Consider the following 57,671-nt stretch of genomic DNA (forward strand, 5'->3'; position numbering starts at 1 on the left):
ATTATGCTCGAGAGGTCAGCGGATTTGCTGGTGGCGATCCTTGCAACGTTGAAAGCCGGAGCCGCTTATGTGCCGTTAGATCCCACTTACCCATCCGAGAGGCTGAATTATATGCTTGAGGACAGCAACAGCCGGCTGTTGCTGACACAGGAGGAACTCGCAGGCAGAGTAAGATTCGAAGGAGAGATGATTATTCTTGGGCGAGATGCAGGGATGGTACCTGTGGAGAATGACCTATCGGCTCCTAGAACGGCAAGCGAAGGCAACGATTTAATGTATGTGATTTACACATCTGGTTCTACGGGCAATCCGAAAGGGGTAATGATTGAGCATCGTAACGTCGTTAATTTCATAGTTGGAATAACGGATACCATTCCGTTCGTTCCTGACTCCTCGGTGCTTTCTCTAACAACCCTATCATTCGATATTTTCGTGTTGGAAACGTTGTTGCCGCTCACGATGGGCATGCAAGTCGTTCTCGCAAGCGATCAGCAGAGTAAAGATCCGGACAGCTTGGCCAAGCTGCTTGATGAGGTGCCGATTGAAACTATCCAACTGACGCCATCCCGCTTGCAGTATTTCCTTGGAAGCGTCAAAGTCAGCAGTCATCTAAAGACCGTGAAGAATATCCTCATCGGAGGAGAGATGCTTCCGCATTCCTTGTTGCACCGGCTCCGTGAAACGACACAAGCACGGATCTACAACATGTACGGGCCGACCGAAACGACTGTATGGTCATTACTCGATCGGCTGGATACGAGTAGCGAAATTACAATAGGCAAGCCCATTGCCAATACGAGAGTTTATGTTGTGGACGCGGAATGCCGATTGCTCGGCATTGGAATCCCGGGCGAGCTGTGTATTGCTGGTGATGGGGTCTCAAGGGGGTATTGGAACAATGCTGAACTGACCCGCACGAAGTTTATTCGTTCGCCGTTTGCAGATAATGAGCTCCTGTACAGGACAGGCGACTCCGTCAAATGGTTGCCGGATGGCAGGCTTCAATTCTTGGGAAGATTGGATAGCCAGGTCAAGATCAGAGGATACCGGATTGAAGTAGGTGAAATTGAAAGTATTCTCAATCAGTTTGAGGATGTGCGTGAAGCCGTTGTAGTCCCATGCCAGTCCAATGCGGGATTGCAATACCTGGCGGCGTATTACACCGCTAATCAATCGATTGATACAGCTCATATTAGAAGGCATGCAGCAAACAAACTTCCAGACTATATGATTCCTGCTGTATTTGTAGAACTGGATACCCTGCCGCATACGCCAAACGGAAAAATAGATCGGAAGGCGCTTCAGGCCAAGCAACCTCAGCTTGAACAAGAGAAGCAATCGGTATCGCCTGCGACAGAGGTCGAGAAAGCATTGATAGAGATATGGAATGCTCTAGTCGGTATAGGATCAATCGGGTTGCATGATAGCTTCTTAGAATCCGGTGGGAATTCGCTCATACTCGTCCTGTTGGCTGAACAGATCGAACAGCTGTATCCGGGCGTTATCACTGTGGCAGACTTGTTTGGTTTTCCGACGATCGGACAGCTGGCCGGACAGATCGAGTCAACACTGAAGGCAAATTCCGTATCCGGGAAAGAAGTGCAAGGCGTGAAACTTCCGGAGCTTTATTTCCTTGCCGAAGCCGGTACAGTTAGGCAGGAAATCATGCAATTCGTGCTCACCGCGGATGAAACTTCGGCGATCACGCGCATTTCGAATCGGTACGGCGTACAGCACTTCGATGTCATTGCTGCCATCTATGCGTACCTGCTGGCAGATGTGATAAATCAGGACGAGGTTTCAATCAACATACAGACAGGAGTTTCGGTTAACTCCTTTGTGGTTCAGTTATTGGATGCGGAACACTTCTCCGATGTCATAGCCTCTGCCGCAAAAGGGCGTCTTCACTCAGAGAAGGTTGCCGATCCGCCAATCATCAAGCCGGATGGGTACGCTTACTTTGTATTAGTTCAACATGCTACCAGAGCCGTACCCGGCCGCTATGATATAGCGTTTAGAACTTGGCTTGCTGGCGGAGTCATTCAAGTATCTTGCGAGAACATGACCTCGCGTGTGAGCATGCAAGCTGTCAACAGATTATTTCAAGCTTTCCGACAGCTTCTTTCGAACATAGAGGAAATGATTAAATCATAAAGACAAGGACTGATATAGTTGATAAAAATTGCATTGTTATTCCCCGGTCAAGGTTCGCAGTATGTAGGTATGTGTAAATCGCTCATTGCCGATCATGCCATCGTGAAGTCGACATTTGATGAGGCCAGCGAGGCGTTAGGCATCAATTTGACCCAAATCTGCTTAGAAGATCCCCACTCCGAATTGTCAAGGACGGAGATCACGCAACCAGCGTTGCTTACTGCCGGTGTAGCGATGTTTCGACAGTATATGCAGGAGATCGGCATACTGCCTGCATATTTCGCAGGCCATAGCTTAGGAGAAATTACCGCATTGACCTGTACGGGAGCCATCGCCTTCGAGGATGCAGTGCGAATCGTACGAGCAAGAGGCAGATTCATGCAAGAGGCGGTCGGTATCGGTCAAGGCGCGATGGCTGCCGTAAGCGAAGTCGATGTTCATGACGTGGAGGCGGCTTGTTCAAATGCGGGGAATGTCGCGGTTTCTAACTATAACTCGCCTCGGCAGGTTGTCATTTCCGGACTGGCCGAGGACGTTGAACGTGTATCAGAGCAATTAGCTACGAAAGGTGCAGTGGTTAGGGCACTAAATGTAAGCGCACCGTTCCATAGTCCATTAATGGCGCCTGCTGCCGCCCAATTCAGAGAAGAACTTCAACAATATAAGTTCAGAAATCCGATATGGGCAATGGTATCGAACGTCGATGCGAACGTATACAGAGATTCCACGAAAATCATAACGAATCTGACAAATCAAATGACCATGCCGGTTCGCTGGTACGAAACGGTCAGCTATCTAAGTGAAGTTGGGGTTACTCACGCATTGGAGCTTGGACCGAAATCCGTGCTGAAAAATCTCATGCGGGATTGCGATACGTCGATAAAAACCTATTCGTATGACCACGAGAATGACCGTAAGGAGTTTGCGGTTCAGGTTGCCTCAGAGCTGAAGCGGGTACCGACCGTCGTGACCCGCTGTTTGGGTATCGCGGTGGCGACTCGCAACCAAAATTGGGATAACGAAGAGTATAAGCAGGGGGTAGTTATTCCGTATCGTCGTATCCAGGAAATGCAAGACGAATTGGACAAGTCGAATTCGAAACCAAGCTTGGAACAGATGAAAGAAGCGATTCTTATGTTAAAGAGTGTGTTTGCTACAAAGAGGGTACCTCAAGAAGAGCAGGAAGAGCGTTTTCACCAGCTACTTACCGAGACAGGCACCGGGCATTTGTTAGCGGAATTCATATCGATGCAAGGTGTACATTCTTGAACCGAGTAGAGGGTGGTGAAGCTGTTAATGCGTAAGAGATTGCTTGATTGGAGCATGGAACAAAACGAGGATGGGCTCCCATCGCCTTCACCTTCTACGGTATCCAAGCATGATATCGCGATAATTGGCATGGACGGGCGAGTGGCAGGAGCCAACAACCTGGAGAATTATTGGAAAATGGTCGTAGATGGCGAGTGGTGCATTCGAGAATTGCCGGAACAACGTAAGCCTGACCCGGAGGCTTTTATGTCCAGAATGAAACATTTGGGTCTGGCGGAGAACGAATGGGAGTATTCCTTTGAAGGATTCCTAGACAATATCAGCGGTTTTGACGCTGAATTTTTCCACTTGTCTCCCAAAGAAGCGGAGTTGATGGATCCTAACCAACGGTTGTTTCTTCAGGCAGCGTGGGGGGCTCTCGAAGACGCAGGTTACGGCGGCAAGCGAATCATTGGCACCAAAACAGGATTATTCGTCGGCTTCAGCTCCGACTTTGGGGAGTCCTACAAGGACTATATTCGGCTCCTTGCACCTGATCAGGAGGGGCTATCAATTCCGGGCAATATCAAGTCCGTCATTGCAAGCAGGCTATCTTACTTATTGGATTTGAAAGGCCCGAGCATGCTGGTAGATACGGCATGCTCTTCCTCTTTGGTTGCCGTCCATATGGCCTGTCAATCCATTCGTAACGGGGAGTGCGATATGGCGCTTGCCGGCGGAGTCAAGATTAATTTGCTGCCGCTAGTTGCAAGCATGGAAACCGATATTGGAATTAGATCTTCCGACAGCTTAACAAGGACCTTCGATGACCAAGCTGACGGAACGGGATTTGGCGAGGGTGTCGCTTGTTTATTGCTTAAGCCGCTTTGGAAAGCCATGAATGACGGAGATCATATCGAAGCAATTATCAAAGGCAGTGCGGTTAATCAAGATGGGCGGTCATCCAGCCTCAGCGCCCCCAACCCTTCAGCGCAGGAAGAACTGCTGATTGCCGCTTGGGAAGACGCGAACATCCAGCCGGAATCCATCTCTTATCTAGAGGCGCATGGAACAGGAACAAGGCTGGGAGATCCTGTCGAAATCAACGGGATTCAAAGAGCTTTTTCAAAATATACCGATAAGCGGCAGTTCTGTGCGATCGGATCTGTAAAATCGAACATCGGTCATCTCGACCATGCTGCTGGAGTGGCCGGACTTGTGAAGGCGATTATGGCCCTTAAACACCAAGTGCTGCCGCCAACCTTACACTTTAATCGTCCAAACCGCAGTATCCGACTCGAAGAGACCGCCGTATATGTCAATGATCGAATGCAACTGTGGCCGCGAGGGAACACTCCAAGACATTGCGGCGTCAGTTCTTTCGGTCTTAGCGGAACGAACTGTCATATCGTATTGGAAGAGGCGCCGAGCCTTGTTCTGTCTAGGGTTGACCATACGGAGTCAAACCATTTGTTTACGCTTTCCACTCGGGATGAAGACACCATGCATAGGCTTATACGCGAATATGCAGATTTCCTTGAGAACAAGGCAGAATTAAGTCGCTTGGCCGATATCTGCTATACCGTGAATACGGGAAGAGGCCGATATGCATGTCGTTTGGCTGTCGTGGCGAGCAGTAAGGAAGACTTGCTTGCCAAATTGAAAGGCATTGCGACTGATCCGAAACAGAGTTCGCATTCCATGCAAGGAGTACATTACAATTGCGCAGTTCAAGGGGAAGAATTTCGTATCGTCGAGATTCAGGATCGCAGGATAAAATGTGCAGTTGAGAGCTATATGTCGGAACATGAGGTCGATTGGGAACAGCTTTATGAGGGGATCGATGTCAAGAAGGTGAGTCTGCCGACCTATCCCTTCTCGGCGGAACGCCGTTGGGTTGTGGCGAAGGGAGAGACGAGCCAGCCTGAGGTCGATATCGGACCATCTGACGAGCGGCTTTCAATTCACAAAAGGAATCTATCCGATTGGTTCTACACGGCGACTTGGAAATATTTGAAGCTTGTTACTCAACCAATCCCGACCAGTCAACAGAAGCCTTGGGTTGTATTTATGGATTCCCATGGTATAGGCACAAGTATAATCGATCAATTGCGAGCGGAGGGCAACACGGTTATTGCGGTTTCTGCCTCGCTTCGTTATGAAGTGACTAATCCGCATGATGTGTCCATGCGAGTGGGTGATCAAAACGATTATGTGACTTTGTTCGAAACCCCGATTCTCAAACAAGCGGTCTCTGTGAATATTGTCCACTTATGGGGACTTAATAACTCAAGTAGCTTTGAGACGGCGCAGGTCAATGGATTATACAGCTTGATTCTCTTATCGAAAACAATCGGCAGGCTTGGGATGAAGGATGAGACGAAAATTCAAGCTGTAACAGATCAGTTATTTGACATTACGGGCAATGAATCACTTAACCCTGATAAGGCGACTGTGCTTGCTGGCTGCAAAGTAATTCCCCAGGAGTATATGAATATCAGCAGCCAGTGCGTGGATTTGGATATGGCTGACCTCCCGGCAGGTAACACATTAGCAGCTAGACTGCTGGAGGAATTCAATGCTGACCGTTTGGAGCCCGTTGTAGCGATGAGACACGGTAAGCGACTCGTTCAACAAATTGAAGAATCAAGATCGTTCGCAGGAAGAGCGGATGCCTCTGCGATCGTTCAGGAGGCCGGGAATTATCTCATTGTCGGCGGGCTGGGAAATATCGGGTTTGTCGTTGCAGAATACTTTGCGAATATCGCTCATGTTCATTTGATTCTTGCAGGACGGACTGTTCTTCCAGAGAGAAAGGATTGGGACCGTATGCTGGTCTCCGGCGAAGTGGAGGTTTCGGTCCGCGCTAAAATGGAGAAAATCTTGCGTTTGGAAGCGCTTGGAGCCAGGGTTACGCTCATTCAATCGGACATTGCGGATGAGCAGGCCATGTCGGAGAAGGTTAAGAATGTTGAGGCCGTATCCGGTCCTATCAAAGGTATTATTTACGCTGCGGGTATTTTGGAAGGGGAATCGATCGAACTCATTGATCGTATTCAGATCCCTCACTTCGAAGGGCAGTTTCAAGCAAAGGTCAAAGGACTTCAAGTACTGGACCGAATTTTCGAGGGACACAACCTGGATTTTTGCGTTGTTTTCTCTTCATTATCTTCAGTGCTTGGCGGTCTCGGCTTCTCGGCTTATTCGGCTGCGAACATCTTTGCTGACCATTTCGTCGTCAAGCATAATCAGACATCGGCCAATCGTTGGATCAGTATAGGATGGGATGCATGGCAGTCGGAGAGGCGTGATGGATCGCTTAGGTCGACATTAGATCATTATACAATGGCGTACGATGAAGGACTTGAGGCCCTCAGCCGCATCATTGTCATGGGCAATCGTGAGTATGATCATGTCGTTGTATCGAGCGGATCTTTGGCCGAGCGGATGAATCAATGGATTCGAATGGGTACTGTTCAGCCTCAGTCTCCGCCCGTTCGTAACGCCGAGGGTTCACCAGGCACCGGTATGAGGTCCGTAGCGAGACTTGACTCCTTGCCTGCCGCCATAAGCATCGAGGGAAAAGATAACGGCAGTTACACGGCGACGGAAGTGAAGGTCGCAGATATATGGTCGAGAATGTTGGGGTTGACCAAGATAAACATTCACGACGATTTGTTCTCTCTCGGCGGCGATTCGATTATTGCTTTGAGGATAGCAAATCAAATAGGCAAAGAATTAAACATAAGTCTTCAGATCAGCGACCTGTTCGCGAATATGACGGTATCGGGATTGTCCGAACTCATTGACACGAGAAGCACGAACGAAACGACTATAGGTCTTAGCTATATGAATCAAGCAATGATAGGCTCGGCGTTTGAATTGTCGCATGCACAAAAAAGAATTTGGGCTATACAAAAAATGAATCCCGAAATGACAGCGTATAACCTCATCTCAACGTTGTCGATTGAAACTGAAGTATCGCTAGACCTCTTCTATAAGGCACTTAATCGGGTTGTAATGCGGCATACGTCTTTAAGGACTTATTTCGTTGAGGACAACGGAGCGCCAAGGCAAATCATTAAACCGAGCGCAGACATTGTATCGGAAATGATAGATCTTTCGACGGAGGACTCGCCGCATATTAAGCTAGCAAGCCAAATCAGGTATCAGAATAGTTTGCCGATGGAGTTAGGCGAGGTCCCGTTGCGAATTAAATTGTACAAGCTTCATGAGCGAAGGTATGAACTCTACGTCAACATCCATCACATCATAACAGACGGTTGGAGTATGGATATATTCAGTAACGAGCTGTTTGAAATCTATAACGGGCTGATAACCGGCCATGAAATCGAATTAGAGCCAGTTCCTCTGCAATACGTAGATTGGGTTGCGGAACAGGAGCAATTGGCATCCAGCAGCCGATATTTGGAAATGGAAGGCTACTGGATGAATGAGCTTTCCAAGCCATTGCCACTCCTAAACTTCATCACGGATTATAAGCGGCCGGAATTTCTGACTTATAAGGGCGGATCGGTTCACTTTACGCTCTCGGACGCTCTGACTCAAGAAGTGAAAGCCATGTCGCATCGCGAACGCATAACCATACAAGCTTTGTTGCTGGCAACCTATTTCGTTTTGTTGCAAGCATCGACCAGAGATGAAGATATTATCGTCGGCGTGCCGACTACCAATCGGAGCCGTGCTGACTTAGAACGAGTAATTGGACTGTTTACGAATACCGTATGTATAAGAGCCCGATTGCAGCCCTATGATAGCTTCAGAGATTTCGCCAAGTATGTGAGCCAAAAGAGCTTAAAAGCTTTTTCGAACAGCCAGTATCCTTTTGATACGCTGGTTTCTAAGATTAATCCTGAACGTGATCCGAGCAGAACGCCGATATTCTCAGCCATGTTCCATTTCTCGAATCAAATTCCTCAAGAAGTCGAAGGGGTAAGCTTATTCGATCTTAATTTATTATCCAAAGAGGAAAGCGGGCAGTTCACTTTCAGATTGGAATACAACCGCGATTTATTCCATGAAATGACGGCTTTGATGCTAGGTAATTATTTTCAATCCTTAATCACTCATATTACGGATAGGCCGGAGATCACGATTAACGAACTGGTCCGTCTCGTCAAGGCTCAACGGACACAGGTGTCACCAGAAATTCAATCTATTGATTTTAACTTTTAGTTTAATAGGCTGTTATTCTGAATATACAAGGAAGGTGAATGAATGAATACGAGAGAAATGCAAATTGCAGAAAACATAAGCAAGGGGAAATTTCTCAAGTTAAAGGATCAAATCCATAAATTTGCGGGGATGGCCGACGCCTTGAGAACGCTTATTCGTAACGATATCGCAAGTATTGAAATTACCGAGCACATAACGCTAATACATCTCAAAGATGGCAGAAAGTATAAATGGAACCCTGAAATTCTGGATATGGCAGTTTGGTTATTAGAGAAAGGGACCGTAGAACCGGAAGAAACAGCGATGGTTCAACGTTTGGTCGGAGAAGGGAATATCGCATTGGATATCGGGGCAAATGCGGGATGGTACTCAATTTTATTGGCCAATTTAGTAGGCGAGAACGGAGAAGTCCATGCTTTCGAACCGTTGGATGACGCGAATCAGGCCCTGATTGAGAATGCGGAACTGAACGGTTGCACGAACTTGCATGTTCATCCGCATGCCGTTAGCAATAAAGAGGGGGAGTCAGAATTATTTGTACCTAGTTATCATCTGAATACACTGGCCTCCTTAACGCCCAATCCATATGTGAGCGAAAGCAGACTGAAGTGCCAATTGATTTCTTTGGATAGATTTGTTCAGGACAACAGCTTATCCAATGTACATTTTATTAAAATTGACGCTGAAGGCCATGAACTAGCTATACTGCAAGGTGCAAAGCAGATGATATGCGCATGTCATCCTATTCTCATGCTCGAATGTTTGGATCAAGAGGCATTCGAGGAAATACGACAATTCCTTGAGCCGATAGGTTACTCTTTCTATATGGCGAAACAAGGCGTTCTGGTACAAAAAGTAATTCTGGGGCAACTGGGTCAGGAGAGTAATATATTCTGCATGCGGCCTGAGCAAGCGGCACCCTATCTGCACGAATGTTAGGGCAACAGCCATTCACTTGTCACCATTAATACATGGGGGTATTGTTTGTGATCGATGCGAGGAACGGGTTCACGACAAACGAAAGTATGGATGGAGCAAACAATCCATTCATACAGTTTGAATTGCCTGAAGATCTATCGAGAAGTCTTCTGTCTATGGGTGGGAGCTCCGATTATGCGCTTTACGTCTTGTTAACTTCCGGTGTCTGGTATTTGATGGAATTGTATACGAACCAAAATCGGGTCGTGGTGGGGATGCCAGCAGTCGGTGAAGACGAGAGTCCGGAATTTCTTAGTCCGCTAATGTTTCTTGAAGTTCAAACTACTGATCTACATTCCTATAAAGAGTTTCTCTTTCATTTAAAGGGAGCATTGTCGGAAGCTTTGAAAAACCGAAATGTGCCCGCATATCATCTGTATGACCGATTGGCATTAGAGACGAGCCCGGACGGCAAATTGTTGCTACCAACGATCGTATCCTTAGATACGTTGCATCATAAAAACATGGAGATCCGGAAGAGCGTCGAAAGCGATATATGGTTTCATTTTGAAAAAAGAGAAGAATGCATTTCCGTTCGTATTGACTATACGGTAGCCTACCAGACTAACCAAGTCGAGCGCATCCAACATCATTTAATTCATTTTTTTCGAACGGTTACGGCTAATCCAGACGTCTTGCTGGATGAGATTACTGTGCTTACCGAAAATGAAATACAAATGTTGAACACTATTAACGATACCCGAATCGACTATGATTCCGAACAAACTATCCACGGTAGCATCGAGGCTCAAGCAGCAGATTATCCGGACAGAGTGGCGTTATGCTATAAAGGCAAGGAAATGCGCTTTGAAGAGTTAAATGGCCGAGCCAATCAACTTGCGAGATTCTTAAGGGAAGTCCACCACGTTCAGCCGAACGATCGCGTAGCCCTTATGATGGATCGCTCCTTAGAGATGGTAATTGTCATATTAGCCATCCTCAAATCAGGTGCAGCGTATTTGCCGATCGATCCCACGATGCCTCCCGAACGTGTTCGGTTAGTTCTGGAAGATAGCGAGTCCAAGCTCATCCTTACGCAAAGCCAGCATGCTTTTATTGCGGGAGATGCATCCATTGTTCTTATAGCAAATAACGAACAGGAGCGGATTAATCAGCAGCCTTCGCATAATTTGCCATCCATAGCTGCCGCTGAGGATTTAGCTTATATCATCTATACATCGGGTTCTACCGGAAAGCCTAAGGGAGTAATGGTCGAGCATCGAAACGTAATTAATTTCTTTGCTGCGATGGACGAACAATTAAAGCCGGATGCGAACAATGCGATGTTGGCTTTAACGACCGTTTCATTTGACATATCGGTCTTGGAGTTGCTATGGACATTAAGCCGCGGCGTTCAAGTGACCATTCATCCTAATGACGGGACGCAGTGGGAGGATTTTGACGCATACCTGCAACCAAGCCGCGTTGCTTCAATGGAATTTAGCCTGTTTTTCTTCTCTAGCTATGATCACGCTCAGGAAACCGATAAATATCGGCTTCTGCTGGAAACTGCAACGTATGCGGACCAACATGGATTTCGTGGTGTATGGACGCCAGAGCGGCACTTCCATGAATTCGGGGGGCTATATCCTAATCCATCGGTAGTATCCGCGGCGTTGGCGATGGTTACGAACCGACTGCAAATTCGTTCGGGAAGCGTGGTGTCACCGTTGCATGACACAATACGAATCGCCGAAGAATGGGCTGTTGTCGATAACTTATCGAAGGGAAGAGTCGAATTGTCGTTCGCTTCCGGCTGGCATGCGGACGATTTTGTGTTTTCACCAGATAAGTACCAGGGGCGCAAGGAAGAGATGGTCCGGCAAATTGAACAGGTGCGGTCGTTATGGAGAGGGGAATCGGTGACCCGCCAGAACGGTTTCGATAAATCGATTGAGGTTAAAACGTATCCCAGGCCGATTCAGAAGGAATTGCCGATATGGGTTACGACTGGGGGCAACAGCGATTCTTTCATTGAAGCGGGAAAAATGGGCGCGAACGTATTAACGCATCTGCTTGGACAAGATCTTGATCAGTTGAAAGATAACATAATTCTTTATCGCCGTGCGTTGAAGGAAAACGGGTTTGAGCCACGCAGCGGCAAAGTGGCGCTAATGCTTCATACGTTTATCGGCGAAGACATGGAATCCGTCAAAGAAATCGTTCGCAAGCCATTTATCGATTACCTGCGCTCCAGCCTAAGCCTTATCAAAAATTTGGCCGAGGATTTTGCCATTGACCCTGTTGCGCTTGAAGACCCCGAGGTTATCGAGAAAGTGCTGGAAATGGCTTTCGAAAAGTATTGGGATACGGCCGCTTTGCTTGGCACTCCCGATAGTTGCTCGGAATTAATTGAACAGCTTTCGATGATCGGCGTGGATGAGGCTGCCTGTCTCATCGATTTTGGCGTTGAGAAACAAGCCGTTATGGACAGCTTACACCGGTTGGCTTCGTTGAAAGAACGTTTTCGTCCAGATAACGAGCAACTTCAGGAGGAGGCCGCCAGTCGAAAGATTACAATGTTGCAATGTACTCCTTCCCGATTAGGCATGTTGCTGACGGATGAACGTTCCCAAGCATTTTTGGGTTCTTTGAAGAAAATCATCATTGGCGGCGAGGCGCTTCCGACCCAGCTTGTGGAGTCGTTGCGGAAGCGGACAAGCGGAGAAATCTATAATATGTATGGCCCCACGGAGACAACTGTATGGTCAACGTGCTACAAGCTTATGAATATCGAAGGAACGATCCCGATCGGTCGACCGATTGGAAACACGCAGGTCTATGTACTGGATAAGCGTAGACGTATGACACCAATCGGAGGTTACGGGGAGCTATATATCGGAGGAGACGGGGTTACGCGAGGGTATTGGGCTCGGGAAAACTTGACGGCGGAACGATACGTTCAAGACCCGTTCTCAGACAAGCCTAATGCCCGCTTATACCGAACGGGGGATATCGGAAAATTCCGGGATGACGGCACGATTGAATTCCTGGGTAGGGAGGATCATCAAGTCAAAATTCGCGGGCACCGCATCGAGCTTGACGAAATCGAGTACTGGATCAGAGAATATGAGCCCATTCGGGATTGCGTCGTGACTGCACGTAAAGACGATGGGGAAGAAACGTATTTATGCGCTTACGTCGTGTCCAACAAACAGCTGAGCACATCTGAGATTAGAGGATATTTGTTGCAACAGATTCCGAACTATATGGTGCCTGCACGGTTTGTCGTGTTGGATCAATTACCGCTCACATTCAATGGCAAGATTGACCGCAAGTCATTGCCTGATCCATCGAGCCTTGCATCTGTTAGGGAAGGGGACGACATGCCTTCGAGCGAAACGGAGAGGGAGCTTCAACATATCTGGGCGCAGGTGTTGAGGGTGGATGCGAATGCAGTCGGGATGTATGATAACTTCTTTGATCTAGGTGGAAATTCCATTTTGCTGATTCAGTTGAATTCCCAAATTAACAAACGTTTCCCGGATACGGTATCAATGACGACCCAGTTCTCCTTGCCCAACATCAAAGCTTTGGCGGGCTATATCGATAAGAAAGGGGCAGCTGCAATTGCCAGGGTAGCATTCCCGGTTTCATATTTTGAAAGTAGCGGCGAGGAAACGTCATTATACAAGAAATATCAGTATCGTCTGGAAGGAGAGGCACTGACCGCGCTTCTTGATAAGTCAGTCTACCATCACACTTCCATCGAAACAATCGTACTGGCCGTTTATATTTACCTATTAAGCGAATTGTCGGATTCTAGCATGGCTGAGGTAGAGTACATCTCCGAAGCCGAACATTGTCGTCTAAAGGTGGATGTTAGCCAAATCGAGGATCTCCCCGCCTTATTTGCTGCGGTTGAACGTTCCGAAAGGGTAAAGCGGGAGTGGAATCAGAACTCCCTGTTAGAGGCGGTATCTGGTGAGAACGGGAACTCCAACTCCGTTATAATTCTGTTCGGCGAGTTCCCGGAACAGGGCATAGTTGAAGCATCGATAGGTGCCAACCTGATCCGGCTGCAGGCAGAGGAGAATGAGCAAGGCATTGAATTATCGCTTGTCGCATGCGGCCATTTACTTAATAAAGAAGCTTGTAAAGGTCTATTTAATCGGATCATTCGATCATTATTGGGGTTTGCAAGCAGAAGGCAGGAGAGTTGAGGGATAAGTGTGAAGAAATTGTTTCAAGAAGACAATCAGGCTAGCTTTGAAGTATATGAGTCCGAATCTTCTCTTCAACAAGAACCAATAGCTGTTATCGGAATGGCGGGCAGGTTTCCGCTCGCTAATGATTTGGAGCAATTTTGGTCTAATTTGACTGTAGGCATGGACTGTATTACATCCATCCCAGACAGCCGGAAGGAGACGATCGAACGGTATTTTCAATTAAAGAATATGCCTCTCGATGACGCATCCTATGCAAGAATGGCATACCTGAACCAGATCGACCTGTTCGATTCGGAATTTTTCAACATTTCTCCTCAGGAAGCTAATCTTATGGACCCGAACCAGAGAATTTTTCTGGAAACCGCTTGGACTGCATTTGAAGATGCGGGATATGGGATAGAGAGGCTTAGGGGAAGCAAGACCGGGATATATGTCGGATATTCTAACGAAGGCACGAAGTATAAGGAGCTCATTGAAGATTTCGAGCCTGAATCGTTGCCTGTCGCAACGCCTGGGAATTTACAGGCAATCATTGCAAGCCGAATCTCTTATTTGATGGATTTAAGAGGCCCAAGCATGCTCATCGATACAACGTGCTCTTCTTCCTTGGTTGCAATCCATACCGCCTGTCAAGAGATTCGGAATGCCGAATGTGATATGGCGATAGCGGGAAGCGTGAAGATTCATCTTACGCCAATAGAGAGCGATGCCAAGATTGGGATTGAATCCTCGGACAGCAGAACCAGAACATTTGACAATTTATCGGACGGTATCGGACTTGGGGAAGGAGTCGCTGCCGTTGTTCTGAAACCATTGCGGAGAGCTATTCAAGACGGTGATCGCATATATGCCGTAGTAAAAGGGAGTGCCAAAAATCAAGATGGAGCTTCAATGGGTATTACAGCTCCTAATTTGGAGGCGCAAGCGGATGTTATTACGAGTGCTTGGGCTTTTTCGGGCGTGGTGCCAGAAACGATCAGCTATATAGAAGCACATGGGACCGGGACGAAATTAGGAGATCCCATTGAGATTGCAGCGATTGAACAAGCTTTTCGGCGTTACACTTCACGCAAGCAATTTTGTGCAATCGGTTCGATTAAGTCGAATATGGGGCATCTGGATACGGCTGCTGGGATAGCGGGGTTTGTCAAAGCCGTTCTTATGCTTCAGAACAAAGTTCTTATTCCTACGTGCCATTTCCAAAGGCCTAATCGAAAGGTAGAATTCGAGGGCTCCCCTGTCTATGTTAACGACCGTTTCATGCCGTGGGAGCCGATCGGTACGCTACGCAGATGCGGAATCAGTTCATTCGGGTTAAGTGGCACAAACTGCCATATGGTTCTCGAAGAATACGTTTCAGATGCCGCACAGACAGAAAAAGACAACCAGATGCATCTCATTGCTTTATCAGCCAAAAGCAAGAAAGCGCTGATGGAATTGATGGCTCTCTATATCGATATGTTGCAAGAGGATAATAATATCTCGATCAACAATCTTTGCTATACGGCTAACGCGACAAGAGAACATTATTCGCACCGATATTTCGTGATATTTCGAAGTCAGACGGAACTGGAGTCATGTTTACGGAGTGCCCTTGCCCATGATCTGCAACTAACTGCCGGGGAATTGAGCCGTTATTCCGAACATAAACTGGGCAGTGTTCGGGGTACAGCCGATTCAACGCATATCAGCGAGGAGGAGTTGCAACGGATATCGAAGGAGACAGACCAACTCATTGCGCAACTGGTGAAGGGGGGGAAGTCTGACCCTTCGAAGCTATTCGATCTAGGACTGTTATATGTTGGTGGAGCGAAAGTGAAATGGAGAGAGCTGCATAAAGGGAAGGGTACACGCACAATCAATGCTCCAACGTACCCATTCCAAAGAAAGCGGCATTGGCTTAGAAGCATGGATGCCGTGGAGCCGAATTGGGCAGCACAAACTGACTATTACCAAGTGAAATGGATCAAAGAGCACCGGCTTGGCAGAAATGCGGTCCATCGCGGAGGGGGCATATTGATACTTGGGCAGCCCGAAATGATGCGCGATAAACTTGCTGGCGAGGTCGCAAAGCTGCTAAGGCAGGCAGGGCTGGATGTGGTCGAAGGAGTCGTAGCAGAACGGAACGAAAGTTACGGCAACGGATCATATGGCTTCATGGACACAGATGCAGGATATCTATACTTACTACAGCAAATTGGAGAAAAATCGATTGATCAAATCATACATTTGGGAGGCTGGTATGAGCGCAATTCTTCAACACAATTGCTATCGGAGCCCGACCTGTCGGGTTTAAACAGCCTTTTCCGCTTGGTACAGGCACTCGTCGTAGCAGAGAGAAAGCAGTTGATGGATGTCGTGCTCATCACTAAACAGGCTAATAGGGTTACCGGAACGGAGAACGTAACGCTGGAACACTCCTCTTATATTGGTTTTGGGAAAACCGTTGGCCAGGAACATTTGAATATTAGATGCCGAAGCCTGGATATCGATGATCTTTATAATATTACAGATATAATTAGCGAACTTTCTTATAAAGGAAGCACATATTCGGTCGCTTATCGCAACGGTGATCGTTTTATTCAAAGAATCGAAGCAGCGGCATTCGTGCCTGCTCAGAAGCCAGTTCTTAAGGACGGAGGCGTGTATCTCATCACGGGCGGTTTGGGGGATATCGCTCTAGAGGTGGCAGCATGGGCTGCCAAACAAAAGAAAGTTCGACTATTGCTTGTCAACCGCTCCTCGCTACAAGAAGCTGGTATGGATTCGGGCACGCGACTCGAGCGAATCAAATCCAAACGATCCAAGATCCAAGAAATCGAGGGACTTGGTAGCCAAGTACACCTATTTCAATTCGATATTGCTGATTCGCAAGCGTTATCGGAGAATTACTCCCAATGGCGGGAGCAATTCGGCAAGGTAGATGGGGTATTTCATTGTGCAGGGGTAGCGGATCCTTCGTTGATTCAAGACAGGCAACTATTGGAGGCGGAGGAGGTACTGCGTCCCAAGGTGCAAGGGACTTGGGCATTGCAGCATGTGTTGTCACAAGAATCACTCGATTTCATGGTACTGTTTTCTTCAGTGGCTTCACTCATGGGCTTATACGGGAATAGCGATTATGCGGCGGCAAATGCCTACCTGGACGCGGTTGCGTCACAAGAAGGCGATGCTTCTGGTAAAGTCATATCAATCAGTTGGCCTGCGTGGAAGGATATGGGGATGGGGAGAGCACTGGACAATGAAGGGGAGCATCTATTCAGCCCTATTCTGCCTGTGCAAGCGATCGCGGCAATGGAACATGCGTTGTCCAGTTATCGTGGTCATGTCATCATTGGGAGTATGAATATGAGCCACCCATTGCTCACGCATCATGATCTTGCGCCTATTCAAGTTTCGGTGGATGTTCAGGGTACCGGCAAGAGAAAGCCAGACGCAAGCGTTGCGCCTGCTAGGCAAACGGTGTTGTCAGGCAGCGCACAAGGGTATTCGGATACGGAAAAGCAAATTGCGAAGATTTTTACGGATGTTTTGGGAATCGAGGAGATAAGCATTCATGATCACTTCTATGAAATTGGTGGTAACTCACTGCTAGCAGTGGAGTTTATTAACCAGATGGAAAGAAGTTATCCAGGAATGATGGACATTGCCGACCTGTATTCCTACCCCAGCATCGCTCGAATCGCTGAGCATATCGACGGCAAAAGCAACAAGCAGCAGGAAGGAAAAGACGACCCGCTGGACTTACTGCTGGACGGCCTTGAGGACGGGAGTTTAACATTCGACGAAGCACTGGATCTGTTTTCCAAGGGGGATTGACTGATGAAACAAATAGAGAAGTACATCTTATCTCAGGTCTCAGAGAAGCAATTGTCCAAACAGCAAGCCAAAGCGATGCTTCAAGAACTGAAGACAAAAAGGCCGAACGAAGAGTCAGCAGGGAAACCGCTTGCGATTGTCGGGATTTCCTGCAAACTTCCGGGTATCAAAAATCCTGATCAGTTCTGGGAGCGGTTGTGTCATGAGGAGAACATGGTAGGAATGTTCCCTAAATCCAGAATTCAAGACATCGCTGTCTTGAATCAAGCGGATCCATTCCGGGTCGGCGGTTATGTGGACGATATTGCGGGGTTCGACCCGGCATTCTTCAGGATTTCTGCCAAAGAAGCAGAGTTAATGGACCCGAGCCAACGGTTATTTTTACAATCCGCTTGGGAGGCATTGGAAGATGCAGGGATAAATCCTAGGAATCAGTCGATGGGCGTATTCGTCGGCATGGAAAGTACGGATTATCCCGAATATTCGCGTTTAATTACGGAGGACAACCCACTCGTGCAGACTGGGGCAAGCACGGGGATTTTGGCAAGCCGAATTTCTTATATTCTCGATCTGCATGGACCGAGCATGGTCATTGACTGCGCCTGTTCTTCCAGTCTGGTAGCCTTGCATACAGCATGCCAATATATTCGTAGCGGGGAGTGCGATTCAGCATTGGTTGGCGGAGTCAGTTTATTCCTTAACCCTGCAGGTGAAGGCGTAGTGGACTCCGCCGGCGGCCAGATCAGAACCTTTGACAAAGACGCTGACGGAACTGTCTGGAGCGAAGGAATCGCTTCCGTATGTGTTATGACGCTGGAAGAGGCGCTGAAGAAGAATCATTTTATCTATTCGGTGATAAAGGGAAGCGCGGTGAATAATGACGGCGCATCCAATGGAATTACCGCACCGAGCGCCGAAGCTCAGGCTCAATTGTTGTTGCGTGCATGGGAAGTCGCTGGCGTGTCACCAGAATCGATCAGTTACCTGGAAGCCCATGGTACGGGAACTAAGCTTGGTGACCCGATTGAAATTAAAGGAATCACTCAAGCGATGCGGAAGCATACGGATAAACAGCAATTCTGTGCAATAGGCTCCGCTAAGACCAATATCGGTCATTCCAACGGCGCTTCGGGAATCGTTTCCGTCATCAAGATGGCATTATGCCTCATCAATAAGAAACTGCCACCTTCGCTGTTTTTCGGAAGCCCTAATCCTTATATCAACTTCGTGAGTTCTCCGGTTTTCGTAAACGACCAATTGAGAGACTGGCGGACCGGGGAGAATCCTCGCATATGCGGGGTAAGTTCTTTCGGATTCAGCGGGACGAATTGCCATGTCGTACTGGAAGAGGCGCCGATTCGTGAAGAAGAGGGCGAATCCCACCATCAAATGCATGTGTTCCCGCTGTCTGCAAAATCGCTGAATTCCTTGCGAGGTACTGTCGAAAAGTATATCGCGCATTTAACGAATAATCCGACATTGCGAATTTCTGATATTTGCTATACGGCAAGCAGAGGGCGCGGCCACTTCAACTACCGTTTAGCATTAGTCGTGGAGAGTGTCGAGGATCTGCTTTACTCATTGCGAGAATTTATGCAACGTGCCGATTGGGGGAACCGGGAAGGACGATTTTACGGTTCATTCAAACTCGTGTTCAATAAAGAAATCAAGTCGGTAGGGGAAGTTACGGAGGATGAGCAGCGCATTCTGAGCGCGGAAGCAACTGCACTTCTGTCTGGTAGGGGTGGAAATAATCGAGAACCGACAGTCATGTATGCCCTTTGCAATAAATATTGCCTTGGTGCGGATGTCGATTGGTCGTTGCTGTATCATGCAGACGAGGCAAAGATTGTGCGGTTGCCGACCTATGCATTTGATTCTATGAAGTTTTGGGTACCGATCGAATCTCAAGTTTATCCATTCGGCAGGGGATCGAAACTTGCAATAGGCTCTTCTTTAATCGGTGAATTATTGGCTGAAACGGAAGATCAATGGATTTATGAGACATCGATGTCGGTTGATTCTCACTGGATACTGAGCGAACACCGCGTGGCTGGCATGTGCATAATACCTGGTACGGCTTATCTGGAAATGGCACTACAAGCTGGAAAGCGAAGCTTGCGATATCCTGTAACAAGGATGGAAAATGTACAAATCCTCATCCCGTTATCGGTAGAGGCTGATGAAAATAAATGTGTCCACACGTTGGTGCGAAGAGAAGGTAGTAACTATACCTTCAGGATCGCCAGCAAGCTTAACGATAGCCTTACAGTCGAGTCGCCATGGAGTGTACATGCGGTTGGCGAACTGTTCTTTGACCATCCCAATGAGGCGATATCGGGCAAACATACAAGTACTCTGCAGACAATGGTACAAACGATTCGCGAAAGTGAACCGAAACCTATCGTTCCGGAGAATGGTCTGATTCAATTTGGGCCCCGGTGGAATAACATTCAGCATGTCCATCGGATGGAGAAGGAAGCTGTCGTCTCGCTTCAATTACCAGAGGAGTATTGGGATGATATAGAGGCATTTGCGTTACATCCAGCGCTGCTAGATATGGCGGCATCGGATTTCAATAGACAGGATGGGAATTTTATTCCCCTGTTCTATAAGAAAGTCTCCATTATCGGTTCACTGCCAGAGCGTTGCATAAGCAGAATCGTGCAGGCCAATCCAGACAACCAGGATGTCCGCAAATACGATGTAACGATTTGCAATCCTGAAGGGCAGCTCTTGGTTGCAATTGAGGGCTTCACGACGAAACGCGTCCAGGATCAAGACCGCAAGCAGATGGGCATGAATCGCTCGACGCCATCCTTCTATCGCATGGAATGGAGGGAGGAGCACACTCTTCACTCCCCGATTGTAATGCAGCCCGATGATACAACGCTTATTCTAAAGGGCGAAGGTGTGGTATCGGATGAGGCGGCTGAAGCCATTCAAAAGCTGGGGGGATGCGTCATTACTGCCGTTCTCGGCGACCGCTACGAAGAGAACGATGCGTGCAACTATATACTGCCTGCAGATTACGAAGGATTCGATCACGTCGTTCGATTGGTCAAAGAATGCAAAGTCCGCCGAATTATTTATATGGCAACAATCGGCAACGCAGAAGAAATTGACTCGCTGGCTAGCCTTCGCCACAAGCAAGAAATAGGGTTCACGGGCTTGTACCGCTTGACCAAAGCTCTGGTTAACGGAGGAATCCGAGAGGAAATTGACCTTGTGCTCATATCCGACTATGTTCATGAAGTGACGGGCACAGAATCCGTACTAATGCCTGGTGGCGCTACGATGTTAGGATTGGGCAGGGTGATCTGCGAAGAGCATCCCAACATTCACTGCAGAGGAATTGATATTGATCATTATACGGATGTCGAACAAATCGCGAGGGAAGCGTTAAGCGGGATCGAAACGCCTTACCTCGTTGCTTTCCGCGAAGGAAAAAAATATACGGAGTATTTCGATACAATCGAACAATCTGCAAGCATTACCGACGAAGTAGTGATCCGGGATGAAGGATATTACCTCATAACGGGTGGGTTTGGAAGTATCGGACTGGAGATTGCTCAATATTTGTCTGAGCGAAGCCAAGCTGCAATTGTGCTTCTAAGCCGGACGATCCCGTCGAGGGAAACAAACGAAGCCCATACAGCAGATGAGGTTGAGCGGGCAAGAAAAATGGAGATTCTTGATCAATTCGACCGTCTGGGCAAGACAATCGTCTATTGCGCGGCAGATGTTGCGGACGAGAAGCAAATGAGAGCGGTCTTGCGAAATTTGCGGTCAGAACACGGCCCCCTTCGAGGAATCGTGCATACCGCCGGCGTCGCAGGAAATGGTTTTGCAGTCATACGGGACGAAGAGGAATACCACGAAGCGTTAAATGCTAAAGTTTACGGTACATGGATTCTTCATGAACTCACCCGGCAAGAAGAACTTGATTTCTTCGTCATGTTTTCGTCTGTAACATCGATTATTGGTGCGGCAGGACAAGGGGATTATACCGCGGCTAATGGGTTTCTTGATGCTTTTGAGGCGTATCGAAACCGTATATGCGGTAACACCTACGCCATCAACTGGGCGGCGTGGTCCGAAGTGGGAATGGCTAAACGGTTTGGTGGAAGTCAGGACGGTATATTCCGTACATTGACGACCCAAGAAGGACTTGCATATTTTGCGAAATCTCTTAGCTTGAAAGCAGGAAAGGTCATTGCAGGGACATTGCGGCCCGAGAGCTTGTCGATCCTTCAATCCTCCAATTCGATTCGAGTAACGAACGAGGTCATCGCATCTCTAACGCACAAGGAATCGGTAAGCGTAGCCGTGAAGAGCAACAATTTGTTAGGTTGGAAGCAAACGGAGCTTGAAGGGAAGCCGGATGGGCATTACACCGATACGGAAAGAATCGTAGCGGATGTGTGGGGTCAAGCATTGGGCACGTCCAGCATTAATGTGCACGACAACTTTTACGCGCTTGGTGGGGATTCTATTTTAGCGCTCCGGATTGTTAACGATATTACAAAGAATTGTCTGATCAAAGTGGATATCGTTGATTTGTTCGAATATCCTTCCGTCCATGAATTAGCAAAATATCTCGACCATAAACAATCGAGCGAACACCAACATCTTGTTGCGGGTGACAACACGAATGAGGTGTTTTTTGAGCTGTCATTAGCACAACAACGCATTTGGTTTTTACAAAAGTTTGATCCAGAAATGACCGCATACCAATTGTTCACCAATATTCCGATTCAGAACGAGATGGACGTTGAGCGGTTTAAAGAAGCTTTGAACATATGTGTGAAACGGCATGATGCCTTGCGTACGCGATTTGTAGAGAAGGATGGAGAGCCATGGCAATATTTCGCGTTGGATGTCGGCGAAATATTCGAATTTATTGATTTGTCCGACCGATCGAACCCTAAGGAATCTGAATTGGAGATGGTGGAACAGCAATGCTCCAAGCCTATGGATCTGTTCGGTACCCTATTCCAGGTAACTTTATTTAAGCTTGAAGACACCAGCTATCATTTATTTTTTAACGTGCATCATTTAATTACGGACGGCTGGAGCAGCAACCTGCTATTTAACGAATTGCTAAACGTTTATGACTCGCTAAGGGAATCGAAACCGCTTCGCTTGCAGGACCCGGCTTATCAATATGCCGATTGGATTCGTGTCCAGAACCAGTGGCTGAATAGTTCGGAATTCCAAGAGTCAGAAGTCTACTGGCAACAGCAGATAGCCAAGCCGTTGCCTATGCTAAACCTGCCGATAGATTACTCGAGGCCGCCTGTAAAGACTTATAATGGTGGATATTTGCTTCATACGTTCGACCAAGAACAAACGGAATCCTTGAAGCAACTTGCCGCATCATGCAATGTAACCCCATATATGCTGATGTTGTCTTTGTACGGCATATTCCTTAACAAGATTAGCGGGGATTCAGATATCATCATAGGATGTCCCTCAGCCGGAAGAACAGGAAGCGATTTTGAAAATGTCATTGGGTTGTTTATGAACGTCCTGTGCATCAGAATCAAATTTAGCGATAACCAACCCTTCAAATCGTTGGTCGAACACGTAAAGCAACAAAGCTTACAGGCTTACAAGCATGGCAGATATCCATTTGAACGATTGGTTACCAAAGTCAATCCGGATCGCGATGTCAGTCGAAGTCCAATCTTTACAACCATGTTTCAATATTACGATCACATTCCGCAACCGAATGAAAGGTATAGTCAGTATGACTTGAGCTTGTTATGCAAAGACTCGAACGGACAGATCGAAGCGAGATTAGAATATAATTCCGATTTATTCCATCGGGGGAGCGTTATTCAACTGGTAGGTATGTTCGCACACCTCATTGAAGAGATTTTGCGTGACCCGGACGTTAGCATGAGGGACATCCGATATGTTCCCGCCACCCTTATGAAAAAGTTGAGAGAGGATTTTAACGATACGAAGGTAGCATTTCCTAACGGGAAAACCGTGCATCAGCTTGTACATGAACAAGCGCTTCGTGAACCAGACCTTGTAGCGGTCGTTAACGGAGAACAATCCCTTACTTACGGGGAGCTTGAGGAGCGATCCGACCAATTGGCGCTCTGGTTAAAGCGGAACGGAGCAGGTCGGGGGGATGTGGTTGCATTGGCTATGGGTAGAACCACAGAAGCGGTGGTTGCTATTCTGGGCATTCTTAAATCGGGAGCAGCATACTTGCCTATCGACGTGAATTATCCTAGAGACCGGGTCGAGTATATTCTGGAAGACAGTGGCGCTAGGTTCATCGTGACGCAGTCTTCATTGGATGTAAGTTTACCGGAGGGGTGCATCGTTTGCAATATCGATACATGGCATGGAGAGGATGCCGACCGGAATGGGGTTTTGGCATATTCCTCCATGCCTAATGATCTTGCATATATCATCTACACTTCGGGCTCCACGGGCAAACCGAAGGGCGTAATGATTGAGCATCTGTCCGCGGTCAATTTTATTTACGGCATGATTGACCAGATAGACTTTTTGACAGGTAAGTCAATTTTGGCTCTCACTACAGTGTCATTCGACATCAGTTTCCTAGAGTTGGTGTTGCCTTTGACACGCGGCATGAAGGTCGTAATGGCGAACGAGGAAGTGCAACTGGATCCCAAACTGCTTGCCGACGAGATAGGAAAGCACGGTGTGGATATGCTTCAAATGACTCCCTCCCGCATGACCTTGCTTCTGCGTTCGGGGCATACCGCTTGTCTGAAGCAGATATCTGAAATCTTGATCGGCGGAGAGCCCTTCCCGGAGATCGTATTGAAGCAGTTGAAAACGCTGACCGCAGCAAAAATTTATAACATGTACGGACCGACGGAAACGACAATATGGTCCACCATGAAGGAACTAACCGAAAGTTCAGCTATATCAATCGGAAAACCGATCTCCAATACATCGATCTATATTCTGAGTGAAGACGGTCAGTTGCTGCCTCCAGGGTTTGTCGGAGAGTTATGTATCGGAGGAACTGGCGTCGCGAGGGGATACCGGAACAAGCCGGAGCTGACGGAGATGAAATTTGTTAATAACCCATTTGAGCCGGGAACGAAACTGTACAAAACCGGAGATCTAGCTAAATGGTCGATTAACGGTGAACTTCAGCATTTGGGACGAAATGACAACCAAGTAAAGATAAGAGGATATCGCATCGAAATCGGAGAAATCGAGTCAGCGCTCTTAGAGGTAACTTCGATAAGAGAAGCGGCCGTCGTTACGAGGCGAGACCGATCCGGCCATACGTTCCTTTGCGCTTATATCGTATCGGATGAGAATTTAGGCGCACCACAAGTTCGCCAAGAGCTGGCGAAGGGATTGCCGGAGTATATGATCCCCTCCAAGTTTGTGTCTTTGGATTGTCTTCCAATGACGCCGAATGGAAAGATTGACCGCAAGGCCTTACTGTCGGAAGTATTGAAGCACGACGAACCGACGCCGTCCGCTCTCAGTGAAACGGAAAGAAAGTTGATGAGCATATGGCGTAGCGTACTGGACCTGGATGCCGTCGCTCCGGATGCAAATTTCTTCGAACACGGCGGACACTCCCTGAACGCAGGGATGATGATTGCGAGAGTCAATAAGGAATTTCATGTGGATATGAGGCTCAGCGAATTGTTTCAGAATCCGACAGTCCAGAGGCTGGCCAAAGTCATAGAGAATGAGCATCAGGTTGCTTCGCGATCCATCGAGCGATCTGGGGATATGCCTTATTATCCGCTTACTTCAGGACAAAAAAGGCTGTATGTGCTACATCATTTGGAACCTAATTCGGTCTCTTACAACATTCCCGCAGTCTTCTCCATCCGCGGACCGTTGGAACCGGGTCGCATCGTATCCGCTTTTGGAAAGCTGATGGAGAGGCATTCGGTCCTTCGCACATCGTTCGGCATCCGCAACGGGACAGTGGTGCAACTCATCGGGTCTGATGTTCTTCCTGATGTAGAAGTATCCATGATGGAGAAGGATGAAATCTCGCGGGCTATTTCCGAGTTTATCCAACCGTTCGATATTGGGAATGCGCCCTTGTTCCGTATGAAGGTCGGAATCATTGATGATCGTAACGCATTCGTACTCTTCGATATGCATCACTTGATCGCCGATGGCTTGTCCGTAGCCATTATGATGAAAGAACTCTTTAGGCTGTACCACCAGCAAGAGGTCACGAATTCGGTGATCCAATACAGTGATTATTCCGTTTGGCAGGCAAATTGGATGAAATCTGAAGCATTTCGTAAGCAGGAGCGCTATTGGTTAAGCCGATTCGAACGGCCTGTGCCGATGATGAATTTGCCTGCGGATTATCCGCGACCGTCTGTCCAAAGCTTTGAAGGGAATACCATTAATTTTCACGTGGATGCTCGTTCTACAGAGCGGTTGAAACGATTGGCGGAGGAGCAGGGGGCAACGTTATTTATGACACTCCTTGCGCTCTATTATGTTCTCTTGCATAACCATTCGAGTGAAGAGGATATCATCATCGGTACGCCAGTCTCAGGAAGAACGCTCTCGGAAATCGAGAGCACCGTCGGGGTCTTTATCAATATGCTTCCTTTGCGCCATACGGTTCGAAAAGAAATGCTATTCATAGATTTTCTAAATGAAATCAGGCTGAACACCGTGGAAGCGCTCGAGAACCAAAGTTATCCGTTCGAGATGCTTATCGAGAGACTGCATCTTGAGCGAGATTTAAGCCGGAACCCTATATTCGACACTGTCTTCGCTATGCAACAGAAATCGCAATCCGAATATCAGATTGGAAATTTGCAGATTTCACCAGTCGAACCGAAGGTAAACGTTTCTAAGTTTGATCTTACATTGCAAGTGACGGAAATCGATTCGGAACTAAGTGTTGAGTTGCAGTACTGTACGAGACTGTTCTCCGAAGATACGATTCGCAACATAGGTGAGGATTACATCAGAATGATTAAACGACTCCTGGATCATCCGAACGCAACTTTATCTGAAATTGGAGGACCAAGTCGCGTAGAAACCAGTCGTCCACACCCGAAGTTACCTGTCATAAGGCACAGAGAACAAGCGACGGAGAATCTAATGGCATCCGGGTTATCCCATGTTCCGCCGATTACAGCAATTCAAGAGGATGTTACTGCGGTATGCAAAGAAGTGTTGGGGTTACAGAAACTAGGTGTGAGCGAAAATTTGTTCCACATCGGAGGTGATTCCTTTCTAGTTGTCCAAATCCAGCTCCAATTGGATGGAAAGTACCCTGACCTGATTCGAGTGGCCGATCTGTTCGCTCATCCAACCGTCGCTGAAATATCGCGATTTATCCAACAGGGACTTGCACAAGCTAATGCGGAGTTAGACAGTCAAGAGGAAGAGCCAATGGTGTCAGATATCACGCTTTCAGAGGTGAATTGGGATCGGCTAGTTCAACCGGCGGCAAGGAATGGACTTTCCGTACAAGAGCTGCTGCTGTCGATCTTTATCTACTCGTATGCGGAGTTCGCAACAGAGGATAAAGTCATCGTCCTTGCAGGCTTGCATCCGAATCAGAGGCCTATACCCATAGAGCTTGACCTCAGCGATATGACTAGTCAGGAAGAATTGTTCGTACGCGTTCGAAACAGTTGCATGAATCCGGTTCAGATGGCAGCCTTCGCGCATGAATCCAATAATCGCATTCCCTATTTCTCTACGGCAAGCCATTGGGGAGATGCGGGTGTGAACAAGTTTATACATTTCCATGTCGATGTGGATGGAGAGTCAGCAAGAATTAAATATAGGTACAGGGATTCATCCCCAATGACGGAAAACCCGGAAGGTCTGTTGTATGCTTTTATTAATATCTTAAACTTTATGTTACAACATGATGCTAATGGTATGCATAAGGAGTGAAGAGCTTGAGAAACGATTTATTTCGCATGGGTGATAAGAATCTATTGGAGAAGCCTGAAAATCTTCGTGTTGAGGAGACGGCTATTGAGACGAAGGATATAGCGGTAATCGGGATTGCGGGAAGGTTCCCGGATGCCCGGGACGTTCATGCATTTTGGAATAATTTACAGGCTGGTGTAGATTGCACTAGACCTTTTTTACAGACTAGAAGGAACGATACTGACCCGCTATTATCGCGCTTAGGCATGATGGAGGATGGAAATGACTATGCGAACGGTTCCTTTTTGGACAGAGTGGACACATTCGATTGCGAGTTTTTCTCCTTATCGCCTAAGGAAAGCAGTGTCATGGATCCGAATCAAAGGATCTTTCTAGAAACTGCTTACGAAGCCTTCGAAGATGCGGGATATGGAGGGAATAAACTATCAGGTAGCAATGCAGGGGTTTATGTCGGGTACAGCAGCGACTTCGTGCAAGAGTATAAACAATATGTGAAGGAAGTAGCACCTTCTCTTGCCGGGTTGTCGACACCTGGTAACATTAAATCGATTATTGCCAGCCGGATTTCTTATTTTCTTAATTTGCGGGGGGCGAGCATGGTCGTAGACACGGCCTGCTCGTCTTCGCTTGTCGCAATTCATTTGGCATGTCAAGCGCTTAGGGCAGGCGATTGCGAAATTGCACTGGCTGGAGGCATCAAGCTTAACCTTCTTCCGTTGAGTAACGAGAAGGATGAGGACCAGATTGGGATTGCGTCTTCCGACGGCATCGCCCGAACATTCGACGATTCATCGGACGGAACGGGCTTCGGGGAAGGCGCCGCGGCTGTGATTCTGAAGCCTCTCCAACAAGCGGTGCATGACGGAGACCACATCTATGCTGTCATTAAAGGCAGTGCGGTTAATCAGGACGGGAGTTCCGTCGGCATCACAGCGCCTAATCCTAACGCTCAACAGGAGGTAATTACTAGTGCGTGGAGAGATGCAGGCGTTACTCCGGAAACGATAACGTACATCGAAGCACACGGGACAGGTACGAGATTGGGCGATCCGATCGAGATTCGTGCAATTACGCAGGCCTTTCAAGCGTTCACCAAGTCCAAGCAATTCTGCGCTATCGGTTCGCTTAAGAGCAATATTGGGCATTTAGACAATGCAGCGGGCATCGCGGGGTTCATGAAATGCGTATTGAGTCTGAAACATAGGAAAATCGTCCCCACATTGCATTTTCAGAAGCCGAATCGGGGCATCGCTTTTGAAGATTCCCCTGTATACGTCAACGATCAGCTTCGGGATTGGAAGTCGGATGGACCGCTTCGATGTGGCGTAAGCGCTTTCGGATTAAGCGGAACCAATTGCCACATCGTTCTGGAAGAGGCACCCGTGAGGACAGATGACAGGCAAGAGGTGGTAATGCCCCAAATATTTACATTATCCGCCCTTAATCGCAGTAGTATCATTCAATTGGCGGAGCGATACAAGGCATGGATTGAACGAAACTCGGATGTTTCGCTCTCCGACATGTGTTACACGCTTAATACGGGAAGAGGGCATCATACGAACCGCGTTGCGATTCCTTTCGAAGCCAAATCGGAACTTCTTCAACAGTTAGAGCTTCTTTCGGGGGATGCTGAATCAGCCTCTTCCCGAAAATTGTATTTTGAGGGCGAGCATAAAGTTATACCAGACAGTTTAGGTAATCGCGTGATCAAACCCTCTGAGATTACGCAATCACAAGCTGATGAATTGACACGCCAAGCCGACGAATTGTTGGATGATCTATCGAATAACGGATTGACCAAGAGTAAGAATGCCTTGAACCAGTTGTGCAGTTTGTATGTGGAGGGGGCAACCGTTAACTGGGAAAAGCTCTACCGCGGTGTCAAGACACGTAAAGTGAGTTTGCCTTATTATCCTTTTAGGAATCGAAGATGCTGGCTCAGCGATCATGAAGACGCATCGACTTACAGAACTCATCCAATCATCAGCCGCTCGGAAGCGAGAGAAGACGGAGGGGTTGTATGCTTCGCGGAACTGGTCCCAGAGAAAGAGTGGGTATTGAACGAGCACAAAATCAATGGGAAGTTCGTGCTCCCGGGCACAGCATATCTCGAAATCGTCACCGAGGCGTCGCGAAAGTGCGGTTTAGAAGGCGCAATTGATTTCAGAGATGTTATCTTCATGCAGCCCGTCGCTTTGGAGCCTGGAGAATCAGCTACTGTCAAAATAACGATGAACAAGAATAAAAACGGGTTTGAGTTTGTAGTTTCCGATCCCGGTGACCACCCTAGCATCCTCTATGCGCAAGGTAAAGTGAGTGCTTCCATTCATAAACCTGAGCGACGGGACATCTTCACAATGATTGAGAAATTCGGGGTACCGATGGAATTCGTTGGCGATGATCAAGGACAAGGGCAGATTGAGCGCGGTCCAAGATGGTTCTGTTTGCGTGAAATTGCGCTCACGGAGCAGGAAGTGATAGCAAAACTCGAGTTGCCTGCCCATTTCAAAGAGGATCTGGCATTATATCATATGCACCCCTCTCTGCTTGATTGCGCAGTAAATGCAGTTATCGATCATTTCGACGGTCTTCATCTCCCCTTCTCATACAAACGGATGACCTTTATGGGGCCGAGTCTGCCGGGAGTGGTCTATAGCCATATTCGAATCATAGACGGTAAATCCGTACAAGACACGATTTCTTTCGATATCACGCTGATGGATGAATATGGTCAAGTGATCTTTGAGATTGAACAATATTCGATCCGCAAAGTCCATTTGGCAGAAGGCCGTGCCGACAGGAAAAATACGAAGATGCTCACCGTTCTCGGATGGCAACCAGCGCTTTTGCAAGATACGCCTACTGGATCGAGTACGGGATTATCTGTCATCATTCGCGGGGAGGGAGCACGTGAACGCGAACTGGCAGATCGATTAATTGCATCTGGCGGTGTGTTTAGAGAGATCATCGGCGATTGCGACTGTAGCGTTGTCTTCGAGCAACTGCAAGGTCAGCGGGTTAACCGGATTATTCATTTAGCTTCCTTAGGGTTAACGAATGACGCGGCCGATCTCGGGCAATTCGAGAAACAATTAGATTCCGGGGTTTACCATTTATTCCATATTACAAAAGGAATATTGGAAAACAGACTTAAAGGGCCAACGGAGCTATTCGTAGTAACGCAGTATGCCAACGAGGTCACCGGGGAAGAGCCATGCATCCATCCTAACCATGCATCCCTATTGGCCATGGGAAAGGTCATCGCACAGGAATATCCCAACTTGACCTTCCGGGGCGTCGACATGGATGAGGAAACTGCGTTCGAGTTTGTTCTAGCCGAAATGATGAGCGCCGAAACGGAATATCGAATTGCCTATCGACAAGGACGCAGATATAAAGTTACGGCAACGCAGGTTCCGGTAAACGGGATAGTAAGCCAGCCTTATGAGTTACAGCAAGACGGCGCCTATCTTATCACGGGCGGGCTTGGATCGTTGGGATTGAAGCTTGCGGAACATTTCGTGCGTCGTAAACCCGACATCGCGATTGCACTGATTGCTAGGTCAGGCTTGCCGCAACGATCTGAGTGGGAGCATATTCTGCGTGATAAAGGTCTCGGCAATAAGACTCGAGATCGTATTGAGCAAGTGCTGAAATTGGAACGCATGGGCGCAAAAGTCGAGGTGCTTGAGGCGGATGTGGCCGATCTGGTTAGTATGGAACGTACGATGATTCGTCTAAGGGAAAAATACGGTAGCATTCGTGGCGTAGTCCATAGTGCTGGCGTGGCCGGAGATGGATTACTTCTTACGAAGGACTTCGGCCAGTTTAAGGAAGTCATTCGAGCGAAGGTGCACGGAACATGGGTACTGGAACAATTAATAGATCCAAGCGAAACGGAATTTGTGATTGGGTATTCTTCCATTAATGCATTAATCGGCGGGTTTGGTCAAAGCGATTATGCAGCTGCTAACGCTTACATGGATGCGGCAGCATACCGATTTGCTCGAAAAGGCATGAAAGCAGTGGCCATCCAATGGCCTGCGTGGAAAGAAATTGGCATGGCGGTTGATAAAGGAGCTGTGTCCAATATAGACGGAATCATGGATGCGCTGACGACAGAGGAAGCTTTGGAATATCTGGACGTGATTATTGGAACCGATTATACGAACGTTATGCCAGGTAGGATCAATCAGGAAGCATTCCAGATGATGGCCATAAATACGATGGCCGCTGGGCAAACGGCTGGTCAGCCAGCAGCCAAGGAAGCGGATCGCGTTAATCATCCGCAAGACGATATTGAACGAATCGAACAAACCATTGTGGAGACGTTTGCAGAAGTATTAGGTCTGGAGTCGGTGGATGTTTACGATAGTTTCTTTGCTCTTGGAGGAGATTCTATTGTAGCAACCCATCTCTATAGGGCTTTGGACGAAAAGTACGAGGGCAAGATCGATATCGCTGACATATTTACGTATACGACACCAGCCGAGCTTGGTGCATGTATTCGAGCAAATATGGAAGGCTCGAAGCCGGTAGAAGCGCCCGTCCGCGAAGATCTGCTGGAATGGGCATTGCAGCGGCTAGCGTCTGGAGAGATCAGCATCGATGAGATGGAAGCCATCGTTGGAGACAAGAAGTAGAGACTCACTGAGAGGAGCAGCCAGATGCGAAATACGCAGAGGTATATTTATGAACAAGTTGCAAACCGAAATCTATCCCCCGACCTTGCAAAGCAGATGTTGGAGGAGTTGCAGGTACTGTCTGATGCAGGGGAGGAACACATCGCGATTATTGGTATGTCAGGCAGATATCCGAGGAGCGAAAATATCGAAAAATTTTGGGAGAAGTTGACAAATGGGGAGGACTGCGTGTCCTCCTTTCCTGCCCATAGACGGGAGGATATCAACAATGTACTCCAAAACAATGTATTGAGCTTAGCCCTGTATAAAGCGGTTCTTACTGAAGGAATGAATGTAAACGATGCATATGGGCCTGGAGGATTTTTGGACAGAATCGACCTGTTCGATGCAGAGTTTTTCTCTATTTCAGCCAAGGAAGCACGATGTATGGAGCCTCACCAACGACTATTGCTGGAATCCACATATGAAGCGCTTGAGGATGCGGGTTATGGGGGAGAGAGCCTACATGGATCCAATACGGGAGTATTTATCGGGCGTGACCACACAGATATCCCTTTCTATAAGTTAATGGCTGAACCGGATTTGTTGCACCTTACGGGGTCCTATACCGGCATTTTATCCAGTAGGATCTCTTACGTTTTTAACTTGAAAGGCCCTTCAGTTGTCGTCGATACCGCTTGTTCGTCTGGTTTGGTGGCCATTCATGAAGCTTGCAGCGCCTTAAGGGACAGAAGATGCGACACCGCTATCGCAGGTGGCGTCAATCTCATCTATTTTCCGGTAAAGGGCGATGGTATGTTCAGCATGATTACGTCACAAGACAGCATCGTCAGGACCTTTGATAAAAAAGCCACAGGCACCGTACTCAGCGAAGGGGTAGGTGCTGTGGTGTTGAAGCCGTTACGAAAGGCATTGGCTGACAGGGATAATATCCAAGCCGTCATTCTCACTAGCGTGTCTAACAATGATGGAGCATCGAATGGAATAACTGCACCGAGCCCGGAAGCACAGGAAGAACTGCTGATGTCTGCTTGGAAAAATGCAAAGATCAACCCGGAAACGATCTCCTATATTGAAGCCCATGGCACGGGAACATTGATAGGAGATCCTATCGAGACTAAAGCGATCTTCAACGCCATGAAGAGATTTACAGATAAGAAACAATTTTGTGCGATCGGTTCAGTAAAGTCTAATATCGGACACACAGTTGCAGCTTCAGGTCTAGCTGGGGTCACAAAGGTCGTGCAAGCACTGCGTCATAAGAACATTCCTGCATCCATCAATTTCGATCAGCCCAATCCATACATCCATTTTACGGACTCTCCGCTATATGTGAATGACAAGCTCATGCCATGGGAGAGTGACGGTAAGCCTAGAAGGGGAGGAATCAGTTCATTTGGATTCAGCGGTACCAACTGTCATATCGTTCTAGAGGAGGCTCCTGAACTGCAGCAAACCGTTGTCGAGCAATGGCAGCCGGAGATATTCACATTGTCCTCCCAGAACGAGTCTTCTTTAAGGGAGTTAGTAGATAGATACGTCGAAATGGTTCAACGGGGAATCGCTTGTTCAATTCAAGATTTGTGCTATACAGCGAATGTGGGAAGAGGGCATTATTCGTATAGATTAGCATTCAGTGTTGAAAGTGAAGAAGATTTCGCGAAGAAAATATTGGAAATCGGACAATTTGGTTTGAAGGGGGATGCTGAGCGGGGGATCTATTATGGAGTGACCGAACCGAGTGAAGGAATGAATCTTAAACAAGAGGCTGATCAGAGAATAGCTTTGCTCAGACAGTCAGGGCAGCGGAGCGAACCGTTAAAGGATTTAAGCGAATTATGCCAATTATACGTGAGGGGCGCGCAAGTAGATTGGACTTCTTTATATTCTGATAAGCAACGAAGACGGGTAAGTATTCCTGTGTACGCTTTTAACCGGAAACGGTATTGGGCTGAGGTATTTACGACAAATCATCGCCCCCAAATAGTGACGGCTGACCCGACCGTCCCTAACGAGTGTGCATTTGAAATGAAGTGGATTCCATCAGTAGCAAGCAAAGGCACGAACAGGATCGAGGCAGATAAAGTAACGTTGGTCATTCAAGGCGAAACAGATCTCTCGAAACAAATCGTGGAGCAACTCAGAAAAGAGGGTAAACAAACAGTTGCGGTCAGATTGGGATCGGCTTACCGACGTATGGAAGAAGACCAGTATGCGATCTCGGGTTCCCAAGAGGACTATGAACGGTTATTCGCCGAACTGCCGGTTGTAAATCGGATTATTCACCTTTGCAGTATGGACGGTGCGGGTAATCCATCGGACGTAGGGCAATTAAACGCGAAGCTTGCGAGGGGGGTAAACAGCTTATTTCATATTGTAAGAGCGATGAAAGCGATCCGGGGTCGCCTCCCGATTGATCTCATGCTTGTGACAGACCATGTGAATCAAGTGACAGGCCGGGAGACCCTGCTAAAACCTACTCATGCTGCACTAATCGGTTTAGGTAAAGTCGTTGTTAAAGAATATCCGGAAGTAACGTGCCGTACGCTCGATATCGATGACACATTCACTGTGGAACAACTCCATGACGAAATTCTGATTCAGGAGTCTGAAATTATTGCATATCGCGATGGCGTGCGATATAAGGGTACTTACGACCAAGTGCCGCTTCCTGCACCGAAAGAAATATCGATTAGTCTCAAAGAAGAAGGCGTTTATGTAATAACCGGTGGAACAGGCGGATTGGGATTGGAGTTTGCCAAATACTTCGCCTCGAAAGCCAAGGTCAATATCGCCCTGTTGAGCAGGAAACCTTTCCCCGAGAAAAATTTGTGGAGAGATATCATTGAACAAAATGAAGAAGATACTATCATTTCAAAATTAATCATGTTGCAGGAAATTGAAAAAATAGGTGGACATGTGCATATTCTTCAAGCGGACATCTCCGATGCGGATGGTCTAAGTGCAGCCTTGGCGGAATTAAGGAGCACGTATGGCAGAATAAACGGGATTATCCATGCAGCAGGTGTAGCGAGCCAGGGCCTGATCATTCGCAAAAGCGAGGATGCTTTCAATGAAGTGTTACTTCCCAAAATTCAAGGGACATGGCTGCTTGACCAATTGACAGCGAAAGACCCGCTTGAGTTCTTCATTATGTTTTCTTCGGCAATGACTTACCACGGTCATGGGGGTCAGGGTGATTACACTGCAGCCAACAGTTATATGGATGCGTATGCCTATTATCGCAAGAGGCTAGAGAAGAGTACGTTAACGCTGAATTGGCCGGCATGGAAGGAAACAGGCATGGCCGTTAAGTACGGGTTTAGTGAAAGCAATATTTTCAATGATATCAATACGAAGACTGCGATTAGCCTTTTCGAGAGCGTGCTGGGGGCCGATTTTACAACAGTGGGCATCGGAAGTCTAAATCCTCGTTTTATAGATGAGATGAAGCCTCAGACCCAGAACAATGCCGTTGAGGTAAGGTTAGAAGGCCGAATGGACGGAACCTACTCTGATCTAGAATGGAAGGTCGCACAGGTTTGGGGGCTCCTTTTTGAGACAAATTGCATTAAACTTACGGATGACTTTTTTGAATTAGGTGGTCATTCTCTATTGGCAATAAAGCTGGAAGCCGAATTAGAGGAACTGGGGTATATGTTGGATGGATTGAACATTGAAGAGCACAGTACGTTCGAGAAGTTTGTTGCTATTTTAAGTAGTAAAAATAGTGGGTTGCTGGCGAGATGAGGAATACTCAAGGAATCCAGAGTTAACAACAGCCAGTGTACAAGAGCGGAAATTTACTCAAAAATATAGACGGTGACCCTATCGACTCTGAACGAATTATCAAGGTGAAATTGAAATCTGAATACAGAAACCACTAAAAAATAGCGGCTTAGGGACTTAACTCCCTTAAGCCGCTATTTTTTTATTTTCATAAACTTCCCCTTTTAACTAGGACTTGGAGGTCGCTTTTTTGTTTGTTCCCTTGTCAGTTTTAATAGTAAAATTATGTTATATGGGTACCAAGTGTTTATGTTGATCTTATTGACGAACCTCGCCAATTCAAACAAAACAACTCCCACTTGTTCCTGCATACGGTGCATGTTGAGTGTTTTGCTTTGCTAAAATGGAAGGGGCAGGATTAATTTCTACGCCTCTTGTTGCTCCATCTTCCTTATGAATCGAGGACGGCAAATATGTAATGTATGGATTTGATTAAACCATTTTTAATAACTTCAATTATTGGAATAAGTCTTTGAAGTGCCTGCTTAAAGAATTGTTGACCTTCAATTTGCAGTCCGGTGAAGCGGAATAATTGTTTGATACAGGCACGGAGTTGTTTTTCCGTGTCTTTTTTTGTGCCTGTAATAATGAAGTAATTACTGATTTTGTATACACTGTGTGTTCGTGAGCAATTTCAGTTAGAAGTAAAGCCGTTCTCTTTAAATGATTGACGTTCGTTCTTGACAGCTCCGCAGACTACTTTGAAGATCTTCCTTGGCATCAACGGGTTTTTTCAAAACTGTTGACAATTGGCATATATGTAATTATATTTAATATATCAATCGCTTAGTGCTGTAAATCACTAGTGTAAACGCTCCCCAAGCAAAATTTTACGCAATATAATTCGATCACGTCGAGGAAGAAAATGGAGAGGTGATGGGGGACTTCGTCCCGGTTTTGTACACGCCCTGACCATTTACAAGCGACATTTATCGTAGTTTTGTAGAGCATTTTCAGCAACGCTTCATTGCTTGGGAAAATGCTTTTTTCTTTAGGTTTTGCGATGTTGACGATGGTAACCCTCAATTATTTCCGTCGTTGTACTCTTCGCGTCAAGCTTTTTATGTCCTGCATCGTGTCATACTCCGCCTCCAACATGAATTGCAGCATCTCTGCATACAACTCTGTAAACAACTCTTTCAGTACAAATTCACCTTGTATATCGTTATGAACTTATTCTTCTTCACAATCACTCTCACTTGCTTATCACGTATACGATCCTCTTTAATCAGCCTTTTTCTAAAGATTATCTAACGGAGGAAACATGATGTCTAAAACAATAGAATTGATCTTGAGAGATGAAATTTTTGCTGAGCTGGACATCGATTATCCGGAAGATCATGATACCCGTTTGTTGGACCAAGGGATCGATTCAGTAGGCTTCGTCAAGCTTATTGTTTTAGTGGAATCGAAGTTTAACATCTCGATCCCTGATGAAGATCTGTTATTTGAGAAGTTCTCCACGGCTGGATTAATCCTTAATTATTTGACTGAGAAAACGCTATGATGACGATCATTCAGCGTTTATTTCTGGAGGCCTCTGATCGCCAAGATCATATTATCCTTGAAGATCTGAAGCAGCAATGGACTTACGCAGATGTGATGACAGAAGCTTATTTGATTGCTCTATATATCCGCAAAAATTTTGAGCTTGAGTCCGGAAGTCATCTTGCATTATACACAAATAATGAGCCCTTGTTCATTTTTGCGGCGCTTGGTATTCAATTCTGCGGTTATGTGTTCGTACCGGTTCCTTATTCGGCATCCAATACTGAAATCGAAAATATTTTAAATGCCAGTGACGCCAAACTGGTTATCAGCAAATATGCACAGCCTGCGCATTTAAATTGCGACATTCCCTGGGTGACCGCCCAGGATTTATCGCAAGAACCAATGCCTTCGTTTGAATCGATCTCGTTAACCAATCAGTCCGATCCCAATCAATGTGCGATTCTCCTTCCTACATCGGGCACAACCGGAAAATCTAAAATCGTTATGTTATCCCATTGGAATGTATTAACGAATGCGCTCGCACATGGCGAAAAGGTGGGGTATACGGATCAGGATTCGTTTCTTGTAACGATGCCCGTTCATTTCAGTTCTACGATTGTCACGCAATTGATTTCTTGCATGTTATATGGAACCCGAATTAAACTTATCAGCTTGCCCATGCTGCCGCGCACAGCGTTTAAACTGTTTCAGAATAAGGCGGTCACGGCATTCTCAGTGGTGCCTACGCAATTGATGCACTTTGTTTCCGATTTCCATCAGACAAAGAACTGGAGTGCCTTTGATTCCATTGAATTTATTGTAATTAGCGGTGCGGCGACTCCCGCAAAATTAGTAGACCATCTTCAGACTGTATTTCCTCACGCGGACATTATTCAAACCTATGGATTGACCGAAGCTTCTCCGCGGGTGAGCATGATGGAACGGGGAGAGCGCTGCTTATCCTGTGGAACACCTATCAATGACGTTTCTATTCGTCTTGTTGACGAAGAAGAGAATGAGATTGAAGGAGCAGCGATCGGAGAAATTTGGGTCAAGGGCCCGAATGTGATGCTTGGTTATTACAAAAACCCGGAGTTAACGAACGCTACCATTGTTGAGGGTTGGTTAAAGACAGGAGATTTGGGATATTGGAATGAATCAGGGTGTCTCATCCTCACAGGCCGAAAGAAGAATATCATTATATCCGGCGGGATCAATATCTATCCGGAAGAAATCGAGGAATTTTTGTACGGCTTGAAGGAAGTGGAGGAGGTAATGGTTGTTGGCGTACACGATGATCTGTTAGGCGAAGTGCCCGTCGCATTTCTGAAAGTTTATAATGAATGCCTGATTGATATAGATGCACTGACACAACATTGCAATTTTCATTTGTCATCATATAAAGTGCCTAGACAATGGAGGATTATAGATGACATTCCAAAAACCAAAACAGGAAAACTGGACAGGGCAAGCACGAAGCGCTTATTGCTCAATGAGATATACTGATTCGGAATCTTTGAGCTATTTAACCAAATAACCAGGGGTGAACGAAAGGTTGAAAAATTCAACTCATACGTTAGGCAGCAAAATATTGCCGGTCAGTTATCCGATGATTACAACCTATACGCAGCATGCTCATCTCTTGTCCATACTTACCCATTACGAGTGCACACATCCATGGATATTTAGCAATTATATCCAATTATATATTAACAAAGATTACAAACATCATTGGGGAGATTTTTATTTCCCTGTGACTTATGAGCTGCGGCCTTCGGATTCGTGCAAATGGATTACGACTCAAAAGATACATAGAGATACGGTAACAAAGAAATGGGACTCGGTTATTCATTTTATTATAGAAAACATTAATGCGAATAACTATGTGCACACCATGGTCAATTATTTCTACGTGCCCCTAAGCGATCGCTACAATAAACTTCAATTGCATCATGACATATTTGTTTACGGCTATGATTTGGATAGAGAGATATTGTATGTTTCCGATTTCTTTAAGAACGGCGTGTATAGTCAGGCTGAGATATCATTTACTGATTTCCAGCTTGCGTTCGACATGAATCATCTAACAACCAATCATGATTATCTTAGAGAAATGGTTTATCTGTATACATTTAATGAGCAGCATCAGGATCAATTCAGTGCAGATACCCTGGTGAGTTCTATAAGAAACTATTTCACTAACAAAACGCCGGAGTATTGGGAGATGTTCAACTATGGGGGCGACAGGCATAATCTTGACTTCGGCATGCAAATATACACAACTCTACTAAATTATGCGAAAGAGACATCGGAACATAAGTCGCAGCTCGATATAAGACCCTTTCATTTACTTTATGACCATAAGAAGATCATGACGCTAAGACTCAAGTACTTGTACGATAATCGGCATTTAATTGAATTAAATCAAGAGCATATAGATGAATTCACAGCCATTGAACTTAAAGCAAAGATACTTGTGAATCTAGCGATTAAATATAATTTGACAAGGGATACGAATATTTCCGAAAGCTTACAAACGCTGATTACGAATATAGAAAATGAAGAATCCATATTCCTTGAACGATGGCTGAAGAAGGTAGACATTCAGTAATGTTGAGTGATCAGGGCATTTTTTGGAGGGAGTGATGCCGGGATTATAAACGTTGCGATACAGCGTATTGAGTAATCCAAACCGTTGCCCTTGTCTTAAAGCTTCCGTTTGCTGACAGTCTATTTCCTTCTTGTCTTTCAGGCGATCCGCATGGCTTCATGCCCTTTTTCCGGTACAACCACAACAAATCCACTCACCCAAGAATCTCTCCTAGTATTTTACCCGACATCTTGTGATTCATGCCACAGAACCATACCTAACAGACAGACGAGAAGTTTTCAGTATATCGACGATTTGCTGGAAGGGGTTATAAGATTTCTGGGCATCACGTATGAACAGCCTGTCAATTTGGGAATACGCAGGAACTTGCCCTCCTTGAATTCTCGCAAATTTTTGAAAGAACTCCATGAGGCACTCGCTAGAACGATCCAGTATTACCAGGTTCAATATATCCATTACACGGGAGGTACCTATGCAAGAACAGATCATAGCGATGATAAGTGAAGTCAAGGATGACGCCCAGCTGGAAAACAGCTTGAACGGGCATTCCAGCATCATGGAAGACGGGGGAATGGACTCTTTACAGCTCATTACTTTCTTATTGAAGGTGGAGGAGCACTTCGGTATTGAGATCGATTTCGAACAATTCGACTTCGATTGCATGGAATCGGTTACAATCTTCTGCAATTATATCTCGGAACTGCAGAAGACGGCATCTGCATGAACGATAGACGCAAGTTCGAGCTCGTTATCGGGACATTTGACGCGGAACGCTTCTGGCGCGACCCTAATCAAGCCAAACTGCCGTCGTTTAACGATCCTCAAATGGAGAATGTCGTGATGGCCATGGATGAGTTGCTTTTCCCATTTTGCGGGGAGCAGGATAGGCTTATTACCCGTTATCGAATGAACGCTTCTCATAAAGCGTATTTGCATGAGATCGGATTCCGATTTCTGTCCAATTCAACCGATCTTGAGAGTCCTGATGCAGGAAGCGCAGGCAGAACCGCCAATATATTCGACCTGCTCACCGCAACTGATCATGTGGGTGACATAGATCCAGACTGGCTGAACGGCGCCCGGTTATCGCCTTTTGCGGTCATTCCGGGAGCGGACCGTGCTGCCGCGCGTTTCGGGTTGGAACAGGATTGTCCAGCTGTCGAGACGGTTCAGACGGTTAATTCTAAGCTGTATTCAACCGAATTGAACCGTCGCCTTGGGCTTCGGTGTGACAGCCAGACGGTCTATTCCCACGAAGAGCTGCTGTCAAGCGGCTTGGCTCTGCTGAAACAAGGCCCCTTTCTGATCAAAGATGAGTTTGGGGTATCCGGGAAGGGGAATTTGCTAATCGAGTCGGAAGCAATTCTGCGGCGGGTCACATCCTATCTTGCCGATCAGTGCGGAAAGGGAAGAACGGTTCGGTTTATTATTGAGCCGTTCCTCTTCAAGGAGCTGGATTTCTCTTGCCAATTCCACATTGATCCGGACGGTACGTACCGGCATGTCTCTGTGCAGCAATTGGTCAATCACGATTTCGCTTACCAAGGCTCCTATACAGCCGATGACAGGCTACTTCAAATGCTGCACGAAGCGGAGTACTTTGATGTAATGAAGCTGGCGGCCCGCGAGCTTTACCAGTCGGGTTATCACGGCGACGTATGTATCGATTCGATGTTGCTAAGAGACGGACGCATCGTTCCGATTGTTGAGGTCAATGCCAGAAGATCGATGAGTCTGATCAAGCATTACGTTGATCGGTATCTCGAGAAGCACGATACGGCCGGGAGTATGACACATGCGACCTTACAGTTTGCAGGGGATGTATCCTTCGATCAATTGCTGGAATCGCTGGACCGCGAGGGTGTTCTATATAAGCCTGATCAAGGGTTTGGCATGCTACCGTTAAGCGCGAATACACTCTTTATTAACAAGGTCGTCAGCGAGTGCAAGGGGAACCGGAATAAGCAAGTGAAGGGCAGATTGTATTATTCGCTGATCGAGGGGACAGGGGATAACGAACGTTTGTCCGCGAAACTTAAGGAGGTTCTGTTGTCGTTATCCTTCAAGATCGCCCGCTGATGCATTCCGAAGTGCTTGAAACCATGGATGGAGGAAGAGAGTTTATGGGGAAGCGGAAAGTAACAATTCTATGCTCGGGTTTCGGTCTGGGATTTTATATTCCTGGACTGTTAGCTGCAAGCGAGTTCGGGAAAAGGGATATGGCAACCGAAGTGCTTGTGTTCGAAAGCTATTTGGAGCATGACAAGAGGGAGCATATTGCAGACAGCAGGACGGCGTACCACAATAATTTCGCACTTGCCAATTTTTCGGCCCGAATGCCGATGGATATCCGCAGTAGTATAGATTACGCCCAGGTTGAGCTATTGCTGGAGACGTGGAAAGCGGAAGAACGCTACGAATTCATATCGCTGTCCGGACACTGGATCTATGTTCTGGATTTGTATAGGGAGAAGATGTTGCCGAATCCAATTCATGTAGACCTGCTCTACGTCGATTCAGATTTGGCCCCGTCCTGGAAGAGTCTGAAGAAGTTTCATCCCCTATATGAGGAGCATTATTACAATGCTTGTCTCTATGACACCGAAAAGATGGCGATTCGATACGAAATCCCGGTTCTTTCTGGTACGACGCTGCCTTTCGAATCAAGAAAGCGGCGGCTTGTTGTTCATGGCGGCGGCTGGGGGATGGGCACTTATCAAAGTACAATTCCAGAGCTTGCCAGTCATAACTATGGGCTTGATATTGTAGCTTACGACTGGAAGGAAGCGAAGCCCGATCCCGAGCACCGATATTGGATGAACGATCCGGAATGGTGTTCTTGGGTGAAGAGCGCGAACGGCCTGCACGAATTTCCGCCGTACATTGAAATAGCAGGAGAAGATACGAATTCATATACCGCTGAGGCTGATCATCATTGGTTATTTGACGTTGCTTCTGAGGCGATGGCTATCGTGGCCAAGCCGGGAGCAGGCACATTGATCGACTCGCTTGCCACCGAAACCCCTCTTATTCTTCTGGAGCCCTTCGGCAGTCATGAGCTTAGTAATCTGGAATTGTGGGAGTCGCTTGGGTTCGGAATACGCTACGAGAAGTGGCGAGAGATGGATTTTTCTGTAGATATCCTTAAAGAGATGCATCAAGCGATCAAGAACAGACCCGGTGAACGGACGAATTATGTGGATCACTATTGTTCTAGGTTTGCGTTAACGAAGAAGTGAGATTTCAAGGGCAGAGGGGGGTTATGCGATGAGCTTAAATCAATTGAGTGTTGCCAAGGATACGGTAAGCTATCCGAGATGGATCGTCTTGCAGCTGCTGGAGGAGTGCAATTTGCGATGCAAGATGTGCTATGAGTGGGGACTCGAAGGACCCTACAAAAGCAAAAAAACATTAGCGCAGCTGGACCCGGAGCTGATCAAAAAGATCATCGTCGAGTGCAGTCCCGGCAAGCCGTATTACGATTTCTTCGGCGGCGAACCGCTGATGTACCCTTGGCTGAGCGACATTCTCGCCATGATCAATCATTATGGAAGCATCGCGGACTTCCCTACGAACGGCACACTGCTTGAGAAACATGCCGAGATGTTAGTCGAGACTCCGCCCAATAAGATCTGGATATCGCTTGATGGCCCTGAGGAAATCAACGACAGGCAGAGGGGGAAAGGCGTATTCAAGAAAGTAATCAAAGGAATCGAGAAGCTCTATGAGCTTCGGCAAAGCAAAGGCAAGCAATTTCCGAAGATGGGTGTATCCTTTATCATTACGCCCTTGACCTATATGTACGTCGAGGAATTTTTCTTTAAGCATATCGACTTGTCCATGTTGGATCATATCAGCATGGAAGTGCAGCTCTATGCCACGGAAGAGCAGTATGCCCAATATGTGGATGTTCTTCGTGAGGAATTCGGCGTGCATGAAGCTCCCTATGCCAAGGGGATGGTCTGGCAAGACAACGGTTCGTTCAGCCAGATCGATATTCCCGAATTGACGAGACAGCTCAATAATGTTAAAGAGTATTGCTTGAAAAACAGTATCGATGTGATCACCTATCCGAAGACGATAGATGAACCGAATTTGCATAACTATTTCTCGGGACAATTCCATCAGATGGCGGATAAACGAAACCGTTGCTCTCTTCCATGGACCTATGCGGAGATTACGGCAAGAGGTGATGTTTCGCCCTGCCATGCCTTCTATGATTTGACCTTCGGCAACGTTAACGAAGAGAATTTGATGGATATTTGGCGCAGTGACAATTACAAAGAGTATCGCGCGTATATGAAAAAAAATATGCTTCCGATTTGTACGGCTTGTTCAAGGTATTATATCTACTGATTCATGTGAATAACCTATTACGTTTAAGAAGGGTGTGTTGATATGAATCCGAAATCCGAGATTAAGCATTCCGCTAAGGATCTGCAAATATTGAAACGTACGATCAAGAATACGGTGGAAACCAAGCGGAACATGGAGAAAATAGCGGGTTACGCGACACCGTTGCCAGAGTCGGTCGGGATTAAACTGACGAACCAATGCAACTTGCGCTGCAAACATTGCTATCAATGGAATGACACCGGCTACCATCACTTCATGACACCGGAGCAGCAACGCGAACAGCTCGACTACGGGCTGCTGGAGAAGCTAATCCTTGAGACGGAACCAGCCAAGTCGAGACTCTATATCTGGGGCGGCGAACCGCTCGTATACAGCCATTTCGACCGTTTAGCCGATTTGCTTGAAGCCCATCCTCGTGAGACGACGATCTGTACGAACGCGGTACTGATCGAGCGAAAGCTGGACGCCTTGCTGAGAATCTCCGACAACCTGGAGCTGCTCATTGCGCTTGATGGATTCGAAGAAGAGAATGATGCGCTTCGCGGCAAAGGGGTATTCAGCAAGGCGATAGATGCGATCCGGAAGCTGGTCGAGCTGCGCAAGGAAAACCGGTTCAAGGGCAAAATTACGATCCATACCGTCGTTAACGATGGTATGACAGACAAGCTTTACGATCTACTGGATTTTCTGGAGGGAGTCGGTGTAGACATGGTCATGGTCTGCTTCCCGTGGTACATCTCGGACGAATGCACACAGGGAATGGACAATTACTTTGACGAGAAGTTCGACTTCCTTCCGGCGAGCGAGCACAAGGGCGAACGAAGCTGGCACGCCTTTAACTACAAGCTCGATCCGGAGCGTATCCCTGCTTTGATGAGCGAGTTGGACCGGGTGAATCATCGGGTCTGGAAAATGCGTTTACGCTACCAGCCGAATCTGGATCATGACCAGATCGAAGATTTCGTGCTCGGCAAAGAGGTGAAGGGCAAAGGCACGATGAACAAGAAGTGCCTGGCTCTCTCGAACCGGATGGACATTACGCCCGATGGAACAATTATCGCATGCAAATTTTTCAAGGAGTTCGAGATCGGCAAATTACATGATACGTCTGTACAGGAATTATGGCATAGCATGACCTACAGAAGGATAAGGGAAATGATGGATGAACGACTGACACCGGCTTGTTCCAAGTGCAGTGTCTTGCATTTGCACGGTGTATAACGATTCTAAATTCACATAAATGAGGTGCACAAGTGAGTATTATCCAGATGGAGGGGTTATCCAAAAGCTTCAAGTATTACGAGAAAGAACTGGGGCTCAAAAAATCGCTCAAAAATTTAGTGAGGCGGAAATCACTGATCAAAGAAGCGGTTAGCGAAATATCCCTTGTAATCGAGCAGGGTGAAATGGTTGGATTTTTAGGCCCGAACGGTTCCGGCAAAACAACTACGCTTAAGATGCTGTCCGGCATCTTGTATCCGACAAGCGGGCAAGCGACGGTATTAGGCTATGTCCCTTGGGAACGAAAAAAAGAATTCAAGATGCAGTTCTCGATCGTGATGGGGCAGAAATCACAGTTGTGGTGGGATTTACCGGCGAACGAATCGTTGTACCTGAACAAATGCATTTATGAGGTCGAGGATAAGTCCTACAACCTTGTTCTGGATGAGCTTACGGAGATGCTTGACGTTAAAGATCTGCTCAATATTCAGGTGCGGAGACTCTCGCTGGGGGAACGGATGAAGATGGAGCTTATTGCGTCACTCATCCACCGGCCCAAGGTGATTTTTCTGGATGAGCCTACAATCGGACTCGATCTGATCTCGCAGAAACGCATTCGGGAATTTCTGAAGGATTATAACGAGCAGACGAAGGCAACGGTCATTCTTACAAGCCACTACATGGCGGATATTGAGGATCTATGCAAACGAGCAATCATCATTAATCAAGGGAAGATCGTATACGACGGCGATCTTCGGCGTGTGAACGAGCTGTTGCATGCCAAAAAGATTATCAAGCTGCAATTTACGGATGAAGTGCCGAGGCAAGCGCTAAGCGACTATGGCACGATTACTCAACATGACGGCATGAATGCCGTCATGGAAATTGACAAGCATGACCTCCAGCGGCTTTCCAAAATGATACTGGACCGGTTCCCGATCCTCGATTTCACAGTTGAAGATATACCTGTCGAGCGAGGCATCGAAAGCTTATATCAGAAAGATGGGGTCAGACATGAAAGCCTTGCAGAAATATAAAAGGACGTACATCCTTGCGCTTCAGAACGCGATGGAGTACCGGACCGATTTCCTGATGGGCATTATCAGCGGCGGCTTTATCATACTCGTCCAATGCTTCCTCTGGACAGCCGTGTTCCGCAGTTCGCCGCAAGAGATTATTAACGGCTATACGTATTCACAGATCATCATTTATTCCGTGTTGTCCGGCGTCGTCTCCAAGCTGGTTTCTGCCGGCTTCGAAGGGGAGATCGCGAATGACATCAAGACGGGCGGATTAAGCAAATTTATCGCTCAGCCCATTCATTATTTCAGCTATCGGATATGCAATTTCTTCGGTGAGAAAACGGTTCAGACCGGGGTCGTGCTTGTCTTATTCGTCATAATGATGACCGTGTTTACTCAGATTTGGGGCTTTCAGCTTAGAGTGGGGCAGATCGTTATGTTCCTAGTCAGTATTTTGTTCGGAATGCTCATCAACTTCTTGCTTTTTTATTCGATTAGTGCGCTCGCGTTCATCATTACTGAGGTTTGGGGCGTGTATATCGCGTTCAACCAAGGCGTCTATCTGCTCAGCGGCGCCATCTTTCCGCTTAATATTTTCGGAGATACGTTTGCCACAATCTCCAGCTATTTACCGTTCCAGTATGTCGTATTCTTCCCGGTTAAGATCATCCTCGGGAGCTTGGCGGTTCATGAGATCGTGAGCGGGCTCCTCTTACAGGCCGTTTGGGTAACAGTGCTTTTGGTCATATCCAAGTTGGCTTGGGATTCCGGGATGAAGAAATATGTAGCCGTTGGAGGTTAGGTCTGTGAGTATCCGCTTGAGTGAGATTCGGAAGCACGTACGTATGTTTTTTATTTTCGCAAAGAACAGTTTGGTCGGTTATATGGAATACAAAGCGAATTTCTACTCCGGTTTGATCATGGAGACCGTATTTCTGTTTTCCAAGCTGATCTATGTTATCTTCGTTTTCCAGCTGGGGATCGAAATTAATGGCATTTCTCCGGACCAGATGATGATCTTCACTGGGACCTATACGATTATGATCGCAATCTATACCGGATTGTTTATGGATAACTTTTATAGATTTTCCGGCCATATCCGCAACGGAACGTTGGACTTGTATATGACGAAGCCGCTATCGCTGCAGTTCATGATTTCATTCCGAAACGTTAACTACGCGTTTCCGATTCCGAACCTGATCGCCGGGATCACGATGATCGTAGTGGCTTGGCGGCGGCTTGGCATCGAGCCAAGCTTCATGCACGTGGCCGGATATATCGCCGTGATCTTGAGCAGCACGATCGTGACCTACTCGGTGCTTCTGCTTCCGCAAATTCTTGCGTTCTGGACGGTGAAGTCCGGTTCGATCTTCGATATTATTGACAAATGTTGGGATTTCAACAATATGCCGATGTACATATACCCCAAATGGTTGCAGAGAATAGGACTGTATGTCGTGCCTATCTTGTTTATTACCAACATGCCGTCGGTTTATTTGATCGACCGTTTGGACTTCTTCCTTGGGATATGGATTTTTGTAGCTCCTGTGATATCGCTTCTAGTGGTCAGGCTGTTCTGGAAGCTGGCCGTCAGACACTATGAGAGCGCCAGCAGTTAGAGAAATGCCAATAACAAATGGTTGAGAGGGTGAAGTGGATGAGCAGGATGGAGCATAAGAGCTTTTCGCCGCAGACAGAGGCTACTGCCAAAAAGCGGCTACACAACGGAATCGAAATCTATCAAAACAACGAAGGAGAGACCGAGTTCCTCTACAACGAGATTTTCCAGAAGGAGATGTATTTCAAGCACGGGATTATGCTCCCGGAACATGGCACGGTCATGGACGTTGGGGCTAATATCGGCATGTTCACCCTGTATGTCAGCAGCAAGAGCAACTGCAAGGTATATGCCTTTGAGCCACTGCCTCCGACGTTTGAACTCTTGGAGATGAACACGAGCTTGTTGCCTCGCGTAACAACGGTTAACGTCGGGCTTTCCAATGAGATCAAGGAAGCGGAGTTTGCCTTTTTTCCTACGATGTCCACGGATTCTGTCCAGATCAGATATCGAGAGAACCACGATCAGGATCTCCGATACGGGTTAATCAACCATTACCGGGATCATTTCGACGACCCGCGCATGCTAAACCGGTTTGTGGATCAAATGATGTCGCCGAAGTTTCTGAATGAACAAATCCATCGATGTAAGTTAACTACGATCTCTGAAATGATCCGTTATTACGATCTGAACCCCATTGATCTGCTCAAAATCGATGTGGAAAAAAGTGAATTTGAGGTCCTGGAAGGCATAGAGCCGGAGGATTGGGGCAAAATCAGGCAAATTGTAATGGAGGTACACGGACTGGACGGAGAACAGATCAGCAGGCTCGAGAACATCTTCCGAACCAACGGCTTCAATGTCGTGATCGATTACTACGAAGACTTGAATATCCCCAATTACTTCAATGTGTACGCGATGAATCAAATGTATATATCGGCAGGGTGATCGTTATGATACAGCATCTGTATGCAAAGTTGGTATGCTCCAGCTGCAAGGGGGTGCTGGTCCAGTCGGAGGCGTTGCTGCAATGCTGCAACTGCGATGCGGTATATACGATCGATGATCGTTATGTATCGATGCTGGACCAGCGTGAGCAGGTTACCGACCCTTCCGAATGGAACCGGAAAGAGGCTGAAATTCGGGATTATAGCGAAATTTCGCATTCCCTTGCTCTGTCCGGTATAGGCCGATTCGCTACCTTTTTAAACTATGGTTACGTCCCGTGTGGGAATGAGCAATATGCGGTGTTCGAGCCGGGCGATGCATGGAATAGAAACTCAGTCAAGCTGCTGCTTGAGACAGTGGGCAGGACGGAGATTCGGGAGCGGGAAGTGATCGACATCGGATGCGGCAGGGGAGGGAACATAGCCGCTCTGTCTAAATATTTCAAGCCGCTGTCTATTGTCGGTCTGGATATCTGTCCGGCGAATATTGCCTATTGCAATGCCAAATCCCGAAAGGATGAATCTTTGTATCTCGTCGGCGATGCGGAGAATATACCGTTTGCGGACGAGAGCTTCGATGTAGTGTTAAATATAGAATCCGCACATGCCTATCCGAACCGATCACGATTCTATGAAGAGGTGTACCGGATCATGAGAGCTGGCGGCGTATTTCTGTATACGGAGTTAATGCTGGGAGAGCAGGTAGCGCAGAACGTCAGGCTGTTAGAGGAAGCAGGCCTGTCTGTAATCCGTAATCAGGATGTGACTTCGAATGTTCTTCTATCATGTGATGAGAGTGCGAAGCAACGTACTGGCACACAAGGAATTGCGAGCAACGCCAAAGCGAGCACGAATATTGGAGATATTCATGATTTCATCGCATTGCCCGGTTCGAAGAAATATGAAGAGATGAAGGCTGGAACGCGGCAATACCGTATGATGAACCTTGTTAAGAGGTAATTTAGCCGTCATATCAACAATAATTTTAGGTTAGGAGAAATATGGTATGGAAGAAATGATTTCCCTGGACACCTTTCAGCCCTTCGACGGCATGACAAAAATGTTTCCACATCATAATTTTCCTTATTTTAATTGCGGCTACAATTTGTTATTGACACTTGCCAGATACTTTAAAAAAGATGAGTTGCCGATTTTGAATAATGTTATTACTATTTATAGATTTGATAAACAAAAAATACAAACAAGAGGATATTTCAAGTTAGAGGTGTTGGATCTTGAGGAGGGAGATCAGATCCTTGAGGAAATGGGGATCTCTATTCGTAAAAAATCTCCTGCACTAGATACGTTACAAGAGGAGATCATAAAGTCTATTTCTAGTGGTCATCCGATTTCCATATTTATTGATTTATTTTATCAACGCGGGAGAGACTTTTACTATAACAATAAACATGGACTGCATCCTGTTTTTGTCTATGGCTTCAATGTTACGAACGAGGAAATATATACGGTTGATGATATTAAAGAATACAGACAATATTCTCTGCCATTTTCAGAATTTAAATCGTCATGCATGACTTCGGAACACGTAAAGATGCCAGACTACTTTTGGGAATATGCGCTAGTGCCCCCCGGTAATCATGAGATCTTGAACAATAATAAGTCAGCACACACAACCATCCATACATTCGTAGAAAATATGTGCAGGTATCAAAATGAAATAATGGAAAGTTTGAATAATATACTGTTGCTCGCAGAAAACTACGAGCTCATCATACAAAATGAAACGATTATAGAAACATTGAGCAGTACGATTTATAGAAAATGTTCTGAGAAATACAGGTTAAATACGCTCTATGAGTACGACATTGATCACATCCATGCAAAACATACGCTTGACCCGTTATTGGACCAAATTATTCATGACTGGAAGACCGTAAGGATCTATTCGAATAAAGCCATCATGTCCCAAAAGTTCACTGGGGAAATCATAGACAAGTGCGTTGGTTTATTTACAAAAATATATACGAATGAAGTACATTTTCATAATCAATTATTTTTGATGTTAAAGTCTTTCAGGTCGAGTCACGTCTAATATGGCTAGAAATGAGCCGCATCAACAGGCATACTGTGCTGTGTCTTTTCATCGTATAAAAACCGCCATGAACAGAGATGCCGCTTCCGATGTCTGCATCAACACGAGTCATATGGAGTCGGTGGCGATGTCGGTTAGGGTGTAGTGCCCTAAGGCTGCATGTATCTGTTTAAATAACAACTTAGCCCGAAGCTTCTAAAGGTTCGGGCTATTGTTTTTTTACAAAAATTTCTCAATAACGTTGTGTCGTGCATTCTTTTCAAGAGTTGCAGTAAGACGGGGTAAAGATATACCTAACTTTGTGGCTTCTTTCACAACTTCAATTACTGAAAAACCCGCTTTGGTATTGTTGTATTCAATGGAAAGTCGTGCTAGGCTACCCTTTGCAAAAATAACCTTGTTAAAAAGCATACTGAGAAGTGGCGGTGGAATTTTAGTCAGCAGTAGAGAAATCATATCAATTTTTGCACCCCTTGCTTTAAGTACAGGTGCAATTTCCCTCATATTCTTCCCAACATTGGCGAATGAGTCACGATGATTCAAGAGTGCCGGAAAGCTTCCTCGTCTCAACACTTCAGATTCCATCGCCGCATTCATGGCAAAATGATTCCATAGCCAGTTTTGCATATCCTTTTGCCAACTAATTTTAAAGTGGGCACTTTCAAACAGATCTTTGACCTTGTTGTTTATTTGTTCCGTTCCTTCCCGTGGTTTTTCAAGAAATATCATTTTAAAAAAGCCGCCTCTAAGTGTATTGTCCGTGATGCCGCCTCCTGCTCCCGGGAAGCCAAAGACAACATTGTTGATAGACAAGGGTGAGATTGCTGATTTCAAATCTTGCCAAATGTTATTAAATATGAGGATAGGAGTGGTTCCTGCAACAGTCGATAGAAATTGTGTTACCTCTGGAAGTTGTTCCGTGTGGACACTTACAATAATGAGATCATAATTGGGACGTATCTCCTCATGAAGTTGGACGTTCCAGCTTTCCTTTATGAACTGTTTCCCTTTTCGTGCGTCCCACATTTCAAGCTCTAAATGGCTTCCGAAGGTTGCTTTTCTCCCTTTCCTAACATAGAACTCAACGGTATGCCCTGCTTTTTCCAAAGCCCAAGCATATTGGGTCGATATGACACCTCTACCAAAGAATAAAATTCTCATAGTGCCTCCCTGAAAATATATTTTAGCCCTTGTTAATGATCCAACAACGTGTTGTATAATGTTATTGTATGGATTCATTATATGGTCATCAACCATCAGATTTTTAATATCTGTCGTATCATGGGTTGTACAGATTGAACACAAAATGGAGGGGAATCATGCATAAGCAACCTGAAATTACGGACAAAACAAGGCAGACGTTTGTAAATGTATTCTGTGATTTATATAGCCGGAAACCAATCGAAAAAATCACCATTCAAGAGATCGCTAAGCAATCAGGATATAACCGCAGTACATTTTATCAATACTTTACAGATATCTATGATTTGTTGGACTGTGTTGAAGAACGCATTTTGAATTCCATTAACGAGGAAATGGCAGGCAGAGAGTTTTCCACACATACTTTCCAAGATGCACTTCAGTGTTTGGAAAATGCAGAGGACATTGCAATTCTAAAAGCCCTCTTGGGCGACTATGGCTCTGTTCATTTTGTGGAACGCCTAAAAAGAGAAATTCTCTTTGAACGATTGATTGTGGATTTACCATCCGATGATGCTTTGTCTCCATATATCATTGAGTTTTACATATCCACATTAATATCTATGTTTCGCCTTTGGATACGAAGTGGCAAAGATCTATCGTCAGAAGAATTGGTCGGACTGATTGACAGCCTATTTACAAAGGGGATAACGACATATCACATGTTTGGATCGGTCAATCCGCGGGGCAAAATCTGAGCAAGGGAGAATACGCTACTTTTTGACATAATACGATAATATAATTACAAGTTTTTGGTCGATGATGGTAGTATATACTTAAATTCAATTTGTTGAAGGAGGGAAGCTATATAGAGAGTCGAAATTCACCATTTCGCTCCGACTGTTGCAAAAAAAGAATATGGTATGGTAATTGCGTTGTACATTTTGACGATAAGCTAAACTAAAGGGTGGCGCACATTCAATGAAGGCTAAAATTATATACTTTTTATTATTAGTTACTGTAGGAGTAAGTGTTTCGCTGTATGTATTAACGAACTATGATCTGGTTGAAAAGGGAAGTGCAAGTAGTACCTCAGATCCACTAGAATTACCAGCAAGTGAGCATGTTACAGAAGAAGAGAATACATATGGATCAGATGCAGCAAACGAAATAGTTGACAAGAAACTCGAAACAGAATCAGCTGATAGCGAATACATCTATTATTTAACAGATGATAAAATCATTGAGGCGATCAATGACGGGAAAGAAACGGATGAGGTGTTTCGTGAAAGTTTTAAATTACCTCTATTATCATCAACCGGCAAGGATGATAGTACGTTTGAATATATGGATGTTTTTATCAACACACCGTACAGATTGGTGGAATCACATTCATATAATCAATATATGTTGTACGATAAGACCGCATCTATTGACGAAGTTGGGAAATTTATCAACTATAATTCTATTTCATTTAGTGCTTATGTGCCGGATAGAATGGCTAGGATGCTAGCTACCGAATTGATACAGGACGGAACAGTCATTGAATCTTATAAGATTGATAATACGGTGAAAGGAGATATGAAGACGATCTTTTTTTCTGTAGATGCTATCGATTTCCGGGAACCGGCTACACTGAAAATATTCGAAAAAAGTAATCCTTCAAAATATTCTGAATATCAGATTTCTTTTGAGGATCATATTAAATAGCGCTTTATTAGAATAGTGTATGTAGAGTAGGTGGCGATGTTGGCGAGAAAATTTTAAACGAGATGTGACGCGATTACTGAGCCCTTTCAAAATGACGGAAGGGTTCTATTTTATATGGGGAATTATGGATAAGCGTGAGAAAAGGAGTACTAATATGAACAGATTTAATTGTCCTTGTTGTGGCTATCCCACACTGGAGGAAAGACAAGGTTGGGAGATTTGTTGTTTATGTGACTGGGAAGACGATGGGCAAGATGATCCGCATGCAGATGAAGTTTGGGGCGGACCTAATCAAGACTATTCACTTGCGGAGGCCCGTGGGAACTTCAAAAAACACTACATCATGTATAGAGATAAACAAACCATTTTAAAACAAACGGATAAAGAAGTTCAAACCAAGAAAAGATTAATTTATGCATTTGAGAAACTTAGAACTGCAAATCATAAATCTGCCGAGCTAATATGGCAAGAAATCATCTCCTTCGAAAGGGAACTGGATGATATTGTTCACGAAAGAGTAGAACGTTACAGCAACAACATAGAGAAGAATCAAGAGATTATAAACCTGATCAACTCCGATAACCCTGACACAATCGTAAATGGCTTGTTATCTCTAGCATTAAATGCGGATGATGGAGAGTTCGTACAAGAACTGATGGTGCCATACACTCGGCATAAAAATGAAAATATAAGAGGTATAGCCATTCTTTGTTTTGGCCATATCGCAAGAATACATGGAGCAGTGAATAAAAAGTTGATTCTTCCACTGATCCATGATGCATTAGAAGATGAGAGTTCATTGGTTAGAGGGCATGCTGATTCCGCATTGGATGATATCAATATGTTTTGCAGGTAAGTAACTTGGAAATCTAGAGAGGGGCGCTGAACCCCTCTTTATTTGTTGGGACTGTTCTCGTGCTGCATCTATTCTTGGAAAATCATTTTGGTTAGATCCATTCTAATCCGTTCCACATTAGTCGTTGATAAATTGTTCAGCATGATGATTGTAATCCTGTCATCGACATAACGGACGATTTCATTTTTGAATCCAACAATACCGCCGCCATGATAGACTCTTCTCCGATGCTCATCTTCATCTATAAACCAACCATAACCGTATCCAAAGCCATGGGCAGTGAATATTGTGTTGAGGCTTTCCCTTGTGACTAATCGCTCTGTGTACAATGACCGGTCCCACTTGAATAGATCTTCCGTTGTAGAATAAAGATTTCCACCACCAATGGGAAAACTCATATCAATATACGCTGCATTAACGATATCATTATCGTATTCATAGCCCTGCGCCCTGTTAGGTATAACTTTTCCATGGTTATCGCATCCAGAATTATTCATACCCAGGGGAGAAAAGATGTGATTACTTAAAAATTGTTCATAAGTAAGTCCTGTCATCTTTTCTATAATGTACGCCAGTAAAATATAACCTGAATTACTATATTGGAATGTAGTATTTGGAACAAACTCAGGTTGCAAGTCGGTGATTAAACGAACTGTTTTCTGAGTTGTCGTGGGTTGCTTCATTAATTCTTTAATATTAGGAAGTTGTGTGATATTGGGAATCCCAGATGAATGTGTTAATAAATGATGCAAATTAAATTGATCACCGTATTTATATGAGGGTATGAACTTTGAGACCTGATCCAGTACGTTTAATTCACCTTGCTCTTGAAGCATCATGATAGCCATTGCCGTGAACTGCTTAGTTATCGACCCAATCCTGAACTTGGTCTCAGGTGTATTCTTTACTTGGTGCTCACGATCGGCATAGTTATATCCACGATTAAACCAAATTTTGTCATCCTTAGAGATCAACACACTACCACTGTATTCTTCATCCTTTTCCAAAGATGTAAAGAAATCATGAATTTTGCTTTCGAGAGTTCGCAATGATTTATCCTCCAAGTTCCTCAATTTGTATCTTTTATCATATAGGAATTTATTGGGAAAACAAGTCTTATAGTATTTCTACCCTTGTGGTAAAATAGTATTAGGGAGGTCTATACAGATCTCCTTTTTTATTTGCCATTAAACTAATCGATCTTACCCGTGAGATTAATCCCATCTATTAAATTTTGAACTATATCATTTTATCAAAAAGTCGAGCAAAACTAAGGTGTTCATTTTTTAGTTCCTCGACTTTTTTTGATGCCTGAAGTATTCGAACCAATGACCCGCAAATTCCCCAAGCTACAATGATCTATAAACCCAATACGCCACACATCGCTGAACCTAACTCTAACTTAAAGTTTTCTTTATAATCCACCAAAGGTCCCATCCCGCATGCTAAAATACGGAAGAAAAACGACATGATTCGCTAGTGTCGGGCCACCATTCGATGGAGAAGAAAGGTGGCTTAACAACTCCAATCCACTCCAATCCTTAGAGATAGTAGCTTCGTGGAAGCCGTGCTGACTCGCTTGAAGCACTCACTCCGCAATATGCAAGGATTCCTGCCGTTCCTGCGGTTTCCAGCGATTCTAGAGGAATGTTGATCTGCTTGGTCAGAGGCCGTTAGACAGCGGTAGAGTACTGTAATTTTGCAATAGAGGGATTCCTCAGAGTTTTTTTAAAAGTCTGATCTATACATAGAAGGGATGAATGAAAGTGAAGAAAGTACAAAGACAAGGGTGGAAGGTAAGCTGGCGGATGCTGGTGTGGTTGCTGATCATTAGCTTAGTCATAACTGCGTTTCCTGTACTGCCAGAGCAGTCAGTAGCAGCAGACTTGCCAATGCAGCAGACAACAGTAACCAAATCTAGTGAATTCCAGGATGTGAGTCCAACAGATTGGTTCTATGATGCAATCATCCTAGTACAAGAGAAGGGTATATTTAGCGGTGCCGTTGTGAAGCTCTGGCAAGCGGGCATGTTCACGGGCGACGAAAAAGGAAATTTTAACCCGGGTGTGCAAGCTTCTCGTGCGTAAGCGGCGGTTCTGTTCATGCGCAACAATGCGGTTGTGGAGGCGTGGAAAAGTCAGAATCCATCAACGGTTACCCCGACACCAACGCCGGTAGTAACACCGACTCCACAACCAACACCGACGGTGACGCCAAGTCCAAATCCAACGCCAATCCCTGGAGGTAACAATGGTGGTGAAACACCAGGAGGAAACGGCAGCACCGATAATAAGACATATACACTTACTTTCGATAGCAACGGAGGTACGGCAGTTAAAGCGCAGACAGTCCGCAGTAACGAAAAGCTAACTAATCTGCCTGTCCCGATCAAGGAAGGTTACATCTTCCAAGGTTGGTTTACCGAAAGTGATCTCTCTTCCATCTTCGCGGAAGGAAGCACGGTAACTGCCGAAACCAAACTGTATGTCAAATATACACATAGCGTGGAAAATGCCGTACAGCGCTTGGCTAATATACCTTTACGTCCGTTCCAAGCACGGACTTGTTTTGCACCGGATTGCCGGATAGATATACTTTTTTCAAATTAGTCAGCTTGCTTAAGGTCTCCACGTTGGAAATGGCATTGTTTTCGAGATGAAGTTCCTCCATAGATCGCCAGTTGCTCATAAATTCAAGCGAAGCCAGGTTGCTGTCTTGCAGGGTGAAGGAACGCAGGGCGGACAGTTTGGAAAAGTAAGGCATCATCTGGTCCACTTCAGTGACGGAGGTATTATTTATGCTGA

31 protein-coding genes (2 of these 31 running past the window's edge) are annotated in these 57,671 nt (G+C 45.9%); 28 read left to right on the forward strand and 3 right to left on the reverse strand.

All coding sequences use genetic code 11. From position 1 onward, the window contains the following. The 23 genes from Q9R46_RS21795 to Q9R46_RS21905 form a co-directional block, all read left to right on the forward strand. A protein-coding gene (locus Q9R46_RS21795) for a non-ribosomal peptide synthetase (protein WP_311281844.1) crosses the window boundary here: on the forward strand, positions 1–2,154 show its final stretch. Its footprint begins 5,175 nt before the window's first position; the window shows 2,154 of its 7,329 coding nt (coding positions 5,176–7,329); the start codon falls outside the window, past its left edge; its stop codon occupies positions 2,152–2,154. Positions 2,155–2,172: 18 nt separating this feature from the next. Further along, positions 2,173–3,423, forward strand: a complete 1,251-nt coding sequence (fabD, locus tag Q9R46_RS21800; RefSeq protein WP_311281743.1) for an ACP S-malonyltransferase — start codon at positions 2,173–2,175, stop codon at positions 3,421–3,423. Positions 3,424–3,450: 27 nt separating this feature from the next. Beyond that, the gene (locus Q9R46_RS21805) at positions 3,451–8,598 is read left to right on the forward strand and encodes a condensation domain-containing protein (protein ID WP_311281744.1); all 5,148 of its coding nucleotides are present in this window, start codon (positions 3,451–3,453) and stop codon (positions 8,596–8,598) included. 42 nt (positions 8,599–8,640) lie between these two features. Beyond that, the gene (locus tag Q9R46_RS21810) at positions 8,641–9,537 is read left to right on the forward strand and encodes an FkbM family methyltransferase (RefSeq protein ID WP_311281745.1); all 897 of its coding nucleotides are present in this window, start codon (positions 8,641–8,643) and stop codon (positions 9,535–9,537) included. 47 nt (positions 9,538–9,584) lie between these two features. Beyond that, positions 9,585–13,739: a MupA/Atu3671 family FMN-dependent luciferase-like monooxygenase gene (locus Q9R46_RS21815; RefSeq protein ID WP_311281747.1), complete on the forward strand. Its 4,155-nt coding sequence runs from the start codon at positions 9,585–9,587 to the stop codon at positions 13,737–13,739. Positions 13,740–13,748: 9 nt separating this feature from the next. Continuing rightward, positions 13,749–17,564: an SDR family NAD(P)-dependent oxidoreductase gene (locus tag Q9R46_RS21820; RefSeq protein WP_311281748.1), complete on the forward strand. Its 3,816-nt coding sequence runs from the start codon at positions 13,749–13,751 to the stop codon at positions 17,562–17,564. Positions 17,565–17,567: 3 nt separating this feature from the next. Beyond that, entirely contained in the window at positions 17,568–27,470 is a 9,903-nt protein-coding gene (locus Q9R46_RS21825; protein WP_311281749.1) for a non-ribosomal peptide synthetase, read from the forward strand. 5 nt (positions 27,471–27,475) lie between these two features. Further along, complete coding sequence (locus tag Q9R46_RS21830; protein WP_311281750.1) at positions 27,476–32,113, forward strand: SDR family NAD(P)-dependent oxidoreductase; 4,638 nt, start codon at positions 27,476–27,478, stop codon at positions 32,111–32,113. Positions 32,114–32,137: 24 nt separating this feature from the next. Then, a complete protein-coding gene (locus Q9R46_RS21835; RefSeq protein WP_311281751.1) occupies positions 32,138–35,863 on the forward strand; it encodes a type I polyketide synthase in 3,726 nt (1,241 codons plus the stop codon). Positions 35,864–37,169: 1,306 nt separating this feature from the next. Next, positions 37,170–37,409 (forward strand): phosphopantetheine-binding protein, encoded by a 240-nt coding sequence (locus Q9R46_RS21840; protein ID WP_311281752.1) that lies wholly within the window; start codon positions 37,170–37,172, stop codon positions 37,407–37,409. After that, the gene (locus Q9R46_RS21845; RefSeq protein WP_311281753.1) at positions 37,406–38,899 is read left to right on the forward strand and encodes a class I adenylate-forming enzyme family protein; all 1,494 of its coding nucleotides are present in this window, start codon (positions 37,406–37,408) and stop codon (positions 38,897–38,899) included. The genes Q9R46_RS21840 and Q9R46_RS21845 overlap by 4 nt, the downstream gene beginning before the upstream one ends. Positions 38,900–38,948: 49 nt before the next feature. After that, on the forward strand, positions 38,949–40,004 hold the full coding sequence (locus Q9R46_RS21850) for a hypothetical protein (RefSeq protein WP_311281754.1): 1,056 nt from the start codon (positions 38,949–38,951) through the stop codon (positions 40,002–40,004). Between the two features lie 472 nt (positions 40,005–40,476). Then, positions 40,477–40,728 carry an acyl carrier protein gene (locus Q9R46_RS21855; RefSeq protein WP_145335759.1) on the forward strand — a complete coding sequence of 84 codons (252 nt, stop codon included), beginning with the start codon at positions 40,477–40,479 and terminating at the stop codon, positions 40,726–40,728. After that, positions 40,725–42,083: an ATP-grasp domain-containing protein gene (locus Q9R46_RS21860; RefSeq protein ID WP_311281755.1), complete on the forward strand. Its 1,359-nt coding sequence runs from the start codon at positions 40,725–40,727 to the stop codon at positions 42,081–42,083. The genes Q9R46_RS21855 and Q9R46_RS21860 overlap by 4 nt, the downstream gene beginning before the upstream one ends. Positions 42,084–42,127: 44 nt before the next feature. Continuing rightward, positions 42,128–43,243, forward strand: a complete 1,116-nt coding sequence (locus tag Q9R46_RS21865) for a glycosyltransferase family protein (protein ID WP_311281756.1) — start codon at positions 42,128–42,130, stop codon at positions 43,241–43,243. A 28-nt stretch (positions 43,244–43,271) separates the two neighbouring features. Further along, positions 43,272–44,360 (forward strand): radical SAM protein, encoded by a 1,089-nt coding sequence (locus Q9R46_RS21870; protein ID WP_311281757.1) that lies wholly within the window; start codon positions 43,272–43,274, stop codon positions 44,358–44,360. Between the two features lie 42 nt (positions 44,361–44,402). Beyond that, positions 44,403–45,581, forward strand: coding sequence for a radical SAM/SPASM domain-containing protein (locus Q9R46_RS21875; protein ID WP_311281758.1), 1,179 nt, complete (start codon positions 44,403–44,405; stop codon positions 45,579–45,581). Between the two features lie 32 nt (positions 45,582–45,613). Beyond that, a complete protein-coding gene (locus Q9R46_RS21880; RefSeq protein WP_311281759.1) occupies positions 45,614–46,618 on the forward strand; it encodes an ABC transporter ATP-binding protein in 1,005 nt (334 codons plus the stop codon). After that, positions 46,596–47,405, forward strand: coding sequence for an ABC transporter permease (locus Q9R46_RS21885; RefSeq protein WP_311281760.1), 810 nt, complete (start codon positions 46,596–46,598; stop codon positions 47,403–47,405). Before Q9R46_RS21880 ends, Q9R46_RS21885 begins: the two co-directional genes overlap by 23 nt. Positions 47,406–47,409: 4 nt before the next feature. Beyond that, positions 47,410–48,222, forward strand: a complete 813-nt coding sequence (locus Q9R46_RS21890; RefSeq protein ID WP_145335746.1) for an ABC transporter permease — start codon at positions 47,410–47,412, stop codon at positions 48,220–48,222. A gap of 38 nt (positions 48,223–48,260) precedes the next feature. Continuing rightward, the gene (locus Q9R46_RS21895) at positions 48,261–49,109 is read left to right on the forward strand and encodes an FkbM family methyltransferase (protein ID WP_311281761.1); all 849 of its coding nucleotides are present in this window, start codon (positions 48,261–48,263) and stop codon (positions 49,107–49,109) included. Between the two features lie 5 nt (positions 49,110–49,114). Then, entirely contained in the window at positions 49,115–50,068 is a 954-nt protein-coding gene (locus Q9R46_RS21900; protein ID WP_311281762.1) for a class I SAM-dependent methyltransferase, read from the forward strand. Between the two features lie 46 nt (positions 50,069–50,114). Next, the gene (locus Q9R46_RS21905; protein WP_311281763.1) at positions 50,115–51,161 is read left to right on the forward strand and encodes a hypothetical protein; all 1,047 of its coding nucleotides are present in this window, start codon (positions 50,115–50,117) and stop codon (positions 51,159–51,161) included. Positions 51,162–51,380: 219 nt separating this feature from the next. Here Q9R46_RS21905 and Q9R46_RS21910 read toward each other — a convergent pair whose 3' ends face one another. Beyond that, positions 51,381–52,322: a ketopantoate reductase family protein gene (locus Q9R46_RS21910; RefSeq protein WP_311281764.1), complete on the reverse strand. Its 942-nt coding sequence runs from the start codon at positions 52,320–52,322 to the stop codon at positions 51,381–51,383. A gap of 158 nt (positions 52,323–52,480) precedes the next feature. Here Q9R46_RS21910 and Q9R46_RS21915 point away from each other — a divergent pair, with 158 nt between their 5' ends. The 3 genes from Q9R46_RS21915 (at position 52,481) to Q9R46_RS21925 (ending at position 54,867) form a co-directional block, all read left to right on the forward strand. Next, on the forward strand, positions 52,481–53,059 hold the full coding sequence (locus Q9R46_RS21915; protein WP_311281765.1) for a TetR/AcrR family transcriptional regulator: 579 nt from the start codon (positions 52,481–52,483) through the stop codon (positions 53,057–53,059). A gap of 223 nt (positions 53,060–53,282) precedes the next feature. Beyond that, positions 53,283–54,011, forward strand: coding sequence for a hypothetical protein (locus Q9R46_RS21920; RefSeq protein WP_311281766.1), 729 nt, complete (start codon positions 53,283–53,285; stop codon positions 54,009–54,011). A 154-nt stretch (positions 54,012–54,165) separates the two neighbouring features. Continuing rightward, positions 54,166–54,867, forward strand: coding sequence for a CPCC family cysteine-rich protein (locus tag Q9R46_RS21925; protein WP_311281767.1), 702 nt, complete (start codon positions 54,166–54,168; stop codon positions 54,865–54,867). A gap of 68 nt (positions 54,868–54,935) precedes the next feature. On the opposite strand, the gene Q9R46_RS21930 is transcribed toward Q9R46_RS21925, so the two are convergent. Continuing rightward, complete coding sequence (locus Q9R46_RS21930) at positions 54,936–55,916, reverse strand: serine hydrolase domain-containing protein (protein ID WP_311281768.1); 981 nt, start codon at positions 55,914–55,916, stop codon at positions 54,936–54,938. A gap of 717 nt (positions 55,917–56,633) precedes the next feature. Between Q9R46_RS21930 and Q9R46_RS21935 the strand changes: the two genes are divergently transcribed. Together Q9R46_RS21935 and Q9R46_RS21940 are read left to right on the forward strand one after the other, a co-directional pair. Next, entirely contained in the window at positions 56,634–56,954 is a 321-nt protein-coding gene (locus Q9R46_RS21935) for an S-layer homology domain-containing protein (protein ID WP_311281769.1), read from the forward strand. Between the two features lie 15 nt (positions 56,955–56,969). Further along, on the forward strand, positions 56,970–57,476 hold the full coding sequence (locus Q9R46_RS21940; RefSeq protein ID WP_311281770.1) for an InlB B-repeat-containing protein: 507 nt from the start codon (positions 56,970–56,972) through the stop codon (positions 57,474–57,476). Here the strand turns inward: Q9R46_RS21940 and Q9R46_RS21945 are convergent. Further along, positions 57,397–57,671: the final stretch of a leucine-rich repeat domain-containing protein gene (locus tag Q9R46_RS21945; protein WP_311281771.1), read on the reverse strand. 1,591 nt of this gene lie beyond the right edge of the window; 275 of the gene's 1,866 nt are visible here — the last part of the coding sequence; its start codon lies beyond the right edge, outside the window; its stop codon occupies positions 57,397–57,399. The genes Q9R46_RS21940 and Q9R46_RS21945 overlap by 80 nt on opposite strands.

It is taken from the genome of Paenibacillus sp. RRE4, assembly GCF_031844205.1.
Taxonomy (GTDB): domain Bacteria; phylum Bacillota; class Bacilli; order Paenibacillales; family Paenibacillaceae; genus Paenibacillus; species Paenibacillus xylanexedens_B.

Excerpts from the sequence above, each read along its gene's own strand:
- Q9R46_RS21805 (WP_311281744.1), top strand. The coding sequence starts at position 3,451 with ATGCGTAAGAGATTGCTTGATTGGAGCATGGAACAAAACGAGGATGGG.
- Q9R46_RS21810 (WP_311281745.1), top strand. The coding sequence starts at position 8,641 with ATGAATACGAGAGAAATGCAAATTGCAGAAAACATAAGCAAGGGGAAA.
- Q9R46_RS21825 (WP_311281749.1), top strand. The coding sequence starts at position 17,568 with ATGAAACAAATAGAGAAGTACATCTTATCTCAGGTCTCAGAGAAGCAA.
- Q9R46_RS21835 (WP_311281751.1), top strand. The coding sequence starts at position 32,138 with ATGCGAAATACGCAGAGGTATATTTATGAACAAGTTGCAAACCGAAAT.
- Q9R46_RS21840 (WP_311281752.1), top strand. The coding sequence starts at position 37,170 with ATGTCTAAAACAATAGAATTGATCTTGAGAGATGAAATTTTTGCTGAG.
- Q9R46_RS21845 (WP_311281753.1), top strand. The coding sequence starts at position 37,406 with ATGATGACGATCATTCAGCGTTTATTTCTGGAGGCCTCTGATCGCCAA.
- Q9R46_RS21855 (WP_145335759.1), top strand. The coding sequence starts at position 40,477 with ATGCAAGAACAGATCATAGCGATGATAAGTGAAGTCAAGGATGACGCC.
- Q9R46_RS21860 (WP_311281755.1), top strand. The coding sequence starts at position 40,725 with ATGAACGATAGACGCAAGTTCGAGCTCGTTATCGGGACATTTGACGCG.
- Q9R46_RS21865 (WP_311281756.1), top strand. The coding sequence starts at position 42,128 with ATGGGGAAGCGGAAAGTAACAATTCTATGCTCGGGTTTCGGTCTGGGA.
- Q9R46_RS21870 (WP_311281757.1), top strand. The coding sequence starts at position 43,272 with ATGAGCTTAAATCAATTGAGTGTTGCCAAGGATACGGTAAGCTATCCG.
- Q9R46_RS21875 (WP_311281758.1), top strand. The coding sequence starts at position 44,403 with ATGAATCCGAAATCCGAGATTAAGCATTCCGCTAAGGATCTGCAAATA.
- Q9R46_RS21885 (WP_311281760.1), top strand. The coding sequence starts at position 46,596 with ATGAAAGCCTTGCAGAAATATAAAAGGACGTACATCCTTGCGCTTCAG.
- Q9R46_RS21895 (WP_311281761.1), top strand. The coding sequence starts at position 48,261 with ATGAGCAGGATGGAGCATAAGAGCTTTTCGCCGCAGACAGAGGCTACT.
- Q9R46_RS21900 (WP_311281762.1), top strand. The coding sequence starts at position 49,115 with ATGATACAGCATCTGTATGCAAAGTTGGTATGCTCCAGCTGCAAGGGG.
- Q9R46_RS21905 (WP_311281763.1), top strand. The coding sequence starts at position 50,115 with ATGGAAGAAATGATTTCCCTGGACACCTTTCAGCCCTTCGACGGCATG.
- Q9R46_RS21910 (WP_311281764.1), bottom strand. The coding sequence starts at position 52,322 with ATGAGAATTTTATTCTTTGGTAGAGGTGTCATATCGACCCAATATGCT.
- Q9R46_RS21915 (WP_311281765.1), top strand. The coding sequence starts at position 52,481 with ATGCATAAGCAACCTGAAATTACGGACAAAACAAGGCAGACGTTTGTA.
- Q9R46_RS21920 (WP_311281766.1), top strand. The coding sequence starts at position 53,283 with ATGAAGGCTAAAATTATATACTTTTTATTATTAGTTACTGTAGGAGTA.
- Q9R46_RS21925 (WP_311281767.1), top strand. The coding sequence starts at position 54,166 with ATGAACAGATTTAATTGTCCTTGTTGTGGCTATCCCACACTGGAGGAA.
- Q9R46_RS21940 (WP_311281770.1), top strand. The coding sequence starts at position 56,970 with ATGCGCAACAATGCGGTTGTGGAGGCGTGGAAAAGTCAGAATCCATCA.